Genomic DNA, 56,499 nt, shown 5'->3' with positions numbered 1-56,499 from the left:
TGTCTCTCTCCTTAAACGCGGCGCTTCTTAGGTGGGCGGCAGCCGTTGTGTGGAATTGGTGTTACATCACTGATGCTGTTAATTTTATAACCCAATGCACCTAATGCACGAACCGCAGACTCACGACCAGGTCCTGGACCTTTTACCAAGACATCGATATTCTTGACACCATAAGTTTCCTGTGCAGTTTTGCCTGCAACTTCAGCTGCTACCTGAGCAGCAAATGGTGTAGATTTGCGTGAACCACGGAAGCCTTGTCCACCAGAGGTGGCCCAAGCCAATGCATTACCTTGACGATCAGTGATCGTTACAATGGTGTTATTAAAAGACGCATGAATGTGGGCGATACCTTCAGATACCGAACGACGAGCCACTTTTTTGCGGCTACGAGTGTCTTTTGCCATCTTTTAGCTTCCTAAGTTAGTTACTTTTTAATTGCTTTGCGTGGACCTTTGCGGGTACGCGCGTTAGTTTTTGTGCGTTGTCCATTTACTGGCAAACCACGACGGTGGCGAAGACCACGGTAGCAGCCAAGATCAACCAAACGCTTAATATTCATTGAAACTTCACGACGAAGATCGCCTTCTACTGTGTAGTTTGCAACTTCTGCACGGACAGCATCCAGTTGTGAATCGTCTAACGAACCAATTTTGGTAGTTTCGTTGATACCAACCTTAGCAAGAATTTGCTTGGCAGTGGTACGACCGATACCAAAAATGTAAGTTAGTGAAATCACAGCATGTTTGTTATCCGGAATGTTTACACCGGCAATACGAGCCATTGATTCTCTCCATTAGCACAAATACAATGTATTTGCTAAGTTTAACCACTATCAAATAAACAAATGATAGCATGGCAAGAAGCGGATAATACATTATCCGCTGCAAAATATCAAGTATTAATTTGTAAAATTAACCTTGACGCTGTTTATGGCGTGGTTCTGAACTGCAAATCACAAGAACTTTGCCCTTGCGACGAACAATTTTGCAGCTGCCACAGATTTTTTTTACAGATGCTTGAACTTTCATTTCATGCTCCTAACTTCACCGATTTGGTGATTTAACTAATGTTTGATTATGATATTGATGCGTCATCAAATGTGCTTGTATCTGTGCAATAAAGTCCATCAACACAACCACCATAATCAATAAAGATGCACCGCCTAAAGGAATTGGCACATTAAACACTGACTGAATAATCATTGGCATCAAGCAAATGATCGTCATATACATCGCACCAATAAATGTTAAGCGATTTAAAACAAAATCCAAATATCGCTTGGTTTGTTGTCCCGGTCTAATGCCTGGAATATACGCACCGCTGCGTTTTAAATTTTCAGCAACTTCTTTTGGGTTAAACATCAACGCTGTATAAAAATAGCAGAAGAAGATAATCATCACGCCAAAGAGTAGCAAATACAGCGGCTGCCCCGGTTGCAAAACCAAAGAAATATTTTGTAAGATTTCTTGGCTAAGTGTCGGATTTTCACTGACCGTTACCCATTGCCCAAGGCTTGCTGGAAGCAACAACAATGAGCTGGCAAAAATTGCTGGAATCACCCCTGCCATATTAATCTTCAGAGGCAAATGCGACTGTTGCTGTGCATAGACCTTGCGACCTTGTTGCTGCTTTTGGGCATAATTAACAGGCACTCGTCGCTGAGCTCGTTCAATATAAACAATACCAGCTGTAACGGCCACGCCCAATACAACAAATAACATCATCACAATCAGATTCATGTCTTGACTAAATGCTTGGGAAATCATACCCGGTGCACTTGCAATAATACTTGCAAGGATTAGCATGGAAATACCATTACCAACGCCACGCTCAGTAATCTGTTCACCAAGCCACATCAAAAACATCGAACCTGCAACCAATGATGTTACTGCAGGAATGTAAAAACTAAGCCCTGTTGTCAGAGTCAGTCCACCAGCAATCAAGCCTGTAGACATGCCCACAGCTTGCACAAATGCCAAAGCCAGTGTACCCTGTCTGGTGTACTTGTTTAATGTTCTACGACCAGACTCACCTTCTTTTTTTAAGGCCTCAAGCGAAGGGATAATCGCCGACATCATCTGCACCACAATCGATGCAGAGATATACGGCATAATTCCCAATGCCATAATTGACATACGCTCCAAAGCACCCCCAGAGAACATATTAAACATACCCAAAAAGGTATTATCATTTCTCTGGAAAAAATCAGCAAGGCTGACAGGATTCATACCGGGAACTGGAATATGCGAACCAAGTCGATAAACAATCAACGCCCCCAACAAAAACAACATACGAGTCCATAGCTCATCATACTTACGAATGAAAGCCAGTGGATTCAAGGGTATGCCTGAACGAGACGCAGACTGTTTCATAGATTACTCCTCGATGCTGCCGCCAGCAGCTTCGATTGCTTGTTTTGCACCTTTGGTAACTTTTACGCCTTTAAAGGTTAATGCACGAGTTACTTCACCAGATAAGATGATGCGGGCACGCTTCATATCACCACGGATAATATTGGCTGCTTTTAGCGTTTCTACGCTTACCACATCGCCTTCAATTTTATTCAACTCTGACAGGCGTACTTCTGCGGTTGTCATCGCCAATTTTGAAGTAAAGCCAAATTTTGGCAAACGACGATAAATCGGCATTTGACCGCCTTCAAAGCCCGCTGGAATGCTTGAGCCAGAGCGAGAAGTTTGACCTTTAATACCACGACCACCAGTTTTGCCCAAGCCTGAGCCGATACCACGACCGCGACGAAGTGCTTTTTTCTTGGCACCTAATGCTGGTGATAGTTCATTGAGCTTAAGACCCATTACACTTCCTCCACTTTAACCATGTAAATCACACGGTTTACCATACCACGAGTTGATGGAGTGTCTTCAACTTCAACAGTATGACCGATGCGACGCAGTCCCAAACCTTTTAGGCAAGCCTTATGGCTCGCTAGGCGATGGGCACTCGATTTTACTTGAGTAACTTTCATTTTTTTCATCGTAACTCACCTATTTCTTAGCCCAAAATTTCTTCAACAGTTTTGCCACGCTTGGCTGCAACTTGCTCTGGAGATACCATATCACGCAAGCCTTTGAAAGTAGCTTGTACAACATTGGCTGCATTGGTTGAGCCGTAGCATTTTGCCAATACATTCTGAACGCCAGCAACTTCAAGCACAGCACGCATCGCACCACCAGCAATAACACCTGTACCTTCTGAGGCAGGCTGCATATATACTTTAGAAGCACCATGACGAGCGTTAATTGGGTGTTGCAAAGTATGACCTGCCAAATCCACAGTAATCATATTGCGTTTGGCTGCCTCTAGTGCTTTTTGGATAGCGGCTGGTACTTCGCGTGCTTTGCCACGACCAAAGCCAACACGACCATTGCCATCACCAACAACCGTTAGGGCGGTGAAAGAGAAAATACGACCACCTTTGACCACTTTTGCAACGCGATCAACGGCAACCAAGCGTTCTACCAAACCGTCTGTTTGTTCTACTTTTGCCATGATTAAAACTCCAATCCGTTTTCGCGAGCTGCGTCAGCCAAAGCTTTAACGCGGCCATGATATTTAAAACCACTACGGTCAAATGCAACTTTTGTAACGCCAGCGGCTTTTGCACGCTCTGCAATCAAAGCACCAACGGCTTTAGCTGCTTCAACATTACCAGTAGTGCCAGAACGCAAACTTGCATCAAGTGTTGATGCTTGAGCCACAACCACGCCACCAGTTGGTGAGATGATTTGGGCATAAATATGACGCGGAGTGCGAGTAACGGTCAAACGATTAACACCCAAATGGCGGATGTGTGCACGAGTTTTTTTCGCTCGACGAAGACGAGCTGCTTTTTTATCGAACATTATGGCTCACCTTATTTTTTCTTAGCTTCTTTACGAAGAACAACTTCATCGCTATAACGAACACCTTTGCCTTTGTATGGCTCTGGTGGACGGAAGCTGCGAATCTTGGCAGCCGCTTGACCAAGTTTTTGTTTGTCGCTAGATTTTAGGACAATTTCAGTTTGGCTAGGGCTTTCTGCTGATACGCCTTCTGGCAGCGTATATTCAATTGGGTGTGAAAAACCTAGGCTTAGGTTTACTTTGTTACCTGCAACTTGTGCACGATAACCAACGCCAATCAACTGCAAGCGACGCTCAAAGCCTTCGCTTACGCCCTTAACCATATTATTTAACAATGCACGCACTGTACCTGTGTGCATCCACGCTTCTTTGGTATCTGCAACAGGAGATAAAGTGATAACACCATCTTCTTGTTTTAGCTCGACCAATTCATGCAGGCTCAAAGACAAAGTACCGTTTTTGCCTTTGACTTCAACCTGCCGATCGTTCAAAGTAACACTAGTGCCAGCAGGCAGTGTTACTGGGGCTTTAGCCACACGAGACATAGGATTTTCCTTTAAATAAATCAAACTACCAAAGTTGGTAGCAACAAAAAAACTAACAGGCATATAAGCCTGCTAGTTTATCATAATCAAATCTATATGTAAAGATAAAAGATTTGAATTTTGCAGTAAATTGCAAATAGCTGCTAATTATGCAACCAAAGCAATAACTTCACCACCAATACCTGCTTCACGAGCAGCACGATCGCTCATGATACCCTTGCTGGTAGAGATGATAGCAACACCAAGACCTTTTTTAACACTTGGCAATTCATCTTTGCCACGGTATTGACGCAAGCCAGGACGACTATAGCGTTTTAGTTGCTCAATAACGCCTTTGCCTTGGTAGTATTTTAGCTCAATGGTCAATAGTTTTTTGCCATTTTCAGCATCACTAACTTCGGCAGAAGTCAAATAACCTTCAGCAACCAACAAATCAGCGATTGATTTGCGTAGTTTTGAAGCTGGCATCTGTACAGATGGCTTATTTCTTGATTGTGCGTTGCGAATGCGAGTTAGCATGTCAGCAACTGGATCTTGCATACTCATAGCTTAACTCCTTACCAGCTAGCTTTACGAACACCAGGCACATCGCCTTGCATTACATGGACACGCAACATATTGCGTGATAGGCCAAATTTACGGAAATAACCGTGTGGACGACCAGTCAAGCCACAGCGGTTACGCAAACGCACTGGAGAGGCGTTGCGTGGCAAAGCCTGCAATGCAAGCATTGCGTCCAAACGCTCTTCTTCGCTTGCATTGATGTCGCTAATGATAGCTTTTAGGTTGGCACGCTTTTGTGCATATTTGGCAACTGTTTTTTCGCGTTTTAGTTCGCGATTAATCATGCTTTTTTTAGCCATAACATTTTACCTTATCTAAATGGGAAACCAAATGCTTTTAGCAATGCACGACCCTGATCATCGTTTGCTGCGGTTGTAGTGATGGTAACATCCAAACCACGGATACGATCGATTTTATCAAAATCAACTTCAGGGAAAACGATCTGCTCTTTGATACCCAGTGAGTAATTGCCACGACCATCAAATGCTTTTGAAGAAAAACCACGGAAATCACGGATACGAGGAATTGCGATGGCAATCAAACGATCCAAGAATTCGTACATTTGCTCGCCACGCAGAGTAACTTTACAACCAATTGGCCACTCTTCACGGATTTTAAAGCCTGCAACTGATTTGCGTGCCTTAGTTACAACAGGTTTTTGACCAGCGATGGCGGTCATGTCTGCCAAAGCACCTTCTAGTAATTTTTTGTCTTGTGCTGCACCACCAACACCCATATTTAGAGTGATTTTGGTAATTTTTGGCACTTGCATGACATTTTCTAAGCCCAGCTCTTCTTTGATTTGCTGTTTTAGCTTGTCATTATATAATGATTTTAATCTTGCCATTACTATATACCCTTAGTTTCTTATGCAGTCGCCACTACTTCACCAGTTGAACGGTAGATGCGTTCTTTTTTGCCCTCTGCGTTCACTTGGTAAGCAATACGATCTGCTTTTTGGGTTTTTGCGTTATAAATCGCAACATTTGAAATATGTAAAAATGCTTCTTGCTTAACAATACCACCTTCTTTGCCCAACATTTGGTTAGGTTTTTGGTGCTTGGTAACAATGTTAATGCCTTCAACTTTTACACGATCTGCTTTCACCGCCAAAATTGTGCCTTGCTTGCCTTTGTCTTTGCCAGCAATCACAACCACGGTGTCGCCTTTACGTAACTTTGCCATAATAAGCCTCTAAACAATTACAGTACTTCTGGTGCAAGTGAAACAATTTTCATGAATTGCTCACCGCGTAGTTCACGAGTAACAGGTCCAAAAATACGCGTAGCAATCGGTGCTTTGTTATTGTTCAACAATACAGCCGCATTGTCGTCAAAACGCAACACAGAACCATCAGGACGGCGAACGCCTTTTTTGGTACGCACAACAACTGCATTCATCACGTCGCCCTTTTTAACACGGCCACGAGGAATTGCTTCTTTTACTGTTACTTTGATGATGTCGCCAACAGATGCATAACGACGATGTGAACCGCCCAGTACTTTGATGCACTGAACGCGTCTTGCACCACTGTTGTCTGCAACTTCCAGCATTGTTTCAGTCTGAATCATCGCATTACTCCAATAATAAATAAAAGCATAAAAGCCATTTACCACTAAATTTGGCAAATGTAGCTCAAAAGAACTACATTATACTAGCAAATGGCTTTTAATGCAAATAGCTTAAATTTTTACAGCGGTCTCAACCACATCCACCAAAGCCCAAGTTTTGGTCTTTGAGAATGGACGGGTTTCTTTGATACGCACGATATCACCTTCTTGGCAAACATTGTGTTCATCATGAGCTTTTAGCTTAGTAGAACGGCGAACTTGCTTGCCATACATTGGGTGACGAATTTGGCGTTCGACCAGCACAACAATAGATTTATCCATTTTGTTGCTGATGACTTTACCAGTTACAACGCCAACTTCTTGAGTTTGAGTATTCTCGCTCATGCGTCACCTCTTTGTTTTTCGTTGATCAAAGTCAAAATCTTAGCAATTGTGCGACGATTGGCTTTGATTTCGTGAGTGTTGCTTAGCTGACCCGTTGCTTTTGCCATACGCAGACGAAATGCGTCAAGTTGCTTTTCGTCAAGCAATTGAGCCAACTCCTCTACTGATTTTTCGCGTAATTCGTTGGTTTTCATTACATAATCGTCCGTTTAACAATGGTGGTCTTGAATGGAAGTTTTGCCGCAGCAAGGGTCAAAGCCTCGCGTGCAAGCTCTTCGCTAACACCTTGGATTTCATAAAGCATTTTGCCCGGCTTGATTTCTGCTACCCAGTATTCAACAGGACCTTTACCCTTACCCATACGAACTTCTAATGGTTTTTCGGTAATTGGTTTGTCTGGGAATACACGGATCCAGATTTTACCGCCACGCTTAATGCGGCGAGTGATGGTACGACGAGCTGCTTCAATTTGACGAGCAGTCATGCGACCACGACCGATAGATTTTAGACCAATTTCACCAAAAGCAACGGTGTTACCACGCTGGGCAAGTCCAGTGTTACGCCCTTTGTGCATTTTGCGAAACTTGGTACGTTTTGGTTGTAACATAGCTTAACCTCTGTCTGTGTTGCGGCGGTTAGTACGGCCACGGCGTTTTGGTGCACGTGCTTTGTCTTCAACAACTGGGTTGTAAGCACTGTTCATACCATCTAGGATTTCACCACGGAAAATCCAAACTTTAACACCGATAGTACCGTAAGTAGTTTCGGCACGAACTGATGCATAGTCAATATCAGCACGCAATGTATGCAAAGGCACACGACCTTCACGATACCATTCGGTACGAGCAATCTCTGCACCGCCTAGACGGCCTGACAACTCAACCTTAATGCCTTGAGCACCAGCACGCATACTGTTTTGAACAGCACGCTTCATGGCACGGCGGAACATCACACGACGCTCCAATTGACTCGAAATACCTTCAGCAACCAAACGAGCATCCAAATCAGGAGAGGTAATCTCTTGGATATTCACTTGAGCAGGAACGCCCATCAATTTGGTCAGTTCTTTTTGTAGGCTTTCGATATCTTCGCCTTTTTTGCCAATGATCGTACCTGGGCGTGCACTATGAATGGTGATTTTTGCAGCACCTGTAGGACGCTCGATATTGATATGGCTAACCATTGCACCTTCTAGTTTTTTGCGTAAAAAAGCACGCACTTGAAAGTCATTTAGCAAATATTCTGAATATTGCTTTGGACTTGCATACCAATTTGCATTGTGCTTTTTGATAACGCCTAGACGGATACCAATTGGATGTACTTTTTGACCCATGATTATTCCCCTACTTTAACAGTGATATGACAAGTGCGTTTGCTGATACGGTCAGCACGACCCTTGGCACGGGGCATAATACGCTTCAAGGTAATGCCTTCATCAACATAAATGGTGGTAACACGCAATTTGTCGATGTCAAGACCATTGTTGTGTTCAGCGTTTGCAATTGCTGAATCTAGGCATTTCTTAACCAATTTAGCACCTTTTTTGTTGCTAAAAGTCAAGATATCCAAAGCGCGTTCAATTGGCTTACCACGAACTTCGTCCGCAACCAATCTTACTTTTTGTGCCGAAATGGCGGCACCACGTAATTTTGCAGTTACTTCCATGGTAGCACCTTATCTCTTAGACTTCTTATCAACGCCATGACCACGATATGAACGGGTCGGAGCGAATTCACCTAGTTTATGACCAACCATTTGCTCGCTAACGATAACAGGCACATGAGTGCGACCATTATGTACAGAAATGGTTAGACCTACCATTTGTGGTAGAATCATCGAGCGGCGTGACCAAGTTTTGATCGGTTTGCGGCTGTTGCTTTCTAGGGCATTTTCAACCTTGGCAAACAAATGCGCATCGATAAATGGACCTTTTTTCAATGAACGAGGCATGAAACTTTTCCTTTACTTCTTGGCACGACGGCGACGGATAATCATACTGTCAGTACGCTTATTAGAACGAGTCTTAAGACCCTTAGCTTTCTGACCCCATGGGCTTGTTGGGTGCTTACCGAAGTTACGGCCTTCACCACCACCGTGTGGGTGGTCAATCGGGTTCATCGCAGTACCACGAACGGTAGGACGAACACCACGCCAGCGTGCTGCACCTGCTTTACCCAATGATTTTAGGTTGTTTTCAGTGTTTGATACTTCACCGATAACTGCACGGCAGTTTGCATGAATGCGGCGAGTCTCGCCAGAACGCAAACGCACGATAACATAAGCACCATCACGACCCAACAACTGAACAGCAGCACCAGCAGAACGAGCAATTTGAGCACCTTTGCCGATTTTTAGTTCAATGTTGTGAATGGTGGTACCGACAGGGATATTTTTTAGTGGCAAGCAGTTACCAGGACGGATTGGTGCTGCCTCACCTGATAGCACTTGATCGCCAACGCTTAATTTCTTAGGAGCGATAATATAACGACGCTCACCATCAGCATACTTAAGTAGTGCAATGTGTGCAGTGCGGTTTGGATCGTATTCGATACGCTCTACCACAGCTGGGATACCATCTTTGGTACGCTTAAAGTCGATCAAACGATAATGTTGCTTATGGCCACCACCGATATGACGAGTGGTAATGCGGCCATTATTGTTACGACCACCAGTTTTGGCTTTTGATTCGACAAGCGGTGCATATGGACGACCCTTATAAAGGTGTGGATGCACTACTTTCTCAACAAAGCGGCGACCTGGTGATGTAGGTTTTGCTTTTACGATAGGCATTTTTTGAATCCTTATTCGTTAGTCGCTGTTTCGCCAGTGGCTTCTTCACCAGCACCGATTTGTACGTCTGAACCAGCTTTTAAGGTTACATACGCTTTTTTTACGTCAGAACGCTTGCCAACAACACGGCCAAAACGCTTGGTTTTACCTTTGGTGTTTAGCGTGTTTACTTTTACAACTTCAACACCTTCAAACATCAGCTCAACAGCTTGTTTGATTTCACGCTTGGTAGCCTTGCTATCAACTTTAAAAACCTGCACGCCCAAAGAATCACCCAGACGCTGAGATTTTTCTGAAAATACAGGTGCTTTTAGTACCTGATATAGTCTTGCGTTGCTCATGCCAGTGTCTCCTCAAATTGCTTCGCTGCTTCTACCGACATGATTACTTTGTCATAAGAAACCAAACTTACTGGATCAACTTCACGAGTACCCAATACATTAACATACGGGATATTGCGTGCAGCCAAGTACAAGTTTTCATCAACTTCGTGAGTTACAATCAAGGCACGAGGAGCGTTAAGTTCAGCCAATTTGGCAATAAGCTCTTTTGTTTTTGGTGCTGAAACTGAAATTTCATCAACCAAAATCAGACGCTCTTGACGCACCAATTCGGCCAAGATGCACTGCATTGCACCACGATACATTTTGCGGTTCACTTTTTGTGACCAGTCTTGTGGTTTGGCAGCAAATGCACGGCCACCACCAACCCAAATTGGGCTACGGATTGAGCCTGCACGAGCACGGCCAGTACCTTTTTGACGCCATGGCTTTTTGCCACCGCCAGAAACTTCACCACGCGTTTTTTGTGCACGAGTACCTTGACGAGCACCAGCTAGGTAAGCAGTTACTACTTGGTGTACCAAGGCTTCATTAAACTCACGGCCAAAAGTTGTTTCCGAAAGTTCAACCGCTGCACCTGTAACAGTTTTTAAATTCACGTTAATCCCCTTTACTAGGCTTTGACTGACGGACGTACGATAACATCGCCACCATTAGCACCTGGAACAGCACCTTTGATGACTAGTACACCTTTTTCGGCATCAACAGAAACAATTTCTAGGCCTTGAACGGTAACGCGTTTATTACCCATTTGACCTGGCATTTTTTTGCCTTTGAATACACGACCCGGGGTTTGGTTTTGACCTGTAGAACCCAATACACGGTGAGAAACAGAGTTACCGTGTGTTGCGTCTTGGGTGCGGAAGTTATGACGCTTCACACCACCTTGGAAACCTTTACCTTTACTTTGACCAGTAACATCAACCAATTGACCTACTTCAAAGATATCAGCTAGGATATTACCGCCAACTTCACGACCTTCAAGATCGCTTTCTTCTGCACGGAATTCCCAAACACCACGACCAGCAGCTACGCCAGCTTTTGCGAAGTGTCCTTTTTGAGCAGCAGTTACGCGGCTGTCACGACGCTCACCTGTTGTGATTTGGATTGCGTTATAGCCATCGGTGTCTACTGTTTTGATTTGCGAGATGCGGTTGGCATCAACCTCGACTACTGTTACAGGGATAGAAACACCTGCTTCAGTAAAGACTCGGGTCATGCCGCATTTTTTACCGACTAAACCAATCGCCATTTTAGACCTCTTTATATTAAATAGTTTAATAGTTTAAACCAGACTTATGTTCATCAACCCAAAGCGATCTGAACATCTACACCAGCTGCTAGATCTAGCTTCATCAGTGCATCAACAGTTTTGTCTGTTGGTTGTACGATGTCGATCATGCGTTTGTGGGTGCGAATTTCGTACTGGTCACGAGCGTCTTTGTTGACGTGTGGTGATGTCAATACATTAAACCGCTCAATACGAGTCGGCAATGGTACAGGACCGCAAACTTGTGCACCTGTACGCTTTGCAGTATCGACAATCTCTTGTGCCGACTGATCAATCAGACGATGGTCGAACGATTTTAGTCGGATACGGATTCTCTGGTTAGCCATGCCAACAAGCTCCTAATTTAAGTGCTTACAAACTGCCATCTAAAAGATTTCAGTTAAACCGTTAAAATTCGCTTTCAAAAAGTCAGTGAAAGCAAAATAATCCTATCCCTGCCAACCATATACAACTGTGCAAGGTAGCAGGGTGTTTGTTCAATAGTGCCAAAAACGATGCTTCGGCTGTGGCGTTGCTTAGTACTTCCTAATATTTTGAACAAGGTTCATTGTTGAAGTAAACTTTTTGTCAGTTAATTTAATCACAAAAAGCACAACGCAAAATAATGATGGTGCATATTATACACGAAAAATTAGCCAGTGCAAGGGTTTTGTTGGGTTTTTTGTTAAATTTTTGGTAGGTTTGCAACACACTCGAGAGCCAACAAGGCAACCAATGGCAAATTGGCAGCTTTGGTTAAATATTTATTCAAAGGTGATACTGTACTCTTCTTGCTGATAACAACCTTCCACCAAAAAACGAATTGGCTTGGCAATCAGCTGCTCCAAATCTGCCACTGTGGACGCTTCGGTAGACAGCATCAAATCAATCACCGATTCATGCCCAATGACGGTAAACTGGCGAGCGGTGTGATAAGTGCGAGCATAACGCATGATTTCACGAAATATCTCAAAACAAACGGTTTCGGCAGTCTTAATATAACCCTTACCTTGGCACACAGGACATGGCTCGCACAGCTGCTGTGGCAGTGATTCACGCACTCGCTTGCGTGTCATCTCAACCAAGCCAAGCTCACTGACTTGAGTAATGTTGGTCTTGGCGGGGTCTGTCGCCAGCTGCTGCTGTAGCGTGCTCAGCACATCGCTACGATGCAGCGGCTCTGCCATGTCAATAAAATCCAAAATAATAATACCGCCAAGATTTCTTAAGCGAATTTGACGGGCGATGACATGAGCTGCCTCCAAGTTGGTTTTGTAAACCGTCTCCTCCAGCGAACGCGTACCAACATACGAGCCTGTATTCACATCAATGGTGGTCATCGCTTCGGTCTGATCAATCATCAAATAACCACCAGATTTCAGATCCACACGCCGCTTTAGGGCGTTTTGCAAATCCTCTTCGACACGATACAAATCAAACAGTGGTACTTCGCCTGTATAATGAGCAACCAGCGGTGCAATGGACGGCACAAATTCTTGGGCAAAATAAGCAACTTCATGATAAATTTGGCGATGATCCACCAATACCTTACTGGTTTTTTCATTCACCAAATCACGAATGCAACGCAAAGGCAGTGGCAGCTCTTGATAAATCAACTCGGCACGCTTGGCAGGCTGCATTTTGGCAGCGGCGGTGCGTGCGATGATGGTCTGCCACAACTGCATAAGGTAATGAATATCCTCTTTGAGCTTGGCATCGCTTATCTTTTCGGCGGCAGTGCGTGCAATCAGACCGCCCTGCAAATTGGCCTCTGCCATCAGCCTAGTTAAGCTTTCTTTGAGTCGCACACGCTCTTCACGCTCTTCGATGCGTGTAGAGACTCCCACATAAGGCTCACTGTCTGGCAAATACACCAAATAGCGTGAAGGCAATGAAATATTGGTTGTCAGCCTCGCCCCTTTTGTGCCAAGTTCATCTTTGATAACTCGCACCAATACCCTATCACCCTCTCGCAATCGATGCTCAATCAAGGGCTGGGCGGGCATTTCGGCCAATTTAACTGCGACATTTGCCACATCGACACTGGCACTATGCCCTTGCTTGTCATTTGCCTTGGCAGGGGTTGCCATCGGCAGATGCGTAATCACAGGGCGAGGCGGCTCATCAAGACCATCACTGCTGCGTTTTGGCTTTTGCATATCATTGGCGTGCAAAAAAGCAGTACGCATCTGCCCAATATCAACAAATGCCGCCTGCATTCCCGGCAAAACACGCACCACAGTACCCAAATAAATATTGCCAACCAGCCCTAATTTTTGATGGCGTTCGATGACAATCTCACTGGTTGCACCGTCAGTTAAGACTGCCACGCGAGATTCCATTGGCGTATAATTAATTAACAATTCTTCTGACATTTTTGCTCTTTTTATAATTGTAATTTAACCAATTATGGTAAGCGATATTTGCCAAATGTGCAAGCACCGACAACGCAAAGCAAATAACAACAATTGCCAGTCTGTCTGACAAAAACGGTCATTGATTGGACTTTAACAAAGCTAAGCACTTGGCTTATCAACTTGAGGGCTGGTAGCTCAATGATTTTTATGAATAAATCCCAAACTCATCAAGCAAAGCCAGCGTCTGAGCCAACGGCAGTCCCACCACATTGCTATAACTGCCACGGATACTACGCACCCAAGCAGCTGCACCTGCCTGAATGGCATAAGCACCTGCCTTGTCCATAGGCTCGCCACTGTCCCAATAACGCTGCTTCATCGCCTCGGTCAATGGTACAAAATCCACTTCGGTATGCTCACAAATCTGTCGCTGTCTGACAATCTGCTGTTTGTTAATTTGGCTAACACAAACCGCCGTATAGATACTATGCGTGGTATCTGACAACATTGCCCACATACGATACGCATCTGCCTTATCAGCAGGCTTAGTCAGTACCATGCCATCTTTTACCCCAATGGTGTCTGCCGTGATGACAAGACAAGACGATGGCAAATCAGCCAGCAATGCCGCCTGTGCTGCCTTTTGTTGCACCATGCGGTTGATATAATCATCAGCAGTCTCACAAGCTTGCCAAGATTCGTCAATCTGCACCGCAACTGTATCAAATTGCACGCCTGCCATTGTCAGCAACTCATGACGGCGAAGTGAGGTTGATGCCAGAATCAATGGTAAGGTATTCATAATAATCCCTTGATTATCTCAAAGCAAATTGGCAATATTGCCCTTTTTTAAAACATAAGTCAATGGCATTAATGACAACCATAATAGCACGACAAACATCACCGCTTGGTTTTTATGATTGCAGTGCTTTTTATATAAACTTGGTTTTAGACCGTGCCAAGCTATGCTATAATGAAAAGTTTATATGATTTATTGTCCATTAAGGAAATTATATGAGCGAACAACTAAGCACCGAAGATATTTTGGCGGCTGCCAAATTATCGCGACTTGCCATCGATGATGCCACCGCTGTCGCCTATGCTGGCAGTCTACAAAAAATCCTAGCAATGATGAATGTGCTTGACTCGGTCGATACCGACAACATCAAGCCACTTGCCAACATTCACGAAAACCAACAATCTCTACGCACCGACACCGCCACAACTGACATTGATCGCAGTGCCAACCAATCGGTCGCACCCAGTGTCGCTGATGGCTTGTATCTGGTGCCACAAGTGATTGAATAAGCAGCATAAGTGGTTGATTTGATGATAACAACAAGATAAATCAGCCCAGCATTCACCCCAATCACAAACAATATGATATTTTTAGTTGAAAGGCAAACCATGACACAATTTCACCATTTATCCGTTCATGAGATGGTAACGGGTTTACAAAATAAACAATTTAGCAGCAGCGATTTGGTGGCACACTTTGCCAGTCGCATTGAGAGCTTGGATACACAGACCAACAGCTTTATCACACAAACGCTCGATACCGCCAAACAACACGCTAAAACCGCTGATGCTCTGCGTGCTGATGGCGATACTCGCCCACTGCTTGGCGTACCGATGGCACACAAGGACAATCTTTGCACCCAAGGCGTGCTTAGCACCTGCGGCTCAAAAATGCTGCATAATTTTGTCTCGCCTTATGATGCCACTGTGGTAAAAAATGTTGCTGATGCTGGCTTTATCAGCCTTGGCAAGCTAAACATGGACGAATTTGCCATGGGGTCGGACAACGAAAAATCCCACTACGGTGCGGTGCATAACCCATGGGATTTATCACGCGTGCCCGGTGGTTCATCAGGCGGTAGTGCGGCAGCTGTGGCAGCAGGATTTGTGCCTGTGGCGACAGGTTCGGACACGGGTGGCTCGATTCGTCAGCCAGCAAGTTTTTGTGGCGTAACAGGCATCAAGCCTACCTACGGTCGTGTTTCTCGCTATGGTATGATTGCCTATGCCTCAAGCCTCGATCAGGCAGGTGCATTTGGCAAATCCGCCCTAGACTGTGCTTATTTGTTGCAGCCCATGTCAGGTCATGACAATAAGGACTCTACCAGTATTGCCAAAGATGTGCCAAACTGGGTAGATGAAATCTTGACCGCTCGCACCAATGACAAACCACTGCAAGGCTTAAGAATCGGCGTGCCAAGCGAATATTTTGGTGCAGGGCTAAATGATGAAGTCGCCACAACTGTCAAGTCTGCCTTAAAGCACTATGAAGAACTTGGTGCAACTTTGGTTGATATCCACCTAACCCACCCCGAAATCACCCTTGCCACCTACTATCTGCTCGCCCCTGCCGAAGCCAGCTCCAACCTGTCTCGCTTTGATGGTGTGCGGTTTGGCTATCGCTGCGAAAATCCAAAAGATTTACACGATTTATACACACGCAGCCGCTCTGAAGGCTTCGGAGCAGAAGTACAACGCCGTATCATCATGGGAACTTATGCCCTTTCGGCAGGCTATTTTGATGCGTATTATGTCAAGGCTCAAAAAGTACGCCGCTTGATTGCCCAAGACTTCGCCAAAGCCTTTGAAAGCTGTGATGTCATCGCTACACCGACCGCACCAACCACCGCCTACAAAATCGGTGCCAGCCTGACCCCTGCCGAGATTTATATGGGCGATGTTTATACCATTGGGGTAAACTTGGCAGGACTGCCAGCCATCAGCCACCCGATTGGCTTTGATAAACAAGGCTTGCCAGTGGGCTTGCAATTGATTGGCAATCATTGGCAAGAAGGCAAACTGCTAAGCGTCACCGATGCATATCAGCAAGTGACTGACTTTCATAAAGCAGCACCAAGCATCGGCTAATCGATAAGCAAGGATAAGGACATGGGCAAAGCAATCAGCACAAACATCGTGGTTCGACCAACCGAACCCTACGACCATCAAGGACTGTATGACTTATACAGACAACCTGAAGTCTATCGTCAGACGCTTGCTTTGCCTAGTCAGTCCTTACATAGTTGGGAGAAGCGGCTATCTGACATCCCAAGCCATGTGCATTCATTCGTGGCACTGTTTGATAATGATGACGAATATCGCATCATGGGTAATGCTGCCTTGACCATCGAGACCGCCGTGCGTCGCCGTCATGCAGGCTCCATCGTCATCGCCGTAAGCACAGACAGTCACGGACAAGGCATCGGCACGATGCTGATGCAGACCATCGTTGATTTGGCGGATAATTGGCTTGGCTTATCCCGACTGGAATTACAAGTTTATACCGATAACACGCCTGCGATTACTTTGTATGAAAAATTTGGCTTTATCAACGAAGGCACACTACGAAACTACGCCTATCGTGATGGCAAGCTGTGCGATTTATATATGATGGCAAGAACCAAAAATCCATCAGACACCAATTGAAAAGAGAATCACTATGACCAATCAAGCTCCACTTATCGACGGCTATGAAGTCGTCATCGGTATTGAAATTCACTGCCAATTAAACACCGAAAGTAAAATTTTCTCAAACGCACCGACAGCTTTTGGTAGCGATGCCAATACCCAAGCAACCATCGTTGATTTGGGTTTTCCGGGTGCATTGCCTGTGCTAAACGAAGGCGTGATTGAGCGAGCCTTAAAATTTGGCTTGGGTGTTAATGCCGAGCTTGGACTTTATAATACCTTTGATCGCAAGAACTATTTTTATCCTGATTTGCCAAAAGGCTACCAAACCACACAGATGGCAAATCCAATCGTTGGTAAAGGATATATTGACATTCTTGTTAATGCTGGTGAAAAAAACGAATACAGCAAACGCATCGGCATCACCCGTGCCCACCTAGAAGAAGATGCAGGCAAATCAGTGCATGATGCTGTGCCACAGATGACAGGGGTGGATCTGAACCGTGCTGGCACACCATTGATTGAAATCGTCTCCGAGCCTGATATGCGTTCGGTTGCTGAAGCGGTCGCCTATGTCAAAACCATTCACGAATTAGTAACTTGGCTTGGTATCAGTGATGCCATCATGGCAGAGGGCTCATTCCGTGCCGATATCAATGTCTCGGTGCATAAGCCAAACACGCCATTTGGCACACGCTGTGAACTAAAAAATCTCAACTCATTCCGCTTTATTGAGCGTGCAATCAAGGCAGAAATCGAACGCCAAATTGACATCATCGAAGATGGCGGTAAGGTTGAACAAGCCACACGCCTGTATGACCCTGAGCGTGATGAAACTCGTGCCATGCGAACCAAAGAAGAAGCGAACGATTACCGCTATTTCCCCTGCCCTGACTTGCTGCCTGTTATCATCAGCGATGAAACTTTGGCAAAAATCAAAGCCGAAATGCCAGAGCTGCCTAGCGTACGCAAAGAGCGTTTTGTCAATGAGTTTGGTCTGACCAGTTATGATGCCGCCGTGCTAAATGGCAGCCGTGCATTGTCGGATTATTTTGAAAAACTGGTGGCCATTGTTGGCAAAACGCATGCCAAAATCTGTGCCAACTGGGTGATGGGTGAGCTGCTTGGTTCATTAAACAAAAACGAGCTAAGCATTGACAAATCACCCATCAACGCCGAACGCCTTGCAGGGCTAATCGCACGCATTTTGGACAATACCATCAGCGGTAAAATTGCCAAAGAAGTGTTTGGCTACCTATGGGAATCTGACAAAACCGCCGATGAAATCATCAACGAAAAAGGGCTAAAACAAGAAACCGACACAGGTGCCATCGAAGCAATCATCAAACAGGTGCTTGCCGATAACGAAAAAATGGTCGAAGAGTACAAGTCTGGCAAAGAAAAAGCCTTTAACGGCTTGGTCGGTCAAGTCATGAAAGCCAGTCGTGGCAAGGCAAATCCTGCCCAAGTCAATGAACTGCTAAAACAGCTGATTGGTTGATGATGACAAACAAGCCCTGAATGAAAATTTGGGGCTTGTTGCTAAATATCGGAATAATAAATGCACAAAACCAAACCGTTTATTTTTAAATTCATTTGGTTGATTTTCATCAATGTATTGATTATCATTCAAATTAGCTTTGCTTATTAAATCATAAAATTCCCATGTGCCTTTTATGATTTTAGCAAATTCAACAAACTGCTATTTTTGGGTAAATTTATCATCTCCAACAAATCCACCCAAAAATCAGCCCATTTGTCATAACAAATCACGCTAATCTATCAATGAATTACACCCATACACCCACAGCTACAACAAATTTTCTACAAAACACTTGTAAAATCCCAAAAATCCGCTACAATATAAGCCTATCGGAATGTAGCGCAGCTTGGTAGCGCACTTGCATGGGGTGCAAGGGGTCGTAGGTTCAAATCCTATCATTCCGACCAGTTCATTTAATAAAGGGTGTTGTATAAACAACGCCCTTTTTGTTGGTTTGTGCTTTATTGTATAGTCTGCCAGCTGTGTACAAAGCCAATTAACGATACACAATTCGTCCGCCTCTACCCATCTTGGCAATCGATTTTCGCCAGTCGTTCAGATTTTGTTTGATATGAGTATTTGTCAGCTTGTCAATCGTGCAGATGGCGACCGACATCGGCTGGCTATTTATTCTGCTCAAGAATATAATTAACCGCCGCATAGACCTGTGCTTCGCTGACATCGCCTGTGGCTTGTGCAGGCATTTTATTAAATCCCTGTGCCGAATGCTGCTGCAAAGTCTCTAGGCCTTTTTCTGACAGGCGTTTTTGCCAGTCGGCTTTGGCAGATAACTTGGGTGCATCAAGCAGTCCTGCATCATGACAGACTTTGCAGGTTTTGTCATACAACGCTCGCCCCTCTTCCAGCGATGCCGCCACTACCGCTGCTTTTGGCTCTGACGGCTCGGGTGCCTGCACCGCTTCTTGTTGTGTATCTTTATCGGTGGCTTCCTGCTGTGCCGACTGTGTATCGCTACTTTGTTCATTGTTGTTTTGTTCGCCAGCCGCCTCGCGGCTTACAGGCTGGCTGCTTTGATTGTTGCTGGCAGTTTTGGCTGGTGGCTCATCACCACAAGCAACAACCATCATTGGTAGACATAATAACAAAACCCATCGCATGATTGACATTGCATTTCTCCAAAATCGTGTGGCGACAGCTACACGCTCCATGATTGGCTAATTTTCACCCACTTAATCTGACATTCCAAGTGGCTATATGGTTATTGTAGCACACTGTATGTCAAAGTACAGTATTTTATTCATTTTAAATGAATGTTTTATAACTTGGCAATAAATAGGAGTTTACCTCCACCAATCTTATGAATATGGCACAAATTACCACATCAGCAGCCCGATGGTCTTGGTAGCATGATTATTTTGCTCAAATTACAAAAAACCAATAAAAAAGCCATGATTATGAAGTAAAATATGAACATCTTAATAACCATATCGGTTATTGCAATTTATCTTATCATTGAATTTAGGAGTTATTATGAAAGCCATCGCATTTGCCATTGTTGCCGCTGTTGCTCTAACTGGCTGTAACGCCATGACCGCTACCGCTGACAAAATCATGGACAAAAAAAGCAATTTTTCATTGGTTGAAAGCACCAGCTATCCTATCGGCGAAGGCCCAAACTACAACGCCGACACCAAACGCGAGGCTGCATTGGTTGATATGAAAGCCACCCAAGCTGTCAATGGTCAGTACCCAACTGCCGCCAGCACCGCCCCTGTACTTGATGAACAAACTCAGCAAGTTATCCAAAAATACACAAATGGTAACTGATTATTAATGTTTACCAGCAGGCAATTTTGCCTGCTTTTTCTTGGGCAAATCTCTGATTATGCACATTTAACCGCCCTTGATGGGTTTGGCATCATGCCCTTTTGCTGTTAAAGACAGCGGCTCTTTTTCTCCGTAAGCCGCCCTACCCAGTCCCAAATAAAGCTTATAACAATCGATGAATTTATAATGCCAGCTTCGCTTACTGTGATTGACAGTGCCTATTGAATACCAAACCGCCAAAAAAATCCCCTACCGATGGCAGAGGATTTTCAAATTAGTATTTGCGAGTATGACGCACTTGCTCACGATATACTTTTTTCTTGTAGCGTTTTACAGCGGCGGCTTTTTTGCGTTTACGCTCTTGGGTTGGCTTTTCAAAAAATTCTTTTTTGCGAACATCAGCCAATACGCCTGCTTTTTCGCACGCACGCTTAAAACGGCGGATTGCGATATCAACTGGTTCGTTTTCTTTAACCTTAACTAAAGGCATAGGAGACTCCATAATAAGACAGGTTGCATCGATCTGACTGTATTATCTCTTATAAGCTCTGCTGTCTTGGGGCAGGCATCAGCTCAGATCGGAAATACGCCAATGGCAAGCCATCAGCAACGAATTCCAAACGGAAAAATAAAGCCAAATTATATATCAAAAATCCAAAAAAAACAAGACCTGATATGCGATCAGGCCTTGTTTTTTGGCAATGGGATTATTTGCCTTCATTGAAGTTCTGATAATCCTTGCCTTGCTGAATCTCTTGCAGGCCTTCGGCGGTGCGTGCATACACCTGAACCAAAACCTCCACACGGCGGTTTGGTTGTAGACACTTGATTTGTGTATCGCGAGGTGCGTTAATATCACAAACCACATCTGGCAGAGGTTGCAATTCGCCTGCACCAGCAGCGGTGATGGTTGCAGCATTAATACCCTTACTTACCAAGTAACCACGCACCGTTTGGGCACGGCGTTCTGACAATAGCTGGTTGTACTCTTCGGTGCCATAACGGTCAGTATGACCAACCAACTGGATACGGCTATCGCCACGGCTTTGCCATTCGAGCAATTTCACCGCCAATTCATCAAGTTTGGCACGCCCTGCTGGCAACATATCTTCTAGCTTGTATTTGTCAAACTTGAACAAAGCATCAGCCTCTAGCGTGATGCGTTCATTAACCAGCATAACAGGGGCTGGGGCTGGTGGCTGATTAATAATGACTGTGCTGCCTGCTTGTGGTGGACGGGCATATTCTGCACAATCAGCTGGCAACCAATAAAACTCTTGACCACGGAATTTTTCGTCAAAAATAACCTTATATTGGCATACTTTGACGCTGTCATCTGCTTGGTAGAACTTTAGGATATAGTCCCATTCACGAGCACGATTTGACTCGTTAAAATGTGGGCGACCAATCAGCTGGTACAGCTCATCTTTGGCAACACCTGGACGAATTTTTGATAAATTTTCACGATTTGGGAATTGACCATCTTTTTGCCATGCTTTGTTTAGCTCTGGAAAATAAATGTCCTCAGCGGCAATCGTACCTTGATTTGAGATATTTTGGCTGACTTGCTTGGTTCCCATACAACCTGTGATGGCAAGCACTGACAGTGCCAAAACACCCATGCTAAATTTTTTCATAATATTTACCTATTGGTTTATGCCAAGTTTGGCAATAATTTCATCAATAATTTGGGAAATTCCGCACCCTTTGGCACGGAATTTCGTTTTGGACATTGGCTTAGAAGTGGAAGCCTGCACCAACTGCACCACCAGCATTGCCTTGTGTATCGGCAGAGCCTTGTACTTTCAGTACCCAGCGACCGTTATCAGACAGTTTCGAGAAACCGACTGCAACTGCACCTTGACCGTTGTAGCTGGCGATACCACCTGTCAGCATTGACTTGCCCGGTAGGTATGCTTGTGGCAGAGCTGCCATCGCCATCGCTGACGACACACCTGCGTTAGCATCATTTGCCACATCGCCGATGCGGTTGTTGATGGCTTGAGCAGCACCTTGCAACTGGCTCATATTCACCGCATCAGTTGCATTCACACCTGAAGCAACATTGGTGATACGAGTCGGCGTCTGGACTGTGCCAACGCTTAGCTCAGTAGTGCCATCTTGGGCAACACTGCTTGTTAATGCCACTTGGTTTGTACCAGTGCCGACATTAACTGTGTTTGCAGTTACGCTATCAACCTTCACATCTTTGTTCAACTGAACAGTCAGCTTGTTTGAACCATCAGCAACTACATTAATATTACCTTGAGCTGACTTAAAGGTCTTAGCCGCTTCTTTATCTACGCCTTCACCTTCGATGGTAACTAGGCTGTTTAGCTTATGACGGTTTAGGGTGTCAGAGTTGTTGCCTGTGAAGATTAGACCATCGTTTAGGTTAGCCACTTCTTGAGTAACTGTCTTCGTTGGATCTTGTGGATCTTTGGTCTCATAGACTAGGCGGGTTACACCGTCTTTGCCTGGTAGACCATTTGCACCATTGGTACCATCAACACCTTGAGCACCGTCAGCACCTTTTAGGGTTAGACCGTTTTCACCGTCTTTACCGTTTAGACCGATAGAGCCGTCTTTGCCGTTGATAACAACTGCAGAACCGTCTTTACCATTAACACCGATGGTGCCGTCTTTACCGTCTTTGCCTGGCTCGCCTTTTTCACCCACTTGGATAGTATTGTTCAAACCAAAGCGGATTTCGTTGTCAGCAACGGTGGTAACAATGTTCTTATCTGGGTCAGTGAATTTCACTGTTTGACCAAGATGAACATTGTCTTCGGTTTCATTGTTGTCCAGTGCAGAATTATCCGCAGTGATGTTAAAGCCTTTTTCGGTTAGGTCTTTGTTTAGGTTATCAGAAGCTGATTTCAGATCACCTACATTCACCACATTGTTAAGCACATCACCTGTTGCATTGGCAAGTGTAACAACATTGCCCTTGTCGTCTTTTAGACCACTATCCACATTTTGGATTTGGATAGGTGATACCGTGTCGCCATCCACAGAGCCAACTTTTAAGTTGTTGCCATTGCTAACCAACATTGGACCATTGTTGATGATCAGACCGTCTTTGGTTAGAGCGGTTTCGCCAATTCTCAATGAACCATCTTTGGTCAAATCAACATCTTTGTTTAGACCGTAAGTGATGTTTGCACCATCACGGCTAACATTTAGGTTGTCTTTAGCTTTAAAGGTAACAGTGTCAGCAGGGTTGATTAGCTCAGTACCTGCTGTGCCGTCAGCTGCTAGTTTCCAACCAGAGTTGTTGATCGCTTTTGCTACATCACCCGCCGTTACTAGGCTAGATGGTGTGGTTGCTGTTGAGCTACCATCAGTATTTGTGGTGATATCGCTGGTAACCGCTGCAATGTTGCCGTTGCCATCAACTTTCACGGTTGTGCCGTCAGTTTTGGCAGCAACAGTGTAAGTGGTTGAGCCATCTTTGTTAGTTTCTGGGGTAACAGTAACACCTTTATCACCTTCAACTTTGGTGGTTGCAGCAGCTTGAGCAGCTTTTAGCTGTGATACATTGACTGCATCATTGTCTGCTTCACCAGCTTTTAGGTTGGTGATTTTCACAGGTTCGCCACTGTTGATGTCGCCTAGCTTGAAGTTACCTTGGTTGTCGTGTGTGATGGCAGGACCACCGTTAATCACGATACCATCTGGGGTCATTGCGGTGTTGCCAGTAGAGATACCGTTGGTATTTACAACTGTATCGCCGATAGTCAATGAACCAGTATCAGTTAGGTTGACATCTTTATTCAAGCTAACATTGAAATTCTTACCCTTAGTAGAATTCAACTTATCTTGAGTAACGGTGATATTGCTATCGCCATCAACGCTTTCTTCTTTGGCAAGCTGTTCTTTGGCTTCAGCAGACAAATCAAGCTCATATTCGGTAACTTCTGCACTACCTTCTTTCACGGCAGTTTTCGCATTCACCGTTACTTTATCAGTCGCTGAAGTTACTTTGGCTGAAGTGTCTTTGGCATTGACGGTGTAAATGGTTTGCTTGTCATCACCTTCTACCGAAGTAACGGTTACATTTTCACCTGCTTTCACTTCAGTCTTCGCCGCAGCTGCTGCGGTTTTTAGCTGATCTTCGGTGGCTGCTTGACCTGTAGTGATATTGTCAGGGTTCCAAGTGGTATTGGTTAGACCACCAACAGTGCCTTTGTTGCCATCAATGGTAACAGGGTTATTACCGCCAACTTTTAGGCTGTTGCCATCTAGCTTGGTATCGCCAATGGTTAGTGAGCCATCTTTAGTCAAATCAACATCTTTATTCAAGCTAACATTGAAATTCTTACCCTTAGTAGAATTCAACTTATCTTGAGTAACGGTGATATTGCTATCGCCATCAACGCTTTCTTCTTTGGCAAGCTGATCTTTGGTCTCTTGAGAAAGATCGATCACATAATCACGCGTTTTGTTAGTGTCATTGCTTGCGGCATCTGTTGCGGTAACCGTAAGAGCAGTTGAACCAGCAGTTGCTTTGGTAAGATTGGCACAGCTAACCAAATCCAATCCTTGTGATAATCCGTACAAAAACGCCCCTGCATAGTTATCGCCTGCACCGTTGGTGTCGATGACTTGGGCGACAGGCTGGCTGGCAACTTGGTGGCTCTCAATGCCACGCTCGCCACGGCAGGCAATGGTGGTAGGCTTGTCTGAATTGGTGATGACGACCAGCTCGCTGTATTTTAATAAGGCATTGACAGGGTCAGCGGCACCATCAGCTTCGGCGAACAAGTTTGCTTCCTCAAAATTACAAAACACCGCATCAACACCACGCTCAAGCATGGCAAGCAAACCATCTTTGGCAAATTTTACCACAGCAGGGTCGGCAAAACTGACGGCGATTTTTGCTCCTGCTTGACGAGCCTGTTTGTGCAACTCTGCCAAGGCTGGCATGACAGAGGGCGACATTGCCAGATAGCCCTCCAGATACAGCCATTTGGCTTGGGCAAGGGTGTCAAATTTGACATTTTCAGCACTGATTTGGCTGCTGGTGCCAAGATGGGTTTGCATGGTGCGTTCGCCATCTGGGCTAACCAATACAGCACAAGAGCCTGTAATGCCATCAACGCTGACTGCAAAATCAGCATCGGTTGCCACGCCAGCATTTGCCAAATCTGCCAAATAAAAATCACCCATATCATCACCACCGACACGGCAGTTATAAAATGCCGAACCGCCCAATGATGCAAAGGCAAACATACTGTTGGCTGCCGAGCCACCGCCTGCTTGTTTGGCTGGCGTGATGCCTTGCTTGCTTAAGGTGGCAAACAACGCAGCTTGGGCATCGGCATCAGCAAGCGTCATGTTGCCACGCACAAGGTTGGTGGCAGCAAGTGCAGCATCAGACAGGGTAAATTCGGTATCAACTAGGGCATTGCCGATGGCAACTACATCATACATGGGCGTTCTCTTTTGTTTGGCTTAGCGGATTTGGCTAAGCGGTTAAGGGGCTGGCGAATAGTGGCAGGCGTGCAACAAAGGTAATTGATGTATGCCAAAAGGTTGCCACTGTGTGATTTATTTTGTACAAATTATAACCAAATCTGCTGGGTTTGATTGCTTGCAAATTTGCTGTATTAATCAAATCGTTAATCGCTTGTTAGCTGCACAACCAACAAATCGCTGTCAATATTTGGCAAGACATTGTCAGCGGTTGCTCCTGTAATCCAAGCTGACAAGCCTGTGCGTTTGTGGCGACCGATTACCAACAAGTCCACCGAATGTGCTTGGCAATAATCGACAATGCCTTTGCTGCTTGAGATGGCGGTGCTGATTTTTATGTGATCTGTGGGTAGCTGATTGCGAGTTAGTATGGCAGCAAGTCTTTCTTTGGCAAGTTTGTGGCGTTCATCATCAGCCTGATTATTCAGTGCTGCGGCAGGAATCAGCTCATAGCCAAAGCCAATTACCACAGTTTCTTCAACAATGTGCAGTACCGACAACTGGGCATCAGGATTGGTTTGTAAAATCCATTTGGCTTTTTGGGCGACCAAATCGGTATCGTCTTTTAGGTCGGTTACGAGCAAAATATGCTGATACATCGTCCACTCCTTGTTTGATTTGTAAGATTGCTGTTTTGGTCATTATAACAAATTTTTATCGTCAAGTCAGAACTTTTGCTTTGTTATGCCTTGTGGTTATTTACTAATTCAATTTTTTTGCTTTTGTTTATAAGCCTGTCCAATTAACATAGTAAACAATTAATTGGGCAACCATTTGCCAACCACCCGAACAATTAGAGGGATTTATTATGACGACTCAACTTCAATGCCAACCCATCAAAGACAGTATCGGTGCCATCATCACAGGCGTGGATCTTAATGAGCTAAACGATGAGATTTTGGCGGATATTAAGCAGGCTTTGCTTAAGCATCAGGTGATATTTTTTCGCAACCAAAACCTGCAAACGCCATCACAGGTAGCTCTTGCCAAATCATTTGGCAGCTTGCACATTCATCCTGTATTTCCAACCATTGACGGCATACCAGAGGTCATCGTGCTAGACAGCCATGAGACTGATTTGCGTGATAATGAGCTGTGGCATACTGATGTTACTTTTAGCAAAACGCCACCTTTGGGCTGCGTGCTGCGTGCGGTAAAAATCCCTCCAACAGGCGGTGATACTTTTTGGGCATCAGGTACGGCGGCATTTGCTGCTTTGCCAAGCGATATTCAAGAAAAAATCAAGCCATTGACAGCAATGCATGACATTCGCCTGTCATTTCCAAAAGAGCGATTTGGCGGTGTGAGCGAAGAAGAACGCCAAAAATTGGAAGAAATTTATCGCAAAAATCCACCAGTATCTCACCCAGTGGTACGCACGCACCCAGAGACGGGCGAGCCGATTTTGTTTGTCAGCGAAGGATTTACCTCGCATATTAATGAGCTGCCCGAAGATGAAGGCAAAAAACTGCTGGATTTTTTGACCCAGCACGCCACCAAAGAAGAATTTCATCTGCGTTGGCAGTGGCAAGAGGGCGATGTGGCGATTTGGGACAATCGTTGCACGCAGCACAAGGCATTGTTTGACTATGGCGATGCCCATCGCATCATGCACCGAGCGACCATTAATGGTGATGAGCCGTATTTTGCGGCGTGATTTTGCCACATTTTGCTTGATTGCTTGTGGTCAAAGTTAAATTTGCTTTTGCCACACAAGCCATCGGTTGGTGGACAATCGATGGTTTTTTATTGGCTATTGACCAATTTTATAACAAACTGCCGCCAAGTCAGCAGTGTCGCTGATGGTAGCCACAGACTATGATAGGGAATGATTATGCAACGATCACAAAAGTCAGCACAGACCTTGCAACAAAATCTAAAAATCAGCTGGGTATATGCCATGGCAGTCGGCTCGGCAGTCGGCTGGGGGGCGTTTGTTTTGCCGTATGAGTGGCTGTCTTCGTCAGGGCTGTGGGCAGTTATCACAGGCTTTGTGATTGGTACGATGCTGATTGCGGTGATTGGGCTAAATTACGGCTATGCCACGCGTGCCTTGCCAGTAACAGGTGGTGGCATCGCTTTTGCTTTGGCAAGATTTGGGCGAGTGCATGGGTTTATTGCAGGTTGGTCGCTCATGCTGGGCTATGTCAGTATCGTGTCGCTCAATGCCTCTGCTGTGCCATTGGTCTTGCGGCTGATTGTGCCAGAGGTGATGATGCAGTTGCCACTGTACAGTGTATCAGGCTGGGTGATATACGCTCCAGAGGTGGCAGTTTCTTCGTTGTTTTTGTTGGCATTTGCTTATTTGAATGTCAAAAATACCGCTTTGTCAGGCTGGGTGCAGTTTATGGCGGTGGTATTGATGTTGTTGTCAGTGGCGGTGATTTTGTTTGGCACGACCAGCCATTATGTTAATTTTGGTGATACGCTGGCATTGACCACGCCACAAGGGGTAAATTTTTGGGCGGCGGTTGCGACCATTGTTGCCTTTGCACCGTGGGCGTATGTGGGCTTTGATGGCATTCCGCAGGTGGCGGGCGAATTTTTCTTTGATGCCAAAAAAATCACCAAGCTGATTTTGGCAAGTATTTTTAGTGCAGGTTTTTTGTACATTGCGTTGATTGTGGCGGCAAGTTTTGCACTGGGCGGTGATTTGACGAAATTTGCAGGCAATTCGTGGGAAATTGGCTCGGCGATTGCACAGGTTATGGGCAAATTTGGTCTGTCGCTGATGGTGCTGGCGGTGGCTGCAGGGGTTTTGACGGGGCTAAATGGCTTTTATGTTGCAGCAAGCCGCGTGGTCTTGACCATGGGCAAAAGCCAAATGTTGCCAAATGCTGCCGCCAAGCTACATGAGCGTTATCGCACACCACATTTGGCGATTTATGCGATTATGGCGGTGTGCTTGATTAGCCCTTGGTTTGGGCGAGCGGCATTGCTGTGGATTGTTGATATGGCAAGTGTGGGCATTGCGATTACCTTCTTTTATGTGTGTGCCTGCTCGCACAAATTGGCCACCACAGGTGAGATATTTGGCATGAAAAGACAACAGCCAAATCAAGTACAAGCATGGATTGGCGTACTGGGCATGGCGATTGCACTGGGGTTTTTATTATTGCTATTTGTGCCGCAGTCGGCTGCTTTTTTAAGTTTGCCTGCACGCATTGCATTGAGCGTATGGGCGGTGGTTGGCGTGCTGTTTTATTTCTTCAAAAGACGCGATATTTTCAGCTTGTCTGATGAGGCATTAAGGCAGGTTTTATTTGCCAAGATTTTATAAAAAACAATGCCAGTTCATCAGACTGGCATTGTTTTTTGGGCTGATTTATTTGTTATAATACAAACTGATGTTAATAATATTAATCATCATCAAGCAATCAATCGGCGTGCAATGATGGCTCATTGGCTGTTTTTGGTGGTGTGCTGCCATCGTACACTTTGCCGATGAGAGCATGATTATCATCATCTATGCTAAGCAAATAAACGGCACAGTTGTTTGGATAAAGATGGCGTTTATAACTGGCAAAACTTGCCTTGTCTTGCACTTTGGCATCATCTTGGTGCATCAGTTGCCAAATCAACATACTAATCCAAATGCCATGACCAAACATCACATAAGTGCCATCAGCCATTTGCTCAAAGTGTTGTCGGGCGGCCTGCACCCGCTTGACAAAATCATCAAAGCTGTCGGTATTTTCGCCATCTCGGTAATGGTTGTCTTGTTGCCAAAATTTTTCTGCCAATGCACCAATTTCGGCAAAAGACAGCGAAGCAATATTCTCAAAAGCAAGCATATCAAGCTCTTGTAGGCATGGCAGGACGCTTGGTATAAGGTCTGTTTTGGTCAGATATGGCTGGGCGGTCTGCTGGGTGCGTAGATAGGGCGAGACAAAGACGGCATCAACATCTTGTATCGTGGTATGTAGCCACTGTGCCAGATGCCACGCTTGCACAGAACCAAGACGGCTAAGGGGAATGGTCTCATTGGGATATACGGTAGTGCCTGCATTGGCTTCGCTTTGTCCGTGGCGGATTAGATAGATTTTTTTCATATCAGCGTCTGCATTTGTCTGGTGAAATTGTGCTAAAATATTGCACCAATTTGGATTGATTATAGTAAATTTGTGATAATCATTCAAGGCTGTGCGAGCTGGTGTACGGCTTGTTGGTTTATCCACAAGAATAATGGAAAGATTATGACGACATTGCATACAAGTTTTCAACTGTTAGACACGCAGTCCATTGAAGCATTGGGCATTACAGTATTAACTTCACGCCATCGCACCACAGGGGCAATGCACTATCATTTGGCTTGTGATAACAGCGAAAATGCCCTGATGATTGGCTTTGCAACCCAGCCGATGAGTTCGCGTGGCGAGGCACATATCCTAGAGCATGTGGTGCTGTGTGGCTCACAAAAATACCCTGTCAGAGATCCATTTTTTAGCATGGTGAAACGCTCGCTAAATACCTTTATGAATGCCATGACAGCAAGCGATTGGACAGTGTACCCATTTGCCACGCAGAACAAAAAGGATTTTTTTAATTTATTGTCAGTGTACACGGATGCGGTGTTTTTTCCCAACATTCATCCGCTGGATTTTGCCCAAGAGGGTATCCGTGTTGAGCTGGACGATGAGGGCAAGCCACATTATCATGGCATTGTGTTTAATGAAATGAAAGGGGCGATGAGTGGCGAGATAGATCAGTTGTATTATGCACTGGCATCGCAATTATTTCGGCACACCACTTATCATTATAATTCTGGCGGCGATCCTGCTGATATTATCAAGCTGACCTATGAGGATTTGGTGGCGTTTCATCAAAAGCATTATCACCCAAGCAATGCCATCATCATGAGCTTTGGCGATATTGATGTTGCTGAGATTCAGGCGAGATTGCACGATGAGGCACTGGCTCGTTTTGATGGGGTGAATTATCCAGAAAAAGGCAGGCGGCTGCACTCTGTTGCCGAGATGCGGCGTGATGAACCGCTGGCGGTGTATGACACTTATAGCAGCGACAGTGAGGGCGAGCAAATGACCCATCATGTGTTGGCGTGGCTATTGCCAACCATCACTGACCCAAAATTACGCCTGTCTTTGCGATTGATGGAAGGGGTGCTGATTGAGCATAGTGGTTCGCCGCTGCGTGCTTATCTTGAGAGTCATACGCTTGGCACCGCTCCTAGTCCATTGTTGGGCTTGGACGACAGTCATTATCAGATGGTGTTTTATGCAGGGCTTCGTGGCTCTGATGCCAAGTATGCTGACGAGGTTGAGCAGGGGATTTTGGCATTATTGCAACAAGTGGCAGACAATCCGATTGCCGATGAGGTGATTGAGACGGTGCTGCACCAGATTGAGCTTGATCAAAGACACATCGGCGGCGATAGTATGCCGTATGGATTGACCTTAATGCTGGAGGGCTTTAGCACAGCGATTCATGGTGGCAATCCTGTTGATGTGTGGCAAATTGACGAGCATTTGACTTGGCTAAAACAGCAAGCCAAACAGCCAAACTGGGTGCAGAATCTGATTTATACGCATTTGCTTAACAATCAGCATCGTGTACGCCTAACCATGACCCCTGATGACAAAAAGGCAGCCAGATTGATCGAAGCTGAGCAGGCGACACTGGACGAGTTGTATCATCGCCTAAGTGATGAAGATAAGCAGGTAATCAATCGCCAAACGAGCGACCTTAGACAGCGACAAGCCACACCAGATGATATCAATCTGTTGCCCAAAGTAGGACTTGATGATGTGCCAAGCGAGGTGGCGTTTACACAAGGCAGCCACACAATGCTACAGGCAGATGGGGTGAGTTATCCTGTGCATTTGTACCATGCAGGCACCAATGGCTTGTATTATTATCAGGTGATTATACCGCTACAAGGTAAGATTGCTGAACGGCTGCTTAACGACCCATTGCTGCCACTGTATTTATTTTTGTTATCTGAGCTTGGCACGGTGCAGTACGATGCACGCAGTTTTCAGGCGGTGCAGGCATCACAATCATCAGGGGTAACAGCACGCATCAGTCAGCGAACCGATTTGTATAATGCTGATGATTTGAGCAGTTATTTTGTGCTGGCGACACGGGCGTTAAACAGCAAGCCATCAGCGATTGGCTTGGTCAATGAGGTGCTAAACGAGACCATATTTAGCGAAACGGATCGCATCAAGGAGCTGCTGCAACAAAAACAAAGCGGCTGGCAATCACGACTTGCAGGTGCAGGTCATGCTTATGCCATGCAAACAGCCTCACGCAACCTAAGTCGCCAAGCTGCCATTGAGTACGCCTATTCAGGATTGCCTGCTTTGGCGGCATTAAAGGAGTTTTTGGCACAGGCTTTGCAGGATAATTCTCTGTGGCAGCAGTTGTCAGACAGACTGGCACAGCTGCATCAATGCCTGATTAATCTGCCCAAGCAGGTATTGCTGGTGTGTGAAGAGCAAGCAAGCGATGGACTGCTTAATGAGATTGCCAAGCAATTATCTGCCAAGCCAGCTGCCATGCCACAGTCGGAGCATAGGCTTATTTTTGATGACTTGACTCAATTATTGACAAAAAAAGACAGTGAAGATATCGCATGGCTTATCTCAACCAATGTCTATCACAATGCCGCCGCCTATGCCGCCACAACTGCTGCCGATGAGGACACGCCAGCGTTGATGGTGCTGGCACCGTTTTTACGCAATGGCTATCTGCACGGTGCGATTCGTGAGCAGGGCGGTGCTTATGGTGGCGGTGCAAGTTTTGACAGCAATGCAGCGGCGTTTCGTTTCTATAGTTATCGCGACCCGCATTGTGCCGAGACTTTTGAGCATTTTAAGAGCAGTATTGATTGGCTGCTTGACAATGAGCATGACAATGAACAGCTGACCGAGGCGATTTTGGGCATTATTTCTGGTATGGACAAGCCAGCCTCGCCAGCAGGTGAAGCGGTCAAATCCTGCCTAAGTCAGCTGCACCAAAGAGACAAAGCATGGCAACAGCAGCTGCGTGCAAAAATTCTGGCAGTCAACATTGATGATTTAAAGCGTGTGGCAAGAAAATACCTAAAAAATCAGCCACATACCCGTGCCGTGCTGGCACCTATGGGGCAAGAGGAGGCTCTGGGCAAGCTTGGCTTTGCCATCAAAAAACTTGGCTAATGACTATTCTACTCAAGTGTGCAATCAACAGACATGAGTCTTGTCGTGATTGCCATTTGGGGTTGGTGTGTAGGGTGTGAATGACGCTGATGGCTGCGGTATTTGTCGCTCTTTCTCAGCCACGCATGGCGATACTTTCGGCACAGACATAGCCACTTGCCCAGCTCCATGCAAAATTATAACCGCCCAGCCAGCCTGTAACATCAAGCACTTCGCCGATGAAATATAGGTTCGGTTGCAGGCGAGATTCCATGGTTTTGCCAGAGACTTGGCGAGTGTCCACCCCGCCTTTGGTAACTTCGGCAACACGGTAGCCCTCTGTGCCGCTTGGTTTGATGTGCCATGCGTTCAAAGTATTGCCAAGTTGGCGAAGCGTGTCATTTTTTAGATTGGCAAGCTCGGTATCTTTGTGTTGTTGCCATAGGTGGTTTTCGAGTGCGGCGATGAGCTTTTTTGGCAAAATGCCAGCAAGGGCGGTACGCAGCAGTTGTTTGGGCTGTTTGGTTTTTTGCTTTAGCAAATATTCACCAGCATCAAGCGTTGGTAGCAGGTTGATGGTGATTATCTCGCCCAGTTGCCAATGGTTTGACAGTTGCAACATGGCAGGCCCCGACAGTCCTCGATGGGTAAATAGCATCGGCAACTGAAAACTTGCCCGATTGTTATAAGCAATGACATCGATACTAAGCCCTGATAGGGATTTTATCATCTCGCCCAATTTATCAGTAAAAGTAAATGGCACAAGCCCTGCACTGGTGGGGATAATCGTATGGCCAAACTGTGTGGCAACTTGGTAGCCAAATCCTGTCGCCCCCAGCGTGGGGATTGACAATCCACCTGTGGCAATGACCAAGGATTTGGCGGCAATGCTGGCAGAGCGGTTGTCTTTTTTGTGCTTGGTGCGAATCACAAAGCCTGAATCGCTTGGGATAATTTGTTCAATGGCAGTGTTAAGCGCGATGGTGGCTTTTGCAGCCTGACACTCATCAAGCAGCATTTTGACAATATCTTTGGCACTGTCATCACAAAACAGCTGCCCATGCTCACGCTCATGATAGCCGATACGATGGCGTTCAACGAGTGCAATAAAATCCTCACTGCCGTAGCGAGAGAGAGCGGATTTGACAAAATGTGGATTTTGGCTGACAAAATGATGCGTCTGCACCTGACGGTTGATAAAATTGCAACGACCACCGCCTGACATGAGGATTTTTTTGCCTGCTTTGTTGGCATGATCAAGCACCAGCACCGATTTGCCAAAATTTGCCAAATGAAAAGCACAAAACAGCCCTGACGCTCCTGCACCGATGATGAGTGTATCAACTTGTTCCACAAAATGCCCGCTTGATTGTTGTATGATTGCCTGCTTGATTGCTCGTGATGTTTGTATTTTTTGTGCCGTCTATGGTAGCATTTTTTTGCTACAAAAGCACGCCGCCAGCACCATTATTAAGTAAAATTGATGGCAAAATTTGCCAAAATTGGGTATTATAAAGTAAATTTTTGTGAGTAGAGTTCATGAGCTTGGATTTGCAAACGCACAAGGGCAAGGCTTCGGTATTTAATTTGCCCAATAACCTAACCATTGCACGCATCGTGATGATTCCGTTGTTTGTGGCGGTTGCTTATTGGCCACCTGCACTGGGTATTGGCGTTCCTGCAATTCCTGATAATGCCATCGCTCGCCTTGGTATGCTTGAGTACAGCAACAGTATGCTGCGGCATTTTGCCTTGACGCTGATTTTTGTGTTGGCGGCACTGACGGATTGGCTTGATGGTTATTTGGCACGCCGCATGAATATCACTTCGGCATTTGGTCGATTCTTAGACCCTGTGGCGGATAAATTGATGGTGGCAGCGGCGTTGATTGTGCTTGTGCAGTGGCACCCAAATATCGTGATGGCGACCTGTGCCATTGTCATCATCTCACGAGAGATTGCGGTATCGGCACTGCGAGAATGGATGGCGGAGCTGGGTGCACGCACCAGTGTTGCGGTGTCTTATGTTGGTAAATTAAAAACAACTTTTCAGATGATTGCCATCACGGTTTTGTTGCTCAATTGGCAGTCGCTTGAGATGGTAGGCTATGTCTTGATGGTAATTGCGGTGGTATTGACTCTGTGGTCAATGATGATATACCTAAAGGCGGCTTGGCCGTATCTGAAGCAGCCCTAAGCACTCGCCGATGGCAAGAAGTTAATAGTTAAATTGCACCACTTGACTACCAATTCAGAGCATTCAAGACAGCACGCTGTGTCAAAATATCCACTACCAAAGCAGACAGCATAGCAACCAGCATGGAGATAGGGCTGGTGATTTGGTTTGCTCGTGCTTGATTTGGCTGATTGTTAATTCTGCGTAAATCTTCGCCAAATATCACACGCTACCCACGCAGGGCCGATGAGCAAAAATTGCAAATCCTCCAAAAAAGACGGCTTTGCCCCTTCAATTTTATGCCCAATAAATTGACCAATCCATGCAACCACAAAGACAGCAACCCAAAACCAAATATCAACCGCCAAAAAATGCACAATCGCCCAACAAATTGCCATAAATGCTGCCATCAAGGCAAACAGACCCAGCGACAACCGTGCATAAAACCACAACACGCCAACAGCAACGATGGCAAAGACATAGGGGCTAATGGCGTATAACAATGCCACAATGCACAAAAAAATCACAGGAACGCACAGCCAATGAATGCGTTTGTTGGTGGGGTTTTGGTGGCTTGTGGCATATTCGCTAAGCCAAGTTTGCAGTGGCTTTTGACTGACAAATAATGACATGACAACACTCCATTTGCTTGCCCAGTTTTGTCAAACTATAGCGAAATTTTTGTAACTTTGCAAGAGCTGGCGGCTTATGAATTATTCGCCAGTTGCTCGCTGCGATACCAACCATACAGACCAACAAAGGCATTGACTTGGTAGATGACTGTCTGAATGGCAAAAATGGTATTGCCTGTCATCAGATTGACAATGAGCCATACGGCATTGACAATAATCCAAAGCCACCAGTTAAACGAATACCGCAAAATCATCGCTGTCTGGGCGGTGATTGACAGGACAAATGCCAGCACATTAATCCAAAAAAAATCAACCATGCCCAAAAAACGACTGCCATCATCGGCAATGACACCAAAGCCCATCTCGGCAAGTTTGGCATTAACCAGTGGAAACAACGCCAAGCCAATGCCGATAAATGCCACAGTAACAAGCCAAATGTATTTGTTGGCGGTTTTTGGTATCATCTCGCCATCGGCATTGGTGTGATAAGACCAATAGCGAACACCGTATAAATGAGTAAAAAAGTTAAACAAGGGGGCGAGCATCAGCCCGACAGCACCAGCGGTGGCTTGGACGACAATCTCACCTGCGGTAGCGAGCATTCCAAGCCCGTTGCCAGCGATGTTTTTGCGAAAACTTAGCCCAACCACGCACAGCAGTCCAATGATTGAGACCAGCAAATAAAAAGTATCCAATGCCGTCTGCTGAGTGGTTGTCCAAAAGCCAATAAACAACGCCACCACGCCTGCCATGAACCAGATGATTACCCATACTGCTTGCCAGTCATGCTTGCCAAATCCTGTGATGTTATCCAAAATATCAATTTTCATCATACGATCCCAAGGTTGAAACCAGCAAGCCTTTGATACATTACCAAATCTGTATCATGCAAGCCGATATGAATAAAAATAGCTGCTGATTGTGCAGTTAATCCATGCCAGTTTTGGCTAAAATTTTGCCAAGATTTGACGGTCAATCCATGCCACTGCCTGCAAATAACGCTGGCGATAGTCAGGATTGTCAATGCTATGATAATCAATGCGATAGCGTGCCAAAATCTCAAGCAGTTTTTGGGCGAACTGACTGCGTGCTGCACCGCCAAGCCTACGCATGCCATCGGCAACCCAAGCGACATTATTATCCAAATACAGCGTAAAATCCATGCGATAATCCAGTGCCAGACTTGCCACCACAGGGTTGCTGGCGTTTTCGTAAGTTTCACAAAATGCCTGCGTTGTCGCAAAGTCAGTATCAATAAGCGTAATGGCGGCTGTGGCATTGTGGCAGGCGTGTTCGATGGCTTTGGCGTGATGAATGGCGATGGGTGTATAATCGCTGTATTGCAGGGCAAGCTCACTGCCACCCAAGTGCGAATGCGTGTACAGTCGCCCCATCTCAAGGGCAACACTTGCCCCATAGTGATTGGCAAGTTTGTGCACCAAAGTGGTCTTGCCTGAGCTTTCACCTCCGACAATGCAGACGGTCTGGGTATAAAAATAACGACAGGCTGGCGAGAGCTTGGCAAAATGGCTAAGCGGCTGCGTGGCGATTGGTAGGTTATCTACAATGGTGCTGGGCAGCTGGGCAAGATTTGCCGTGCTGGCATTTGTGGTATCAGTGGGCAGATTGCCTTGCTTGGCTTTGGTGATGATGACGACATCGCTGGTATCTAGCTGCAAGGCTTGACACAGTGCTGGCAATTCTGCGGGTGGCGTGTGTGCTGTTTGATAATCAAAATTACAAAGATTGTTTAGCTTGTCAAGACCAAGACTTGCTGTGGTATGCACACGAACAAAGCCAAACTGCTGACAGGCATTTTGTACCCAGCGTGCCACATCGGCAAGGGTAGGGCAGCGACCGCTGGGCAGGGGATTGGCTTTTGGTGGCGTGATGATGATGTGCAGCGTCGTTGCCATTTGGGCGGCATGGTTAATGTCCTGCATATGCCCCAAGTGCAGCGGTGCAAAATCACCAATCAAAAGTGCGTGTTGTGCTTGTGTCATGTCGTCCCTGCTGGTAAGTTTTGTTGGTTGTTTGTGTGGTTTTGTAGTGCTTGGTAATTTTGTGCAAACAGCTCTTGTAATTTGTCAAGAGCGTAACCATCATTGATTCATCGGAGCAAATTGCCAACTTGGTGGCGGATTTGCCCAAAAGCAAAGATGACTATTTTATTACAAACCAACAAGGTATGCAAATCGTACCACTGCCAATTGCTACAGGGTGATATTGTTGGATTGATTGAGATTTAGGAGCTGTTATGCCAAGACTTGTCAAATTACACCGTTCGCACAATCATCGCATCATCGCAGGCGTGATGGGTGGTGTGGCTGAGTATTTGGGCTGGTCGCCAAATATGGTGCGACTGTTATTCGTGGTCATCTCTAGCCTATCTGTGGCAGTGCCGGGCATTTTGATTTATCTGCTGCTGTGGCTTGTCATGCCAAATGCTACTGCTGATTCTTACATTGAATAATGCTGAAAAATAAAACCGCCCAAATGTATTTTTGAGCGGTTTTATTATCAATTACAATTAAGCATTGCCCATCATGATTTGTAGATAACCGACAGGTGAGACCATATAGGCAAGGTTTTCCATTGTCCAAATAAAGCCTACAATGCCTATGGTGTAAATTATTGCTTTAATGAGCTTCATGCGAGCGACCATCAGCAGGAATACAATGGCAAAAATTGCCGTTCCAGCAAGCATGCCAACCGCGAACACAAGCCAAATAAAACCAAGCACCCATGCACTTGAGGCAGCAACTGTCAAGACAGTGTGTCGCCATTTGGCAATGGATTCACTAGTATCTTTGTGGGCTTTGTTTTTGGCAATGTCAAGCACAACTGATAAAATGCCAAGCCCAATACCGACAATACCGACTGTTTTTGGGAACAAGCTACCGTTGCCAGAATAGCCAAGTGATAGGACGAATTGGAATACAAAGAATCCCAAAAATGCTACTGAAGTTAAAAGTCTGACTTTGCCTGTAGCTTCACCGCCTTCGGCTTCGGTAATCATTGCTTCGGCAGTGGCATTAAATTGAGTATTTTTCTTAGCCAAGTGTTTTTTGATGATTGGAATTATTACTGCACCGACCAAAATTGCAATTACCACCATCACAAAGGGGCGAGTTAGCCATTCAGACGGCTCATAAACTTTAACGGTTAAGAAAAAGTAGCGTTCTAGCGGTTCGGCCAAGACAAAGGCAATCAAAAACGGAGCTCTTGGAATGTTGGTTGTCTTGCACAGCCAACCAATCAAACCAAAAGCAAGCATCATATAAAATGCCGAGCCGTCAATTGGTTTTTGAAAACCGCTCATAAATAAGATGGGAATTAACGCTGCTGCCAAAATTGGAAAAGGAACGAATGACAAACGAGCAAGCGGACGAGCCAAAACAAATGACAATACTGCCCCTGCGATACTGGCTAGAGCAAAAGTCCAGACAATAAAATAAACCAAATCAAGGTGCTTGGTCATCATCTGTGGACCAGGCTGAATGCCAAATACTAAAAGTACGCCCAAAAGCAGAGCAAACGGTGCTGCCCCGGGTACGCCAAAAATCAAGGTTGGGATTAATGCTCCAGACTCAATACCATTACTGGCGGCACTTGGAGCGATCACGCCACGAATGTCGCCATTGCCAAATTGTGAATCACCCTTACGAGAGGCAAAGGCTTGAGCTTGACCATACGCCAGCCAAGAGCCTGCAGTAGAACCAACCCCGGGCAAGAAACCCACCGCTGTGCCGACCGCAGAACCACGAAGGATATCAAAGGGGTATTTTAAAATGTCATACAAGCCTTTTTTCCAGCCTGCACCCAAATTAATTTTTTGATTGGCAATGGCAGTTTTTTGGGCGATTAGGCTAATCATTTCGGCAAGACCAAAAATGCCCAAAGCTACCACAACCAAATCCAAACCATCTGCCAAGCTCTCCGCCCCAAAGGTAAAGCGGTATTCGGCACTGATTGGCGATACGCCGACAAAGCCGAGTGCCAAGCCAAATACCGCCACCAGTAAACCTTTGGCCATATTGCCTTTGGAGAGCATTGCGGTCAAAAATACCCCTGCGATAATCAGTGAAAAAATTTCAGGCGAGCCAAATGAAGTAACAATCGGCTTAGCGATTGGCACAACGAGAGTCAAGGCAACGATGCCAAAGAGACCGCCTATCGTGGAGGCGATAAAGCTTGCTGATAATGCCCTTGCTCCTTCGCCCTGTTGAGCCATTTTATAGCCGTCTAACAAAAATACGGACGCAGACGCAGAACCTGGAATCCCTAGCACTACCGAAGTAATAACATCAGAAGTATGGACGACCGCCACCGCCCCGATAATCATGGCAATGGCTTGATTGGGCTCAAGCATAAAGATAAAAGGCATGAGCACAGCCACTGCCCCCGTACCGCCAAGACCTGGGATTACACCAATGATAATTCCAATTGCCACCCCTGCCAGTAAATATATCAGCATTGTAGGGTCGGCAAGTTGCCCTAATGCCAAAAAAATAATGTCAATCATAACTTAATCCTTAGTGAATTGCCGTACCATATTTATCAAGCAATAACTGGGCAATAAAATCCATCGTTTCAGGCTTAACTTTGAGTGCCTTTTGGAAATCAGCTTTCGCCTCTTTGCCAGAAATCAGTTGATAGCCACCCAATGCTTTTTCTGCTTTGCTCATAAATTCTTTATCAGCATTTAGCTCTTTGACCATTTGATCGTATTGATCAATCACCGCAGGGTCAGTCCCTTCCACCGCCCACAAGCCTTTTTGATAAAATAAGCCCGTTGTTACAAATGCTTGAAATGCATCATAAGCCAGTTTTTGATGCTCTGTTTTATTTGGCGTTGCTTGGTATAATTCCTCAAAAGTGGGAATGTCTGGCAAGTTGGGGTCTCGCTCAATCTTACCGTTCGCAGGAATACCCATGCTAAATAACGGCACTACTTTGCCGCTTGGCACATCGTCCGCCAGTTGCGACAAATAAGCCGAAGTTGTTTGGAAATCAAGGTCGGTTTCGCCTCGCTGTAGTGCAAGACGGCTAGGGCCTCGCCCTTCAAAACCAAACACGCCTTTATTTGGCACGCCTAAAGCCTCTAGGGCAAGCAATGCAATCAAATCAAGCCCTGACGCACTCATGCCACCATAAAGGAGTGGCTCTTTGGCGTTTTTTAGATCTTGAATGTTTTTAAAACCAGTTTTTCCACTTGTCCAAACCACTGCCCCTGTGCCGTTGAATGCCAAAGGTTCCATTTTAGCAAAATCAAATCGCACTGCCTTGTGATTAAGCATATCTTGAAAATAAGTGGTTGCTGAGCCAACCATTACATATTGCCCTGTTTTTACATCGCTTTTAACAAAGGCATTCGTCCCTGTAATAGTTTCACCGCCTGGCACATTGACGACTTGATAGCGTTTGACCGAATCATTTCGCTCGGCAAAAGCATTTGTGATAAATCTTGCCCAAGTATCTGTACCACCGCCAGATCCGTAAGGCACCATCACATCCACCACATCAGGACCTGTGGGCTTATAATTGGATTGGGGCGGGGCACATGCTGCAAGCATAAAGAGAGAAACTGTACCAAATAATTTGGATAATTGATTCATCTTTCTTGATTTCATTTTCCTAACTCCGTAGGTCTGGGGCTGGTTGGTACATTGATGACTGCCTGACAAATTGTGCGAGCGGTACGGGCAACACCAACCACAGGTAAGCCGTCCAATTCGGTCGCAAAGGTTTGCAAGACTCCTGACGGTGTATCAAGAGAAATCCCTGTCTTTGTGGTTTTGCCAAGCAAGTTACTTGGTACAGAGTTGTCATATTGAGTGGACAAAGTCAGGGCAACTGAACCTGTTACAGGCATTGCAGGGTGCCTTTCGCCCATGGAGAGCATTTGAACTCTCAAATCAGCCCCATTGCTGCCCTTGCCAATCACGCCCAATTTTGGAATGGCTTTGGCAGCAAGCTCCTTGCTTTTGCTAAGTCCCATTAAAACGGATGCTTGTCTTCTGATGTCATCAAGTTCGGATAATCTTGTATCAATAACCGCTGTCCATTCATCACGAGATTTGCCATCCAAACCAAGCGATTTGGCATCCACATAGACACACGGTGCACCTGCATCCACCAGTGTTGTGGCATAGGTATTACCATTGGTGCTAAGTTCGGTTAAATATTGCTCGGTTGGGAATAGCTTGCCTGTGGTTTTGCCAGCAGGATCAAGAAAACCAATATTAACCAATGCTCCTGCATAAACACTGCCCACCATCTCGGCATCAAACACGGGTTTGCTGTCTGGTGTGGGAATTTGTTGAATGATGATTTGACCTGTGTTTTCGTTGTACACTCGCACGGTTGTTGTGCCATCAACAGGTGTAACCCAGCCTTTTTCAATGGCGTACAAAGCAACAACTGCTGAACAATTTCCGCAATTACTGCCCCAATCCACGGTAGGCTCTTTAATACCAACTTGGGCAAATAGATAATTAACATCGCAGTCGTCGCCGTCATAAGGATTTAGGATAACTGCTTTGCTTGTGGTGGAAGTGCCACCACCCACGCCATCTAATTGACGAGTATCAGGCGAACCAAAGGCACGCAGTAAAATATCCTCCATTGGTAATTCACGGTTTTCAAGTTCTGAGCGTTCAAATACCCAGCATTTGCTCGTTCCGCCACGCATACAAGTGGCTTTAATAGATAGAATTGACATTACAAAACTCCTTGAAAATCAGCAACTAAGGAGGTTGTAATGCGTTGAGAAAGGGTATGAAGGGGAGAATTGGAATGAATTTTTGACAAAAAATTCCGCCCAAACCAAAAAAGACTTGACGGACTTTTTAAATGAGCGGTATGATTAGTGAGCTGTGAGCTGTGAGCTGTGAGCTGTGAGCTGTGAGCTGTGAGCTGTGAGCTGTGAGCTGTTAATGAACATTTGTTTCATAAAATTTCCCTATTTTGCCAAGATTAATAATCAATATTGATAAAACCTAACGATAACAAGGTTTGTAAAAATTTTGATTTGTCTTGTTGAGTGCTTCAACCCAATTGCCAAACTTACAAAGTGTTTTTGCAAGTGGGTTTTGGGCTAAATTGCTACTATTATAACAATATTCTATCAAAATATCAAGATTCTAAACAAATGGTTTGCAAAATTATGTGACAATCTCAATCTGCCTTAAAAAATATAGAACCTTATCAATAATCCGCCAAAATTTGCTCAAAAATTGCATTTGGTAAGACTTCTTAAATGTGTTAAAATGGGATATTTATTTTATTTTTAAGTAATTGCAATGACAACCAAGACTTTAACCTTCCAAGAAATAATCCTAACATTACAGAACTATTGGGCGTCTCGTGGCTGTGTGATTTTACAGCCTTATGACATGCCGATGGGGGCGGGGACATTTCACACAGCGACTTTTTTGCGTGCTTTGACACCTGAGAAGTGGAATGCTGCCTATGTGCAACCATCTCGCCGTCCGACTGATGGTCGCTATGGCGATAACCCCAATCGCCTGCAACATTATTATCAATTCCAAGTGGTGCTAAAGCCCAATCCTGCCAATATCCAAGAGCTGTATCTAGGCTCGCTTGAGGCGTTGGGTCTTGATCCTTTAACCCATGATATTCGCTTTGTAGAGGATAATTGGGAATCGCCAACGCTTGGTGCTTGGGGGCTTGGTTGGGAAGTGTGGCTAAACGGCATGGAAGTTACCCAATTTACTTATTTTCAGCAAGTTGGTGGCATTGAGTGCTTCCCTGTAACAGGCGAGATTACTTATGGGCTTGAACGCCTTGCCATGTACATTCAGGGCGTGGACAGCGTCTATGATTTGGTATGGGCGGACGGCGAGTTCGGGCGTGTAACCTACGGCGATGTGTTTCACCAAAATGAAGTTGAGCAATCTACTTATAATTTTGAACATGCCGATGTTAATAAACTGTTTGAGCTGTTTGATTTTTATGAGCAGCAAGCTGATAAATTGGTTGCGGTCAATCTGCCCTTGCCAGCCTATGAGATGGTGCTAAGTGCCAGCCATAGCTTTAATTTATTAGATGCACGCGGGGCGATTAGCGTTACCGAACGCCAACGCTTTATCTTGCGTGTGCGGACGCTGGCTCGCAAAGTGGCGGTCAGCTACACCGAAGCTCGTGCCAAACTTGGCTTTCCATTGGCGGACGAAGCTCATAAGGCAGAGGCACTGGAGAAGTGGTTGCCGAAAGAGAGTGGTGAGTGAACCGAAAAGCACCACTACCTGATAGATTTGCCAGTTTTCCTTATGATGGCAAAATTTTGGCATATTTTGCAGGGGTATTTGAAGCGGTGTTTGTGGTTATGCAACCCTTTTGCAAAATCGAAAAAGAGCATCAGTGGATTTTAAATCGAAACATTGATGTTTCTAAGCAAGCGTTTATTCGTTATGCCAAAGCTATTTCTTGGCAAGAAATTATGCAAAAACTGAACATTGGCGAGTATCAAGACCTTGAAACAGGCATTCAAAGCCGTGAAAATCGCCTTTATGAGCATTTGCAAAGGATGGATATTAAACATCAGCTTCTTACTTTGGAGAATGAATGCGATATTTTTGCACCTGAAACCAATGAAATTGCCCCTTATTTTGAGAATGATATATTTAATGTCATCAAAAAATTAGGCTATGACTGGGTGTGGGTAGGTGATGAATTTGCCACAGAACGAAAATTGCATTTTATTGACGATTTGATTTTGAGTGAGCAAGATATTGGGGTAGGAACGATATTTACGCCAGATTATCAATTGTTGATTGGTTCAATTTACGGGGTGTCGAGCGTGTTTATTTGTTCATCAAAACAAATGATTGAGAAAATTCGCCAGTTTTATGACTTTGAAGGGTTTTATTGTACGCCACAAACAGAAGTGGTGTGGAATATCAACTGATTGTTTTTAGAGAGCGTATTTATGAAAAACCTTATTTTAATCGCTATTTTAGCCACTTTTTTAACCGCTTGTGGTATGGTTGGCAATAACGATAATAACGAGCGTGAAAACGACCGCACCAAACAGTCCGACTGCCAAGAGCGTGAAAACGACAATGACGACGATCGTGACAGCGACCGCGACAATGATGACGATCAAGGCGATAATGATCAGGATAATGACAACGACCGTGATGCTGGCGATCAAAAAGACGATTAAGACTTGATGATAAAGGCAAATTATCAAGACGCAAACATGGAGTAATCATGAATAGCCCCATGGAAATTTACCAAACCACCACGGGCGATGCCAAGGTGAAAATGTGTTTTGATAATGATACCGTTTGCCCATCTTTATAGCAAATGGCAGATATTTTGGGTGTGATAAATCGGTGATTTCACGCCACTTAAAAAAGATATTTGACACAGAAGAGTTGGATAGCTTTCAACTGCTGCAAAAATGCAACAGTTGAAATTGAGGGCGAACACATTGTTGGGCGTAATATTGATTTACAATCTTGATGTCATTATCTCGGTCGGATATCGTGTAAATTCTAAGGCGGGTGTCGCTTTTCACCGTTGGGCAACTGCTCGTTTGTATTATTTGCCAAAGAGCGTGGTGATGGACTGTCTGCATTTTGGGTAATTTGCAGCAAATGGTATTTGGCGAGCCTGCCTATCTAAGTATCGAAGAAAAGGCAGCACATTTACTGTGTTTTGTCATCAAAAATCATTCTTTTGCTGATGGCAATAAACGCAGCGGGACATTTTATTTGTAGATTTTTACATAGCAATGGACGGTTATTGACCGCCGATAATGCACCGATTATTAATGACACAGGTTTGACCACTTTGGTACTATTGATTGCCAAATTTCATCTCGATAACAAAGAGACATTGATTAAATTGGTTGTGCATATGCGACACAAGCACCAATCTTTAAATAATTTAAATAAATTTAGCTATTAAATTAAGGTATTCTATGACCACCATTTTATTTGAACTTGGCACCGAAGAGTTGCCGCCAAAATCCTTAAAAACCTTACAAGACGCATTGTGCGAGCAGGTCAAAAAATCCCTGCTTGAGCAAAATATCGCCTTTGACGGTATCAAAAGCTATGCAGCACCACGCCGTCTGGCATTGCAAATTACCAACATCAGCGACAAGCAACCTGACAGAGTGGAGCAAAAACGAGGGCCAAATCTCAAGGCAAGTTTTGATGAACATGGTGAATTAACTCGTGCAGGGCAGGGGTTTTTGCAGGGGTTGAATGCCACAGGCTTAAATCTTAGTAAAGATGATTTGATTACCTTATCTGACAAAAAAGGCGAATATATCGGCTACGAGCTGACGATACAGGGCAAGCCAACCAGCGAGCTTATGCCACAGATTTTCCAAAAGGCTTTGGATGACTTGCCGATTGCCAAGCGTATGCGATCAGGTGCAAGCAAAGAGGAATTTGTCCGCCCTGTGCAGTGGGTGGTATTGATGGCAAACGAGCAGGTCATTGACGCTGTGATTTTGGGGCATCGTACAGGCAATCAGACACGAGGGCATCGCTTCCATGCTCCTGATTTTATTACAATTTCTCATGCGGATGACTATGAGAATATCCTAAGCAATGCCAAGGTTATTGCTGATTTTGACCGTCGCCAAGCGATGATTGTCGAGCAGGTATCAAGCCTTGCCGCCCAAGCATCGGCACAGGCGGTCATGCCTGCCGAACTGCTTGATGAGGTAACAGCTCTGGTTGATTTGCCAGTGGCGTTGATGGCAGGTTTTCCTGAGCGGTTTTTGGCAGTGCCACAGGAGGCACTCATCAGCACCATGCAGGCTGACCAAAAGTATTTTTGTTTAATTGATAATTCAGGAAAACTTAAACCAAACTTTATTTTTATCAGCAACATTGACAGCAAAGACCCACAAGCGGTCATTTTGGGCAACGAAAAAGTCGTGCGTCCACGCTTGTCAGATGCTGAATTTTTCTTTTTACAAGACCAAAAACAGCCGCTGTCTGCCCTTGCTGAGAATCTCAAAACTCGCATTTTCCAAGAAAAACTTGGCACCATTTGGCAAAAATGCGAACGCATGGCAACACTGGCAGCACAGATTGCCAGCCAAATCGGTGCCAATCAAGACGAGGCAAAGCGTGCCGCATATCTATCCAAGTGCGACCTTGCCAGTACTTTGGTTGGTGAATTCCCTGAACTGCAGGGCGTTGCTGGGACTTATTATGCACGGCTAAATGGCGAGCCTGTTGGCGTGGCTCTGGCAATCGCAGAGCAATATCTGCCGAAGTTCAGCGGCGATAAATTGCCTGCCACAGACATTGGCACGGCACTGGCGTTGGCAGACCGCATTGATACTTTGGTGGGGATTTTTGGTATCGGCGAGATTCCCACAGGCTCAAAAGACCCGTTTAGCCTGCGTCGTGCTTCCATTGGTATTTTGCGGATTTTAATTGAGAAAAAATTACCTCTTAATTTATCAGAACTTATCAAAAATGCCATAGCAGCTTATGCAGACAAAATCAGCGACCCTGTCCGTACATTTGACGAGGTCAGCGAGTTTATCAATGCCCGCTATCGTGCGATGTATGCCGAGCAGGGCGTGGCGGTTGATACAATCCAAGCAGTGCAAGCGGTTCAAGTATTGACACCGCTGGATTTTGACGAACGCATTCGTGCGGTGGAGGTATTTCGCACCATGCCAGAGGCGAGCGTTTTGGCGGCAAATAATAAGCGAGTTGCCAACATTTTGGCAAAGGCTGATGTGGCGGTGGCGGATACGGTTGATGAGACCGCGTTGGTTCATCAAGCAGAAAAGCAGCTTTATCAAGCCATCTTGGATGCCAAAGATGCGGTCAAGCCGTTGCAGCAGACGGCTGATTATCAGGGCGTGCTGACTGCCTTGGTGGCACTGGCTGCACCGCTTAACCAGTTTTTTGCTGAAGTGATGGTCAATGCTGATGATGAGCGTCTAAAAAATAACCGCTTGGCGATATTGCAGCAGGTGCGTGCATTGTTCTTGAGCGTGGCGGATATTGGTTTGCTACAAAATTAAAATTAGCAAATCAAGGCTGTCTGTGGCGTGCGACAAGAGTAGCCATCTTGGCACGCCGATGCCATTTGACAGCCTGTGTAAATGTTTGGTAAAAATTAAGAAAACTCATGACAATCGGTTGATTTTTGAGTATAATAGCATTTTTGGTGAAGTGGCTGAGTGGTCGAAAGCGCACGCCTGGAAAGTGTGTATACGTTAATAGCGTATCGAGGGTTCGAATCCCTCCTTCACCGCCAAATTCCCTTGTCAGACACAAACCCAAAGCCTTATTCTTAAGGCTTTTTATTTTGTCTGTTGGTTGGCTTTGCAGTTAACAAGCTGGTTGTGATGATTGTGCCTTGCATTTATTTGAGCTATTTGATTGGCAAAAAGCATGCTGGGCTGATAACCATCATTTATCTGTAGCGGAACTTAGATGATTTGGACGATGGTGTCATAAATCTAGCAAATGGCGAATTTGCTCGGTTGGGCAATTTGTCGTTGATACGAAAGGGTGTAAATTGCCACCGAAAGCCGTGCAATCGGTGGCAGATGTGGATGGTTTGATTTAGCTGGCTTGATACTCTTGTAACTGCCGAAGCAATTTTTCGTAGCCTGCCAATACCTCCTGCTTGTCCTGCAGGTCGGTCTTGAGCTGCTCTATCTCTCGGGTGATGTCATCTGTCAGCTGGTTGGCAAGGTTGCCCTTTGTGTGGTTTAGCTGTTTGATGACCTGATTTGTCGCACTGTCAAACTCTCGGCAGACCGCTCGGTACACTTCCGTTAGCGATTGCTCAAGCTGTCTTTTTAGTGCTGCTTGCTCGCTGTAGCTTGTTACCTCACCTTGGAATTGACTGCTGATTTCGCTGCCGACATCGCCCAGTGATAGGCGTAGACTTGGCAGGTTCAGGCGATCGATGCTTTGGTCAATGAGATTGCGAAATTGTCTGGCGTCAAAATCGCCATCAGTACTGCTTACGACTTCAAACAAGGCTTTGCGTAATTGCAGCTTGATGGTGCGTTCATTGACCAATTGACCAAATGCCAACTCAAGATCGCTGATACAGCCATGGGCATAATTGGTAAGATTCTCCACTGCCTCGCTGGCGGAGATGTATTCGTAGCTCTGGGTATAAGTGCGATAACGAGTCTCCTTTTTAAACCATGTCCATGGTTTAAACAACTTTGCAGCACTGACCTCATAAGATTCCTCTCTGATTCTTGTGCCTGTATGCGTGCTGATTTGGCTGTGGCTTGCCATTTCTTGTTTTAACGACTGGACAATCTCTTGTTGCTGGGTGCGAGCCTGATCGATTGTCGCAGATATTACCGCCTCAAGCTTAGATGCGATACTTTGTACTTTGCCCTCGTATTCGGACTGCTTTTGGTTCAGCGAAGTGATGTCGCTGTTTTGGAGCGTTGCAATCCGAGTGCTTAGCTGCTCTGTTAGGCGTTTTAGCCATTCGCTTAAGTTTTGCTGTGCCTCAGGCAATAATCCTGCCTTTTGGCTTTCGATGATGGCTATTTTGTCTTGGCGTGCTTGTTCGTAGGCGTTTTTTAGTGCCTCAAAGCCGCTGATACGCACCCAATCGGCTTGGCTGAACTCGTATTGCCATTCGTCTCTTGCCAGCTCTGTCAGAGACTGATGGGCGTGAGCCATGCCCTTGCCCCAGTTGTCAGGCGACCAGTTGGCAAAGCCATGTGCATAGGTGCTGGAGAGAATCGGTTCGCCCATTGCCTGTAGCAGCTCGGCAACGGTATGCTGTCCTGCACGGTGTTTTTGTTCGGCGATTCTGCCGATGTCTGTTTTGGCACGATTGATGATTCGCTTGGTGAGGTTCGCCTCAGTGTCGGCGAGGCTTTTTCTGTCGTAGCCATCTTGGTCGATTGCCGAATCATATTGTCCTGCCACCAGTACCAGACGCTTGACACCTGCTTCTGGCAATTGACTGGTCAATAGCTCGGCATCTGACGCGTCCAAAAAATTACTGGCACGAGAGAGAAAAAACACCACATCGCTATTTGCCATCTCTTCTTTGGTGCGTTGGGTGCGACTGATGACAGGGTCATTCATGCCGGGGGTGTCAATGATATTATAGCCAGCCAGCTCGGCAATCGGTAGGTATAGGCGTATCATCTTGACAAGGGCGGTGTATTTGCCATCATTGCCTGCATAGTCGTTTAGCACCAGCATGATTTCATCGATGTTGTCGCTTTGCTTGCGGTAGCTACCCTGTTGTAGTACGGCGATAGGGTCTATCCCTGCTGCCTGTACCATCGCCAGCTGTTCTTTGGCGACTTTTATCTCGCTGTGCGTGCCGTCAGTTTTTGCCAGTGCTACGACACTTTGCCACTCTTTTTCGCCAAAAAACTCCACCTCCAGAGTGGGCGTGTCAGCATAGCCAATCCGTGTCAGATTGGCGGTTTTTGGGGTGGCGGCTTCGGGCAATATCGGCTTGCCGTCAAACAATAAGGCATTCAAAAAACTGCTCTTACCTGCTTTGACCTGCCCCATGATGGCGATGTTGAGGGTTTGCTCGTCTTGGGAGAAGCGGTCTAGCTTATCTGCGAACGCCTTTTGTAGCTGTTTTAGCTGACTTATCTCATCACAGAGACTGTCCTGCCATGGGGTAAGGCTTGTTACCAGTGTCTGTAGCCTGTGTTGATGTGTTTGTGTGTCCATCGGAGTTCCTTAACTGTGCATATTAGTCCAGTATGATTGCTCTGGCTTCATCGGCAAGGCTTGGGTTGGCAAGCAGATTGTCGATGACATCGGTATCAAGACCATTTGCCAGTATCTTTTGGGCTGATAGGGCGATGCCGATATTACTTGCCAATTTGGCTCTGATGTCGCTGTCTTCGTCATTGGCAAGTATCAGTTGCACCTCTTCGATGATATTGATATTTTCTGCCAATAGTTCTTTGCTGTTTTTGTATTCATCATTGACAAGCACCAGCTGACTGCTTGGGGTGATGGTGAGATTTTTGGCAAGTTGATCTCTGACCTTCTGGTCTTCTGACTGGCACAGCAGCAGTTGCACCTCTTCCAGCAGATGCTCATTGGCTGCCAGTATCTGTGGGATATCATCACTCTCATTAGCCAGTGCGGTCTGTAGCTTTAGGTTAAGGTGTTTATTTCTTGCCAAGCTTTTTTTAACTTCCACCTCATCTGCCAGCAATCTATCTTCAATCTCACTACAGATCATAACATTCTTAGCCATCGTGGCACGGATATCGATTTCGCTGTCGTCTATTAGGATAAGCTGTGCTCGTCTATGTAGTGTTGTTAAAGAGGCGAGGCTCTTTTTGATCTCAGAGGACTTTCTGGCGAGTTTTATTTGCAATTCAGGAATGGTTGCTTTGTTACGAGCCAAATTTTGAAAAATACCACCAAAATCACCATCATCTACTATTATTCTCTGGGCTTCATCTGATAAATTATTGTTACGGGCAAGGTGTTTTTTGAGCTGATAGCCACCATTCCGTACCCAGTCGAGTTGCAACTGCTTGTCAAGATTTGGATTTTTTGCTAGGGTGCATAACACACTATTTGATCCATCTTTACTAAGCTCTTGTTGCACTTCTTCGGTTAATGAAGGATTTTCTGCCAAGCATGTACGAACTTCTTCATTATATGTATATTTAGTTGAGGTGTAGTTACCAAACATAGAAGAGGTTTTAGATTCTGATTTCTCGTTAAACAAAACTTGATTTTTATTGGTTAGCTTGGGGTTTTTGGCAAGACCTTGGAGTTGTGATTGGTTAGTGTTGGCATTAGCAATAATCTCAGCTTGCTCTGCTTCATCAAATGGATAGCTGGCATAAAGATTGATAATCAGGTTTGTCAGATTCGCAGTTTCGAACTTGCTTTCAAGAACTGAAAAGGCTGTTTTTGCCAAAGAGGGGTTGTTACAAAGTGCTTCCAAGATTGTTGGGTCTGGCTTTTTTTTGTTCTAGCAACAACATCTGTGCCGCTTCGCATAGCTTTGGATTGCTTGCCAATGCTCGATGTACCACGATGGAGTAGTCTTTGGCAAGGGCGATTTGCTGCTCGTCAGACAGCGACTCACTGCTGGCGATTTGTTTTCTGGACTGGATATCCATCTCTTGGATAGATTTGGCGATGGTGGTTGGTTCGTTTGTTGCTAGGTCGCTCATTGCTGACTCCTTGTTTGCGTTGTTGGTTGGGGATTGTATGCCAAAAGCTATGGCAAGCTGGTTAAAAGTGGCAAAAAATTCTTGTTTTAGTTGCTCAAGCTGTGCTAGGGTGGTTTGCCAGTCGGTGATTTGTCTTGCGATGTTGTTTTTGATGGTTGTTGCTATCGTGTCCATCTCGCCATCATCACTGATGGCTATCATCTGATTGGCTAGGGAGAGTTGTTTGCTGTGCTTCTCGATGGCTGACTCAAGGTGCTGCTGATAACTGCCGAATTGCTTGGCAAAATTCTTGGCAAATCTCGGCTCGGTGGCTGTCTGATTCCACTGGTCAAAATATCCCATGATGGCATCTAGTGGGTAGTCTTGTTTTTTGCGTGAGACAGGCAGCACATCGATCACATTGATGCCATGTCCTTTTAGGGTTTGTTTGGTGAGTGTGGTGATTTGCTCGACTTCTTCGGGGGTCTTTTTGTCCGCCTTGTTTATCAGCACAAGTTTTGGGATAGTGGCATTTAGCCCTGACAAGAATGCCAGATCGTCCTCTTTTATCACGCCATCTTCTGCCGATACCAACCAAATGATAAAGTTGGCGGCGTTGAGCTGTAGGCGAGCGATGTCCTCATCTGTACGCTGATTGTTGAGTGCTTCATCAGGCTTGGTGTAGCCCGGTGTGTCCAGCAGGGCAAGGTTTTGCCATGGGAATTGACCATCACTGATAAAGACGGCTGACAGCACGCTGCCGACTTGGCTGCCGTATTTGTCCTTTTCGTCATGCGTCAGGCTCAAAAACTCATCATGACTCAGCGAGATTTTGTTATGAAACAGGTTGATTGCGATGATGTTGTCGCTATCGCCTTTTAGGAGATAAGTGGGCAGGGAAGTTGTTGGGTCAATCTCCACGACCAGTTGTTTTTTGCCAAGCAGTGTGTTTAAAAAGCTTGATTTGCCCGCACTGAATCTGCCACCGACAGCAACCACTGCCTTGGTTGCCAAATCAGGAAATTCACAAAACTCACGCAAGCGTATCAGCTCGCTGTTGAGATTTTTTAGAATGTCTGTAAAGCCATCAGGCGAGTCTTGGCGAGCAAGTGCCACAAGGTCGTGATTGATGTGGTGATTTAGCTTGTTGAGCTGTTCATCGGCGTGATAAGCAAGCGTGTCTGCGTCGCTATCTTTGGTCAGAGCTCGACAAAGAAAGTCATAACGAGCTGCAACATCAAAATTTTGCTCGTTCATTGAGCTTGTTCCTTAAGGTTGGGTGTTGATGTTAGATTTGCTAATAAATTTTGTAAGACAGTCTGGTCTGCTTGGTAGCCCTGTCTGCGTGCTTCTTGCTCGGCTTGGCTTAGCTGAATATCTGCCTGAATGCGAGACAGCTGAGCGTCAATCTGGTCGTTGCGTTCTTGTATCTGTAGCTCAATCTGTGCTTTTACTGCTCGGATATTCTCACCGATGATTTCGTTTAAGCTGCTTTGTGCCTGCGTCTGCACATTAGGAATGACTTCGTACAGTATCTTTTCGCGTGCCAATTGCAGCTGTTGTTCTTTGAGCTGTTCTTTTTTGCCTATAGAGAGCAAGCCGTCCAGCAAGCCTACAATGGTTGGTAACAATGACACAATGCGTGCCACAGGGTGGATTTTTATTAATGCCAAAATAGGGCTTAGCGTACTGAGCAAATCACCAAAGCTAAAATTATCTTGGCTTTGGTTATTCAGGCTGATATCAGGGTTTTGTACATTTAGGGCATTGGGTATGGAGTCCTGAATGTGTCCTACATGGGCATTGATGATGGGCAAAAGCTGGCTCTGGATACCTTGGCTGATGGTAAGACGCACATTATTCTCAACCATGCGACTGATGTCTTGTCCATTGACAAGATGGTGGGCTAGGGTGTCCAGTTGGGAGCTTAGGCTGCTTTTGACATTTTCGCTGATTCGGTTGGCGATCTTGGCTGATTGTGATTCTAGCTCTCGAATTTCTTTGTTTAGATTTGCACGAAACTGGCTAAGGCTTTCTTGCAGTTCTGCTTTGTCATGGAGCAGTTGAGCGACGGTCAAATTCTCTGTATTAATCCGCTTGTCCAGATTCTGTACCAAAAACTGTAGCTCTGAGACAATCGGATTTGCCACCACTTCATCAAACCGCAGCTCGGCTTGGCTTTCTACCAGAGCCAATGCCTCGATGATTTCGTCAAGATTGATTTCTTTACGAGCTGACACTGTCGCGACTTTTAGCGGCTCACGCCCCAAAAGACTGGTGATGGATTGGGTGATTTTGGCACTGATGGCGGCGACTTCGTCATCAGGTTTTCTGTCGCTTTTGGTGATGATCAAAATCACTGGCATGGCGTTGATTCTGAGAGCCTGTAAGAAATCCTGTGTCGAGGCTTTTAGCTCACCATCTTCGATAGAGACAACGATACAATAAGCTAGGCTGCGTTGAACATAGTGGTCAATCATCTGATTGTGGCTGACAAGGTTTGAGTCCAGCCCTGGCAAATCCACCAAGCAAACATGAGGAAACTGCTCCAGCACTGGTGATGGCAGATATGCAGATAGCCAGCCTTGTTTACCGGCTGTATTGTGTGGCGTGATGCGGTCGATGTTCTCATTTGATACATCATCACGAGACAGTGAGATGGTCGTGCCATCTGCCAAATGCCCAATGAACCGCTCTTCGGTGCCATAATGTAGTTCGGTGGCGATGGAGGTTCTGGGGTCGATGTCGGTAGCCAGCAGTTTGTCGCCAAGTAAGCGGTTTAGCAGAGTTGATTTGCCAGCACTGAACACCCCTACCAGCGGCACACGCATGATGAAGTTATCCACCTGTGGTTTATAACGCTGTAGGGCTTGGTTTGCCTCATAACGCTCGGCGATGTCCATTATCTGCGACCAGTGATCGCTAAGAATTTGTTGTTTGTAAAATTTCATGATACATTCCTAGTTAGTTTGTTGGGTTGTTGGATTTTTTGAGTGTCTGATGGATTTCCTGAGAAAGTGGGTGCAGTCCGATATTGAGCAGTTCGGTTTCGAGATTCTGCAAATCTTCGGTGCTAACCAATGTTCGCCAGTGTGGCAGTTGTTCGAACAAGATACGCGGCGTGATTTTGTCCGTTTGGGTACGGCGAAGGTGCGACTTCATCTGACGCAACCATTTGTACAGTATGCCCGCTGGAGAGGTGTAGGGGTTGATGAATCCTTGTGTGCCTTTTTTCTTGATTGATTGACCGCTCGGAGTGTCCGTGCTGTCTGTGTTTAGGTGCATATCCAAGTCCTGTCCTATCATTGCCAAAGTCAGCCGTGAGCGAGACAACAACGGCTCTAGACGCTCCATTAAATCGGCAGGCAACACGCCCCTTAATTGAGTATCAACCTGATGAAAAACCAGCATCTCAGACAGGCTAAGATCGACACGCTCAACATTCTCAAGCCGCTGCCAACGCCAGCTGTATGGCTTGTCATCTTTGCGGCATTCTAGAGGTAGGGCAGTTGCAAGCGTAGCCATATCACGCTGAATGGTGCGTATCTCGGCAGGAATCTGCTTGGTGTCCAGATAGGATTTGATGTCATTGGTTGAGACATAACCGCTACTTCTTAGCAAGAATTGGATAATGTGCCATTGGCGAACGATAATACTTTGTTGTGATGCACTCATAAAAAATCATTCAAAAAACCGTTTTGTATAAGGTAACAAAATTTTATCCAGAAAGATAGTAGCTTGCTTGCAGGGTGCGTCTTATCATGACGCAGCAATTTTTGGCGATATGGGTGTTGGTTCAAAATTATGCTAGACTAAGTCTAAAATTTAGATTTGGCACGCAAATACCGACCTATAAGAACTTAAAGTTATATTATATAACTTAAACAATCTGTACTTCAAGCATTAAATGCCTACACTAGACATGAAAAGTGAGGGCGATATGACACAAAGAACAGATAAGAACTTAAGTAAGTCGATCGGCAAGGCAATAGCAAGCAAACGCCAGCTGGCAGGATATACTCAAGCACAAGTGGCAGAGCATATCGGTATTAGTAATGATGCGATTTCTAGAATGGAGCGTGGAGGGATTATGCCGACAATCAAGCGACTGTCAGAGTTTGCATTATTATTCAACTGTGAGACGACAGATTTTTTGACAAATGCCAATCCAACAATTAACGATGAGGCAAGGCGTGTTATGAATGCCATTGCCGAGCTTGAGCCTAGCGAGCGAGCAGCACTGATTGATTTGATTGAGCAGTTGGTAGCATGGAAAAAAAGCGGTCAAGATGGCTGTTAAGTTAAATTGTAGCTTTGTTTTATAAATTGATAAAAAACTTGACTGTATATTTATTATTGCTAATTTTTTAAATAAAATAACACCTTGGCAGTGAACCGCACCCCAAAAGTTAGACATTCCACTACTAACTCTTGGGGTGCTTTCTATGGCAAAATACACACTTGATTTCAAGCTGTCTGTGAT

64 protein-coding genes and 2 tRNA genes are annotated in these 56,499 nt (G+C 45.4%); 19 read left to right on the top strand and 47 right to left on the bottom strand.

What is annotated here, in order from left to right:
* Positions 1-11 precede the first annotated feature (11 nt).
* The 27 genes from rpsK to BW928_RS07565 all read right to left on the bottom strand — a co-directional run bounded on the left by rpsK (position 12) and on the right by BW928_RS07565 (position 14,487).
* Positions 12-404 carry a 30S ribosomal protein S11 gene (rpsK, locus tag BW928_RS07695; RefSeq protein ID WP_076555653.1) on the bottom strand — a complete coding sequence of 131 codons (393 nt, stop codon included), beginning with the start codon at positions 402-404 and terminating at the stop codon, positions 12-14.
* 20 nt (positions 405-424) lie between these two features.
* Positions 425-781, bottom strand: a complete 357-nt coding sequence (gene rpsM, locus BW928_RS07690) for a 30S ribosomal protein S13 (protein ID WP_076555652.1) — start codon at positions 779-781, stop codon at positions 425-427.
* A 130-nt stretch (positions 782-911) separates the two neighbouring features.
* Positions 912-1,028: a 50S ribosomal protein L36 gene (gene rpmJ, locus BW928_RS07685; RefSeq protein WP_036364264.1), complete on the bottom strand. Its 117-nt coding sequence runs from the start codon at positions 1,026-1,028 to the stop codon at positions 912-914.
* Between the two features lie 15 nt (positions 1,029-1,043).
* Positions 1,044-2,372: a preprotein translocase subunit SecY gene (gene secY, locus BW928_RS07680; RefSeq protein ID WP_076555651.1), complete on the bottom strand. Its 1,329-nt coding sequence runs from the start codon at positions 2,370-2,372 to the stop codon at positions 1,044-1,046.
* A gap of 3 nt (positions 2,373-2,375) precedes the next feature.
* Entirely contained in the window at positions 2,376-2,816 is a 441-nt protein-coding gene (gene rplO, locus BW928_RS07675; RefSeq protein WP_076555650.1) for a 50S ribosomal protein L15, read from the bottom strand.
* Positions 2,816-2,995, bottom strand: coding sequence for a 50S ribosomal protein L30 (gene rpmD / locus BW928_RS07670; protein WP_076555649.1), 180 nt, complete (start codon positions 2,993-2,995; stop codon positions 2,816-2,818). The genes rplO and rpmD overlap by 1 nt, the downstream gene beginning before the upstream one ends.
* 17 nt (positions 2,996-3,012) lie before the next feature.
* Entirely contained in the window at positions 3,013-3,510 is a 498-nt protein-coding gene (gene rpsE / locus BW928_RS07665; RefSeq protein ID WP_076555648.1) for a 30S ribosomal protein S5, read from the bottom strand.
* Positions 3,511-3,512: 2 nt separating this feature from the next.
* Positions 3,513-3,863 carry a 50S ribosomal protein L18 gene (gene rplR / locus BW928_RS07660; protein WP_076555647.1) on the bottom strand — a complete coding sequence of 117 codons (351 nt, stop codon included), beginning with the start codon at positions 3,861-3,863 and terminating at the stop codon, positions 3,513-3,515.
* A gap of 11 nt (positions 3,864-3,874) precedes the next feature.
* Entirely contained in the window at positions 3,875-4,408 is a 534-nt protein-coding gene (rplF, locus tag BW928_RS07655; RefSeq protein ID WP_076555671.1) for a 50S ribosomal protein L6, read from the bottom strand.
* A 147-nt stretch (positions 4,409-4,555) separates the two neighbouring features.
* On the bottom strand, positions 4,556-4,954 hold the full coding sequence (rpsH, locus tag BW928_RS07650) for a 30S ribosomal protein S8 (protein WP_076555646.1): 399 nt from the start codon (positions 4,952-4,954) through the stop codon (positions 4,556-4,558).
* An 11-nt stretch (positions 4,955-4,965) separates the two neighbouring features.
* Positions 4,966-5,271 carry a 30S ribosomal protein S14 gene (gene rpsN, locus BW928_RS07645; protein ID WP_076555645.1) on the bottom strand — a complete coding sequence of 102 codons (306 nt, stop codon included), beginning with the start codon at positions 5,269-5,271 and terminating at the stop codon, positions 4,966-4,968.
* Between the two features lie 11 nt (positions 5,272-5,282).
* Complete coding sequence (gene rplE / locus BW928_RS07640) at positions 5,283-5,819, bottom strand: 50S ribosomal protein L5 (protein ID WP_076555644.1); 537 nt, start codon at positions 5,817-5,819, stop codon at positions 5,283-5,285.
* A 20-nt stretch (positions 5,820-5,839) separates the two neighbouring features.
* Positions 5,840-6,157 (bottom strand): 50S ribosomal protein L24, encoded by a 318-nt coding sequence (rplX, locus tag BW928_RS07635; protein ID WP_076555643.1) that lies wholly within the window; start codon positions 6,155-6,157, stop codon positions 5,840-5,842.
* 17 nt (positions 6,158-6,174) lie between these two features.
* Positions 6,175-6,543, bottom strand: a complete 369-nt coding sequence (gene rplN / locus BW928_RS07630; protein ID WP_049236821.1) for a 50S ribosomal protein L14 — start codon at positions 6,541-6,543, stop codon at positions 6,175-6,177.
* Between the two features lie 111 nt (positions 6,544-6,654).
* On the bottom strand, positions 6,655-6,927 hold the full coding sequence (gene rpsQ / locus BW928_RS07625; RefSeq protein ID WP_076555642.1) for a 30S ribosomal protein S17: 273 nt from the start codon (positions 6,925-6,927) through the stop codon (positions 6,655-6,657).
* On the bottom strand, positions 6,924-7,121 hold the full coding sequence (gene rpmC, locus BW928_RS07620; protein ID WP_076555641.1) for a 50S ribosomal protein L29: 198 nt from the start codon (positions 7,119-7,121) through the stop codon (positions 6,924-6,926). The genes rpsQ and rpmC overlap by 4 nt, the downstream gene beginning before the upstream one ends.
* Positions 7,121-7,534, bottom strand: a complete 414-nt coding sequence (rplP, locus tag BW928_RS07615) for a 50S ribosomal protein L16 (protein WP_064603324.1) — start codon at positions 7,532-7,534, stop codon at positions 7,121-7,123. The genes rpmC and rplP overlap by 1 nt, the downstream gene beginning before the upstream one ends.
* Positions 7,535-7,537: 3 nt before the next feature.
* Positions 7,538-8,260 carry a 30S ribosomal protein S3 gene (gene rpsC / locus BW928_RS07610; protein WP_076555640.1) on the bottom strand — a complete coding sequence of 241 codons (723 nt, stop codon included), beginning with the start codon at positions 8,258-8,260 and terminating at the stop codon, positions 7,538-7,540.
* A 2-nt stretch (positions 8,261-8,262) separates the two neighbouring features.
* Complete coding sequence (gene rplV / locus BW928_RS07605) at positions 8,263-8,592, bottom strand: 50S ribosomal protein L22 (protein ID WP_003656983.1); 330 nt, start codon at positions 8,590-8,592, stop codon at positions 8,263-8,265.
* A gap of 9 nt (positions 8,593-8,601) precedes the next feature.
* Entirely contained in the window at positions 8,602-8,877 is a 276-nt protein-coding gene (gene rpsS, locus BW928_RS07600; protein WP_003656984.1) for a 30S ribosomal protein S19, read from the bottom strand.
* A 12-nt stretch (positions 8,878-8,889) separates the two neighbouring features.
* Positions 8,890-9,717, bottom strand: a complete 828-nt coding sequence (gene rplB / locus BW928_RS07595) for a 50S ribosomal protein L2 (RefSeq protein ID WP_076555639.1) — start codon at positions 9,715-9,717, stop codon at positions 8,890-8,892.
* Positions 9,718-9,728: 11 nt separating this feature from the next.
* Entirely contained in the window at positions 9,729-10,058 is a 330-nt protein-coding gene (rplW, locus tag BW928_RS07590) for a 50S ribosomal protein L23 (protein ID WP_076555638.1), read from the bottom strand.
* A complete protein-coding gene (rplD, locus tag BW928_RS07585; protein WP_076555637.1) occupies positions 10,055-10,657 on the bottom strand; it encodes a 50S ribosomal protein L4 in 603 nt (200 codons plus the stop codon). The genes rplW and rplD overlap by 4 nt, the downstream gene beginning before the upstream one ends.
* A gap of 14 nt (positions 10,658-10,671) precedes the next feature.
* Complete coding sequence (rplC, locus tag BW928_RS07580) at positions 10,672-11,310, bottom strand: 50S ribosomal protein L3 (protein ID WP_076555636.1); 639 nt, start codon at positions 11,308-11,310, stop codon at positions 10,672-10,674.
* Between the two features lie 53 nt (positions 11,311-11,363).
* A complete protein-coding gene (rpsJ, locus tag BW928_RS07575) occupies positions 11,364-11,675 on the bottom strand; it encodes a 30S ribosomal protein S10 (protein ID WP_003656991.1) in 312 nt (103 codons plus the stop codon).
* A 417-nt stretch (positions 11,676-12,092) separates the two neighbouring features.
* Complete coding sequence (locus tag BW928_RS07570; RefSeq protein WP_076555635.1) at positions 12,093-13,703, bottom strand: Rne/Rng family ribonuclease; 1,611 nt, start codon at positions 13,701-13,703, stop codon at positions 12,093-12,095.
* A gap of 187 nt (positions 13,704-13,890) precedes the next feature.
* A complete protein-coding gene (locus BW928_RS07565) occupies positions 13,891-14,487 on the bottom strand; it encodes a Maf family protein (protein WP_076555634.1) in 597 nt (198 codons plus the stop codon).
* 212 nt (positions 14,488-14,699) lie between these two features.
* Between BW928_RS07565 and gatC the strand changes: the two genes are divergently transcribed.
* The 5 genes from gatC to BW928_RS07540 all read left to right on the top strand — a co-directional run bounded on the left by gatC (position 14,700) and on the right by BW928_RS07540 (position 19,061).
* A complete protein-coding gene (gatC, locus tag BW928_RS07560) occupies positions 14,700-14,993 on the top strand; it encodes an Asp-tRNA(Asn)/Glu-tRNA(Gln) amidotransferase subunit GatC (protein WP_076555633.1) in 294 nt (97 codons plus the stop codon).
* A 99-nt stretch (positions 14,994-15,092) separates the two neighbouring features.
* Complete coding sequence (gatA, locus tag BW928_RS07555; protein WP_076555632.1) at positions 15,093-16,571, top strand: Asp-tRNA(Asn)/Glu-tRNA(Gln) amidotransferase subunit GatA; 1,479 nt, start codon at positions 15,093-15,095, stop codon at positions 16,569-16,571.
* A 21-nt stretch (positions 16,572-16,592) separates the two neighbouring features.
* Positions 16,593-17,129, top strand: a complete 537-nt coding sequence (locus tag BW928_RS07550) for a GNAT family N-acetyltransferase (RefSeq protein WP_076555631.1) — start codon at positions 16,593-16,595, stop codon at positions 17,127-17,129.
* A 13-nt stretch (positions 17,130-17,142) separates the two neighbouring features.
* On the top strand, positions 17,143-18,612 hold the full coding sequence (gatB, locus tag BW928_RS07545; protein WP_076555630.1) for an Asp-tRNA(Asn)/Glu-tRNA(Gln) amidotransferase subunit GatB: 1,470 nt from the start codon (positions 17,143-17,145) through the stop codon (positions 18,610-18,612).
* 372 nt (positions 18,613-18,984) lie between these two features.
* A tRNA-Pro gene (locus BW928_RS07540) sits at positions 18,985-19,061 on the top strand.
* A gap of 216 nt (positions 19,062-19,277) precedes the next feature.
* Here the strand turns inward: BW928_RS07540 and BW928_RS07535 are convergent.
* A complete protein-coding gene (locus tag BW928_RS07535) occupies positions 19,278-19,781 on the bottom strand; it encodes a c-type cytochrome (protein WP_076555629.1) in 504 nt (167 codons plus the stop codon).
* 364 nt (positions 19,782-20,145) lie between these two features.
* On the opposite strand from BW928_RS07535, the gene BW928_RS07530 reads away from it, so the two are divergent.
* Entirely contained in the window at positions 20,146-20,442 is a 297-nt protein-coding gene (locus tag BW928_RS07530; protein WP_076555628.1) for a hypothetical protein, read from the top strand.
* 66 nt (positions 20,443-20,508) lie between these two features.
* Here the strand turns inward: BW928_RS07530 and BW928_RS11670 are convergent, their stop codons facing one another.
* The 5 genes from BW928_RS11670 to BW928_RS07495 all read right to left on the bottom strand — a co-directional run bounded on the left by BW928_RS11670 (position 20,509) and on the right by BW928_RS07495 (position 26,519).
* Positions 20,509-20,682: a hypothetical protein gene (locus BW928_RS11670; protein ID WP_158078433.1), complete on the bottom strand. Its 174-nt coding sequence runs from the start codon at positions 20,680-20,682 to the stop codon at positions 20,509-20,511.
* Between the two features lie 34 nt (positions 20,683-20,716).
* Positions 20,717-20,932 (bottom strand): 30S ribosomal protein S21, encoded by a 216-nt coding sequence (gene rpsU / locus BW928_RS07525; RefSeq protein ID WP_076555627.1) that lies wholly within the window; start codon positions 20,930-20,932, stop codon positions 20,717-20,719.
* A 217-nt stretch (positions 20,933-21,149) separates the two neighbouring features.
* Positions 21,150-22,079 (bottom strand): OmpA family protein, encoded by a 930-nt coding sequence (locus tag BW928_RS07520; RefSeq protein WP_076555626.1) that lies wholly within the window; start codon positions 22,077-22,079, stop codon positions 21,150-21,152.
* A gap of 100 nt (positions 22,080-22,179) precedes the next feature.
* Complete coding sequence (locus tag BW928_RS11320) at positions 22,180-25,878, bottom strand: PfkB family carbohydrate kinase (RefSeq protein ID WP_083647176.1); 3,699 nt, start codon at positions 25,876-25,878, stop codon at positions 22,180-22,182.
* 188 nt (positions 25,879-26,066) lie between these two features.
* On the bottom strand, positions 26,067-26,519 hold the full coding sequence (locus BW928_RS07495; RefSeq protein ID WP_076555625.1) for a universal stress protein: 453 nt from the start codon (positions 26,517-26,519) through the stop codon (positions 26,067-26,069).
* Positions 26,520-26,728: 209 nt separating this feature from the next.
* On the opposite strand from BW928_RS07495, the gene tauD reads away from it, so the two are divergent.
* A complete protein-coding gene (tauD, locus tag BW928_RS07490; protein WP_076555624.1) occupies positions 26,729-27,577 on the top strand; it encodes a taurine dioxygenase in 849 nt (282 codons plus the stop codon).
* Between the two features lie 177 nt (positions 27,578-27,754).
* The gene (locus tag BW928_RS07485; protein WP_076555623.1) at positions 27,755-29,200 is read left to right on the top strand and encodes an APC family permease; all 1,446 of its coding nucleotides are present in this window, start codon (positions 27,755-27,757) and stop codon (positions 29,198-29,200) included.
* Between the two features lie 97 nt (positions 29,201-29,297).
* Here the strand turns inward: BW928_RS07485 and BW928_RS07480 are convergent, their stop codons facing one another.
* A complete protein-coding gene (locus tag BW928_RS07480; RefSeq protein WP_158078430.1) occupies positions 29,298-29,972 on the bottom strand; it encodes a histidine phosphatase family protein in 675 nt (224 codons plus the stop codon).
* A gap of 144 nt (positions 29,973-30,116) precedes the next feature.
* Here BW928_RS07480 and BW928_RS07475 point away from each other — a divergent pair, with 144 nt between their 5' ends.
* Positions 30,117-33,080, top strand: a complete 2,964-nt coding sequence (locus BW928_RS07475; RefSeq protein WP_076555621.1) for an insulinase family protein — start codon at positions 30,117-30,119, stop codon at positions 33,078-33,080.
* A gap of 115 nt (positions 33,081-33,195) precedes the next feature.
* Here BW928_RS07475 and BW928_RS07470 read toward each other — a convergent pair whose 3' ends face one another.
* Complete coding sequence (locus tag BW928_RS07470; protein WP_076555620.1) at positions 33,196-34,413, bottom strand: BaiN/RdsA family NAD(P)/FAD-dependent oxidoreductase; 1,218 nt, start codon at positions 34,411-34,413, stop codon at positions 33,196-33,198.
* Between the two features lie 185 nt (positions 34,414-34,598).
* On the opposite strand from BW928_RS07470, the gene pgsA reads away from it, so the two are divergent.
* Positions 34,599-35,255: a CDP-diacylglycerol--glycerol-3-phosphate 3-phosphatidyltransferase gene (pgsA, locus tag BW928_RS07465; RefSeq protein ID WP_076555619.1), complete on the top strand. Its 657-nt coding sequence runs from the start codon at positions 34,599-34,601 to the stop codon at positions 35,253-35,255.
* A 46-nt stretch (positions 35,256-35,301) separates the two neighbouring features.
* Here the strand turns inward: pgsA and BW928_RS11665 are convergent, their stop codons facing one another.
* The 4 genes from BW928_RS11665 to nadR all read right to left on the bottom strand — a co-directional run bounded on the left by BW928_RS11665 (position 35,302) and on the right by nadR (position 37,950).
* The gene (locus BW928_RS11665) at positions 35,302-35,460 is read right to left on the bottom strand and encodes a hypothetical protein (protein ID WP_158078431.1); all 159 of its coding nucleotides are present in this window, start codon (positions 35,458-35,460) and stop codon (positions 35,302-35,304) included.
* The gene (locus BW928_RS07460) at positions 35,429-35,866 is read right to left on the bottom strand and encodes an Mpo1 family 2-hydroxy fatty acid dioxygenase (protein ID WP_076555618.1); all 438 of its coding nucleotides are present in this window, start codon (positions 35,864-35,866) and stop codon (positions 35,429-35,431) included. The genes BW928_RS11665 and BW928_RS07460 overlap by 32 nt, the downstream gene beginning before the upstream one ends.
* A gap of 74 nt (positions 35,867-35,940) precedes the next feature.
* Positions 35,941-36,696, bottom strand: coding sequence for a nicotinamide riboside transporter PnuC (gene pnuC / locus BW928_RS07455; RefSeq protein ID WP_076555617.1), 756 nt, complete (start codon positions 36,694-36,696; stop codon positions 35,941-35,943).
* A 117-nt stretch (positions 36,697-36,813) separates the two neighbouring features.
* On the bottom strand, positions 36,814-37,950 hold the full coding sequence (gene nadR / locus BW928_RS07450) for a multifunctional transcriptional regulator/nicotinamide-nucleotide adenylyltransferase/ribosylnicotinamide kinase NadR (protein ID WP_076555616.1): 1,137 nt from the start codon (positions 37,948-37,950) through the stop codon (positions 36,814-36,816).
* Between the two features lie 173 nt (positions 37,951-38,123).
* On the opposite strand from nadR, the gene BW928_RS07445 reads away from it, so the two are divergent.
* Complete coding sequence (locus tag BW928_RS07445; protein ID WP_076555615.1) at positions 38,124-38,339, top strand: PspC domain-containing protein; 216 nt, start codon at positions 38,124-38,126, stop codon at positions 38,337-38,339.
* A 57-nt stretch (positions 38,340-38,396) separates the two neighbouring features.
* On the opposite strand, the gene BW928_RS07440 is transcribed toward BW928_RS07445, so the two are convergent.
* The 3 genes from BW928_RS07440 to BW928_RS07430 are packed head-to-tail and all read right to left on the bottom strand — an operon-like array spanning position 38,397 to position 42,590.
* The gene (locus BW928_RS07440) at positions 38,397-40,391 is read right to left on the bottom strand and encodes a tripartite tricarboxylate transporter permease (RefSeq protein WP_076555614.1); all 1,995 of its coding nucleotides are present in this window, start codon (positions 40,389-40,391) and stop codon (positions 38,397-38,399) included.
* A 10-nt stretch (positions 40,392-40,401) separates the two neighbouring features.
* Positions 40,402-41,499, bottom strand: a complete 1,098-nt coding sequence (locus BW928_RS07435) for a type 2 periplasmic-binding domain-containing protein (RefSeq protein WP_126329501.1) — start codon at positions 41,497-41,499, stop codon at positions 40,402-40,404.
* A complete protein-coding gene (locus BW928_RS07430) occupies positions 41,496-42,590 on the bottom strand; it encodes a PrpF domain-containing protein (RefSeq protein WP_076555612.1) in 1,095 nt (364 codons plus the stop codon). The genes BW928_RS07435 and BW928_RS07430 overlap by 4 nt, the downstream gene beginning before the upstream one ends.
* A 580-nt stretch (positions 42,591-43,170) precedes the next feature.
* On the opposite strand from BW928_RS07430, the gene glyQ reads away from it, so the two are divergent.
* From glyQ to BW928_RS07395, 7 genes are all read left to right on the top strand, one after another.
* A complete protein-coding gene (gene glyQ / locus BW928_RS07425) occupies positions 43,171-44,118 on the top strand; it encodes a glycine--tRNA ligase subunit alpha (RefSeq protein WP_076555611.1) in 948 nt (315 codons plus the stop codon).
* Entirely contained in the window at positions 44,115-44,798 is a 684-nt protein-coding gene (locus BW928_RS07420) for a DUF2711 family protein (RefSeq protein WP_076555610.1), read from the top strand. Before glyQ ends, BW928_RS07420 begins: the two co-directional genes overlap by 4 nt.
* Before the next feature lie 21 nt (positions 44,799-44,819).
* A complete protein-coding gene (locus BW928_RS07415) occupies positions 44,820-45,056 on the top strand; it encodes a hypothetical protein (protein WP_076555609.1) in 237 nt (78 codons plus the stop codon).
* A gap of 240 nt (positions 45,057-45,296) precedes the next feature.
* On the top strand, positions 45,297-45,482 hold the full coding sequence (gene rhuM / locus BW928_RS07410; protein ID WP_078310048.1) for a RhuM family protein: 186 nt from the start codon (positions 45,297-45,299) through the stop codon (positions 45,480-45,482).
* A 10-nt stretch (positions 45,483-45,492) separates the two neighbouring features.
* Positions 45,493-45,615 carry a Fic family protein gene (locus BW928_RS11945; RefSeq protein WP_144295806.1) on the top strand — a complete coding sequence of 41 codons (123 nt, stop codon included), beginning with the start codon at positions 45,493-45,495 and terminating at the stop codon, positions 45,613-45,615.
* A 203-nt stretch (positions 45,616-45,818) separates the two neighbouring features.
* The gene (glyS, locus tag BW928_RS07400; protein ID WP_076555608.1) at positions 45,819-47,900 is read left to right on the top strand and encodes a glycine--tRNA ligase subunit beta; all 2,082 of its coding nucleotides are present in this window, start codon (positions 45,819-45,821) and stop codon (positions 47,898-47,900) included.
* A 145-nt stretch (positions 47,901-48,045) separates the two neighbouring features.
* Positions 48,046-48,136 (top strand) — tRNA-Ser (locus BW928_RS07395).
* A 311-nt stretch (positions 48,137-48,447) separates the two neighbouring features.
* On the opposite strand, the gene BW928_RS07390 is transcribed toward BW928_RS07395, so the two are convergent.
* Genes BW928_RS07390 through BW928_RS07370 form a run of 5 tightly spaced genes read right to left on the bottom strand, consistent with a single transcriptional unit; the run spans position 48,448 to position 55,691 of the window.
* A complete protein-coding gene (locus tag BW928_RS07390; RefSeq protein ID WP_076555607.1) occupies positions 48,448-50,562 on the bottom strand; it encodes a dynamin family protein in 2,115 nt (704 codons plus the stop codon).
* A gap of 22 nt (positions 50,563-50,584) precedes the next feature.
* Positions 50,585-51,778 carry a hypothetical protein gene (locus BW928_RS07385; protein WP_076555606.1) on the bottom strand — a complete coding sequence of 398 codons (1,194 nt, stop codon included), beginning with the start codon at positions 51,776-51,778 and terminating at the stop codon, positions 50,585-50,587.
* A 10-nt stretch (positions 51,779-51,788) separates the two neighbouring features.
* Positions 51,789-53,273: a dynamin family protein gene (locus tag BW928_RS07380; protein WP_076555605.1), complete on the bottom strand. Its 1,485-nt coding sequence runs from the start codon at positions 53,271-53,273 to the stop codon at positions 51,789-51,791.
* The gene (locus BW928_RS07375) at positions 53,270-54,967 is read right to left on the bottom strand and encodes a dynamin family protein (protein WP_076555604.1); all 1,698 of its coding nucleotides are present in this window, start codon (positions 54,965-54,967) and stop codon (positions 53,270-53,272) included. The genes BW928_RS07380 and BW928_RS07375 overlap by 4 nt, the downstream gene beginning before the upstream one ends.
* A 13-nt stretch (positions 54,968-54,980) precedes the next feature.
* A complete protein-coding gene (locus BW928_RS07370; protein ID WP_076555603.1) occupies positions 54,981-55,691 on the bottom strand; it encodes a hypothetical protein in 711 nt (236 codons plus the stop codon).
* Positions 55,692-55,956: 265 nt separating this feature from the next.
* Between BW928_RS07370 and BW928_RS07365 the strand changes: the two genes are divergently transcribed.
* Positions 55,957-56,316: a helix-turn-helix domain-containing protein gene (locus tag BW928_RS07365; RefSeq protein ID WP_076555670.1), complete on the top strand. Its 360-nt coding sequence runs from the start codon at positions 55,957-55,959 to the stop codon at positions 56,314-56,316.
* Positions 56,317-56,499: the final 183 nt, after the last annotated feature.

The organism is Moraxella cuniculi DSM 21768 (genome assembly GCF_900156515.1).
Lineage (GTDB): Bacteria > Pseudomonadota > Gammaproteobacteria > Pseudomonadales > Moraxellaceae > Moraxella > Moraxella cuniculi.
Note: the sequence above shows the minus strand (reverse complement) of the source record. Positions and strands in the feature narration are given on the sequence as shown.

Bases quoted from the DNA above. Each gene is read 5' to 3' on its own strand.
- rpsK (WP_076555653.1), bottom strand. From the start codon at position 404: ATGGCAAAAGACACTCGTAGCCGCAAAAAAGTGGCTCGTCGTTCGGTA.
- rpsM (WP_076555652.1), bottom strand. From the start codon at position 781: ATGGCTCGTATTGCCGGTGTAAACATTCCGGATAACAAACATGCTGTG.
- rpmJ (WP_036364264.1), bottom strand. From the start codon at position 1,028: ATGAAAGTTCAAGCATCTGTAAAAAAAATCTGTGGCAGCTGCAAAATT.
- secY (WP_076555651.1), bottom strand. From the start codon at position 2,372: ATGAAACAGTCTGCGTCTCGTTCAGGCATACCCTTGAATCCACTGGCT.
- rplO (WP_076555650.1), bottom strand. From the start codon at position 2,816: ATGGGTCTTAAGCTCAATGAACTATCACCAGCATTAGGTGCCAAGAAA.
- rpmD (WP_076555649.1), bottom strand. From the start codon at position 2,995: ATGAAAAAAATGAAAGTTACTCAAGTAAAATCGAGTGCCCATCGCCTA.
- rpsE (WP_076555648.1), bottom strand. From the start codon at position 3,510: ATGGCAAAAGTAGAACAAACAGACGGTTTGGTAGAACGCTTGGTTGCC.
- rplR (WP_076555647.1), bottom strand. From the start codon at position 3,863: ATGTTCGATAAAAAAGCAGCTCGTCTTCGTCGAGCGAAAAAAACTCGT.
- rplF (WP_076555671.1), bottom strand. From the start codon at position 4,408: ATGTCTCGTGTGGCTAAAGCCCCAGTAACACTGCCTGCTGGCACTAGT.
- rpsH (WP_076555646.1), bottom strand. From the start codon at position 4,954: ATGAGTATGCAAGATCCAGTTGCTGACATGCTAACTCGCATTCGCAAC.
- rpsN (WP_076555645.1), bottom strand. From the start codon at position 5,271: ATGGCTAAAAAAAGCATGATTAATCGCGAACTAAAACGCGAAAAAACA.
- rplE (WP_076555644.1), bottom strand. From the start codon at position 5,819: ATGGCAAGATTAAAATCATTATATAATGACAAGCTAAAACAGCAAATC.
- rplX (WP_076555643.1), bottom strand. From the start codon at position 6,157: ATGGCAAAGTTACGTAAAGGCGACACCGTGGTTGTGATTGCTGGCAAA.
- rplN (WP_049236821.1), bottom strand. From the start codon at position 6,543: ATGATTCAGACTGAAACAATGCTGGAAGTTGCAGACAACAGTGGTGCA.
- rpsQ (WP_076555642.1), bottom strand. From the start codon at position 6,927: ATGAGCGAGAATACTCAAACTCAAGAAGTTGGCGTTGTAACTGGTAAA.
- rpmC (WP_076555641.1), bottom strand. From the start codon at position 7,121: ATGAAAACCAACGAATTACGCGAAAAATCAGTAGAGGAGTTGGCTCAA.
- rplP (WP_064603324.1), bottom strand. From the start codon at position 7,534: ATGTTACAACCAAAACGTACCAAGTTTCGCAAAATGCACAAAGGGCGT.
- rpsC (WP_076555640.1), bottom strand. From the start codon at position 8,260: ATGGGTCAAAAAGTACATCCAATTGGTATCCGTCTAGGCGTTATCAAA.
- rplV (WP_003656983.1), bottom strand. From the start codon at position 8,592: ATGGAAGTAACTGCAAAATTACGTGGTGCCGCCATTTCGGCACAAAAA.
- rpsS (WP_003656984.1), bottom strand. From the start codon at position 8,877: ATGCCTCGTTCATTGAAAAAAGGTCCATTTATCGATGCGCATTTGTTT.
- rplB (WP_076555639.1), bottom strand. From the start codon at position 9,717: ATGCCTATCGTAAAAGCAAAACCTACATCACCAGGTCGCCGCTTTGTT.
- rplW (WP_076555638.1), bottom strand. From the start codon at position 10,058: ATGAGCAACGCAAGACTATATCAGGTACTAAAAGCACCTGTATTTTCA.
- rplC (WP_076555636.1), bottom strand. From the start codon at position 11,310: ATGGCGATTGGTTTAGTCGGTAAAAAATGCGGCATGACCCGAGTCTTT.
- rpsJ (WP_003656991.1), bottom strand. From the start codon at position 11,675: ATGGCTAACCAGAGAATCCGTATCCGACTAAAATCGTTCGACCATCGT.
- BW928_RS07570 (WP_076555635.1), bottom strand. From the start codon at position 13,703: ATGTCAGAAGAATTGTTAATTAATTATACGCCAATGGAATCTCGCGTG.
- BW928_RS07565 (WP_076555634.1), bottom strand. From the start codon at position 14,487: ATGAATACCTTACCATTGATTCTGGCATCAACCTCACTTCGCCGTCAT.
- gatC (WP_076555633.1), top strand. From the start codon at position 14,700: ATGAGCGAACAACTAAGCACCGAAGATATTTTGGCGGCTGCCAAATTA.
- gatA (WP_076555632.1), top strand. From the start codon at position 15,093: ATGACACAATTTCACCATTTATCCGTTCATGAGATGGTAACGGGTTTA.
- BW928_RS07550 (WP_076555631.1), top strand. From the start codon at position 16,593: ATGGGCAAAGCAATCAGCACAAACATCGTGGTTCGACCAACCGAACCC.
- gatB (WP_076555630.1), top strand. From the start codon at position 17,143: ATGACCAATCAAGCTCCACTTATCGACGGCTATGAAGTCGTCATCGGT.
- BW928_RS07535 (WP_076555629.1), bottom strand. From the start codon at position 19,781: ATGTCAATCATGCGATGGGTTTTGTTATTATGTCTACCAATGATGGTT.
- BW928_RS07530 (WP_076555628.1), top strand. From the start codon at position 20,146: ATGAAAGCCATCGCATTTGCCATTGTTGCCGCTGTTGCTCTAACTGGC.
- rpsU (WP_076555627.1), bottom strand. From the start codon at position 20,932: ATGCCTTTAGTTAAGGTTAAAGAAAACGAACCAGTTGATATCGCAATC.
- BW928_RS07520 (WP_076555626.1), bottom strand. From the start codon at position 22,079: ATGAAAAAATTTAGCATGGGTGTTTTGGCACTGTCAGTGCTTGCCATC.
- BW928_RS11320 (WP_083647176.1), bottom strand. From the start codon at position 25,878: ATGTATGATGTAGTTGCCATCGGCAATGCCCTAGTTGATACCGAATTT.
- BW928_RS07495 (WP_076555625.1), bottom strand. From the start codon at position 26,519: ATGTATCAGCATATTTTGCTCGTAACCGACCTAAAAGACGATACCGAT.
- tauD (WP_076555624.1), top strand. From the start codon at position 26,729: ATGACGACTCAACTTCAATGCCAACCCATCAAAGACAGTATCGGTGCC.
- BW928_RS07485 (WP_076555623.1), top strand. From the start codon at position 27,755: ATGCAACGATCACAAAAGTCAGCACAGACCTTGCAACAAAATCTAAAA.
- BW928_RS07480 (WP_158078430.1), bottom strand. From the start codon at position 29,972: ATGAAAAAAATCTATCTAATCCGCCACGGACAAAGCGAAGCCAATGCA.
- BW928_RS07475 (WP_076555621.1), top strand. From the start codon at position 30,117: ATGACGACATTGCATACAAGTTTTCAACTGTTAGACACGCAGTCCATT.
- pgsA (WP_076555619.1), top strand. From the start codon at position 34,599: ATGAGCTTGGATTTGCAAACGCACAAGGGCAAGGCTTCGGTATTTAAT.
- BW928_RS07460 (WP_076555618.1), bottom strand. From the start codon at position 35,866: ATGTCATTATTTGTCAGTCAAAAGCCACTGCAAACTTGGCTTAGCGAA.
- pnuC (WP_076555617.1), bottom strand. From the start codon at position 36,696: ATGAAAATTGATATTTTGGATAACATCACAGGATTTGGCAAGCATGAC.
- BW928_RS07445 (WP_076555615.1), top strand. From the start codon at position 38,124: ATGCCAAGACTTGTCAAATTACACCGTTCGCACAATCATCGCATCATC.
- BW928_RS07440 (WP_076555614.1), bottom strand. From the start codon at position 40,391: ATGATTGACATTATTTTTTTGGCATTAGGGCAACTTGCCGACCCTACA.
- BW928_RS07435 (WP_126329501.1), bottom strand. From the start codon at position 41,499: ATGAAATCAAGAAAGATGAATCAATTATCCAAATTATTTGGTACAGTT.
- BW928_RS07430 (WP_076555612.1), bottom strand. From the start codon at position 42,590: ATGTCAATTCTATCTATTAAAGCCACTTGTATGCGTGGCGGAACGAGC.
- glyQ (WP_076555611.1), top strand. From the start codon at position 43,171: ATGACAACCAAGACTTTAACCTTCCAAGAAATAATCCTAACATTACAG.
- BW928_RS07415 (WP_076555609.1), top strand. From the start codon at position 44,820: ATGAAAAACCTTATTTTAATCGCTATTTTAGCCACTTTTTTAACCGCT.
- rhuM (WP_078310048.1), top strand. From the start codon at position 45,297: ATGCAACAGTTGAAATTGAGGGCGAACACATTGTTGGGCGTAATATTG.
- BW928_RS11945 (WP_144295806.1), top strand. From the start codon at position 45,493: ATGGTATTTGGCGAGCCTGCCTATCTAAGTATCGAAGAAAAGGCAGCA.
- glyS (WP_076555608.1), top strand. From the start codon at position 45,819: ATGACCACCATTTTATTTGAACTTGGCACCGAAGAGTTGCCGCCAAAA.
- BW928_RS07390 (WP_076555607.1), bottom strand. From the start codon at position 50,562: ATGGACACACAAACACATCAACACAGGCTACAGACACTGGTAACAAGC.
- BW928_RS07380 (WP_076555605.1), bottom strand. From the start codon at position 53,273: ATGAACGAGCAAAATTTTGATGTTGCAGCTCGTTATGACTTTCTTTGT.
- BW928_RS07375 (WP_076555604.1), bottom strand. From the start codon at position 54,967: ATGAAATTTTACAAACAACAAATTCTTAGCGATCACTGGTCGCAGATA.
- BW928_RS07370 (WP_076555603.1), bottom strand. From the start codon at position 55,691: ATGAGTGCATCACAACAAAGTATTATCGTTCGCCAATGGCACATTATC.
- BW928_RS07365 (WP_076555670.1), top strand. From the start codon at position 55,957: ATGACACAAAGAACAGATAAGAACTTAAGTAAGTCGATCGGCAAGGCA.